54 protein-coding genes, 1 tRNA gene and 2 pseudogenes (2 of these 57 running past the window's edge) are annotated in these 56,067 nt (G+C 65.0%); 31 read left to right on the top strand and 26 right to left on the bottom strand.

What is annotated here, in order from left to right; genetic code table 11:
• The 3 genes in view from AC6RUA_RS14760 to sufD are tightly spaced (at most 59 nt apart) and all read left to right on the top strand, a layout consistent with a single transcriptional unit that may run on beyond the window.
• Positions 1-105, top strand: partial view of an ABC transporter ATP-binding protein gene (locus tag AC6RUA_RS14760; protein ID WP_499813756.1) — the 3' end only. The gene continues 810 nt to the left of window position 1, outside the view; only the last 105 of its 915 coding nucleotides appear in the window; its start codon lies off the left edge, out of view; the stop codon is at positions 103-105.
• A gap of 59 nt (positions 106-164) precedes the next feature.
• Positions 165-1,595, top strand: a complete 1,431-nt coding sequence (sufB, locus tag AC6RUA_RS14755) for a Fe-S cluster assembly protein SufB (RefSeq protein WP_499813755.1) — start codon at positions 165-167, stop codon at positions 1,593-1,595.
• A complete protein-coding gene (gene sufD, locus AC6RUA_RS14750) occupies positions 1,595-2,815 on the top strand; it encodes a Fe-S cluster assembly protein SufD (protein ID WP_499813754.1) in 1,221 nt (406 codons plus the stop codon). The genes sufB and sufD overlap by 1 nt, the downstream gene beginning before the upstream one ends.
• 147 nt (positions 2,816-2,962) lie before the next feature.
• Here the strand turns inward: sufD and AC6RUA_RS14745 are convergent, their stop codons facing one another.
• Positions 2,963-3,385, bottom strand: coding sequence for a hypothetical protein (locus AC6RUA_RS14745; protein ID WP_499813753.1), 423 nt, complete (start codon positions 3,383-3,385; stop codon positions 2,963-2,965).
• Between the two features lie 197 nt (positions 3,386-3,582).
• Here AC6RUA_RS14745 and AC6RUA_RS14740 point away from each other — a divergent pair, with 197 nt between their 5' ends.
• Complete coding sequence (locus AC6RUA_RS14740) at positions 3,583-3,810, top strand: hypothetical protein (RefSeq protein WP_499813752.1); 228 nt, start codon at positions 3,583-3,585, stop codon at positions 3,808-3,810.
• On the opposite strand, the pseudogene AC6RUA_RS14735 reads toward AC6RUA_RS14740, so the two are convergent.
• Positions 3,797-4,989: pseudogene (locus AC6RUA_RS14735) on the bottom strand (MFS transporter). The gene AC6RUA_RS14740 and the pseudogene AC6RUA_RS14735 sit on opposite strands and share 14 nt — an antisense overlap.
• Positions 4,990-5,123: 134 nt before the next feature.
• Here AC6RUA_RS14735 and AC6RUA_RS14730 point away from each other — a divergent pair.
• From AC6RUA_RS14730 to AC6RUA_RS14705, 6 genes are all read left to right on the top strand, one after another.
• A complete protein-coding gene (locus tag AC6RUA_RS14730) occupies positions 5,124-5,612 on the top strand; it encodes a ferritin-like domain-containing protein (RefSeq protein WP_499813751.1) in 489 nt (162 codons plus the stop codon).
• A 1-nt stretch (position 5,613) separates the two neighbouring features.
• Entirely contained in the window at positions 5,614-6,048 is a 435-nt protein-coding gene (locus AC6RUA_RS14725; RefSeq protein ID WP_499813750.1) for a metal-dependent transcriptional regulator, read from the top strand.
• 82 nt (positions 6,049-6,130) lie between these two features.
• Complete coding sequence (locus AC6RUA_RS14720; protein ID WP_499813749.1) at positions 6,131-6,313, top strand: FmdB family zinc ribbon protein; 183 nt, start codon at positions 6,131-6,133, stop codon at positions 6,311-6,313.
• 74 nt (positions 6,314-6,387) lie between these two features.
• A tRNA-Gln gene (locus AC6RUA_RS14715) sits at positions 6,388-6,460 on the top strand.
• A 100-nt stretch (positions 6,461-6,560) separates the two neighbouring features.
• Positions 6,561-7,475 (top strand): metallophosphoesterase family protein, encoded by a 915-nt coding sequence (locus AC6RUA_RS14710; protein WP_499813748.1) that lies wholly within the window; start codon positions 6,561-6,563, stop codon positions 7,473-7,475.
• Positions 7,476-7,596: 121 nt separating this feature from the next.
• Positions 7,597-7,896 carry a hypothetical protein gene (locus AC6RUA_RS14705; RefSeq protein WP_499813747.1) on the top strand — a complete coding sequence of 100 codons (300 nt, stop codon included), beginning with the start codon at positions 7,597-7,599 and terminating at the stop codon, positions 7,894-7,896.
• Between the two features lie 142 nt (positions 7,897-8,038).
• Here the strand turns inward: AC6RUA_RS14705 and AC6RUA_RS14700 are convergent, their stop codons facing one another.
• The 7 genes from AC6RUA_RS14700 to AC6RUA_RS14670 form a co-directional block, all read right to left on the bottom strand.
• A complete protein-coding gene (locus AC6RUA_RS14700; RefSeq protein ID WP_499813746.1) occupies positions 8,039-8,566 on the bottom strand; it encodes a hypothetical protein in 528 nt (175 codons plus the stop codon).
• A 49-nt stretch (positions 8,567-8,615) separates the two neighbouring features.
• Entirely contained in the window at positions 8,616-8,840 is a 225-nt protein-coding gene (locus AC6RUA_RS14695; protein ID WP_499813745.1) for a hypothetical protein, read from the bottom strand.
• 1 nt (position 8,841) lies between these two features.
• Positions 8,842-9,258 carry a hypothetical protein gene (locus tag AC6RUA_RS14690; RefSeq protein ID WP_499813744.1) on the bottom strand — a complete coding sequence of 139 codons (417 nt, stop codon included), beginning with the start codon at positions 9,256-9,258 and terminating at the stop codon, positions 8,842-8,844.
• A 224-nt stretch (positions 9,259-9,482) separates the two neighbouring features.
• Positions 9,483-9,869: a DUF8076 family protein gene (locus tag AC6RUA_RS14685; RefSeq protein WP_499813743.1), complete on the bottom strand. Its 387-nt coding sequence runs from the start codon at positions 9,867-9,869 to the stop codon at positions 9,483-9,485.
• A gap of 2 nt (positions 9,870-9,871) precedes the next feature.
• On the bottom strand, positions 9,872-12,529 hold the full coding sequence (locus AC6RUA_RS14680; protein WP_499813742.1) for a DUF1156 domain-containing protein: 2,658 nt from the start codon (positions 12,527-12,529) through the stop codon (positions 9,872-9,874).
• A gap of 2 nt (positions 12,530-12,531) precedes the next feature.
• Positions 12,532-13,470, bottom strand: coding sequence for a PglZ domain-containing protein (locus AC6RUA_RS14675; RefSeq protein ID WP_499813741.1), 939 nt, complete (start codon positions 13,468-13,470; stop codon positions 12,532-12,534).
• Positions 13,463-16,270 (bottom strand): hypothetical protein, encoded by a 2,808-nt coding sequence (locus AC6RUA_RS14670; RefSeq protein ID WP_499813740.1) that lies wholly within the window; start codon positions 16,268-16,270, stop codon positions 13,463-13,465. Before AC6RUA_RS14670 ends, AC6RUA_RS14675 begins: the two co-directional genes overlap by 8 nt.
• 318 nt (positions 16,271-16,588) lie before the next feature.
• Between AC6RUA_RS14670 and AC6RUA_RS14665 the strand changes: the two genes are divergently transcribed.
• A complete protein-coding gene (locus AC6RUA_RS14665; protein ID WP_499813739.1) occupies positions 16,589-17,083 on the top strand; it encodes a hypothetical protein in 495 nt (164 codons plus the stop codon).
• Between the two features lie 496 nt (positions 17,084-17,579).
• Positions 17,580-19,328 carry a DUF7845 domain-containing protein gene (locus AC6RUA_RS14660; RefSeq protein ID WP_499815455.1) on the top strand — a complete coding sequence of 583 codons (1,749 nt, stop codon included), beginning with the start codon at positions 17,580-17,582 and terminating at the stop codon, positions 19,326-19,328.
• Between the two features lie 812 nt (positions 19,329-20,140).
• Here AC6RUA_RS14660 and AC6RUA_RS14655 read toward each other — a convergent pair.
• On the bottom strand, positions 20,141-20,887 hold the full coding sequence (locus AC6RUA_RS14655; protein ID WP_499813738.1) for a recombinase family protein: 747 nt from the start codon (positions 20,885-20,887) through the stop codon (positions 20,141-20,143).
• Between the two features lie 248 nt (positions 20,888-21,135).
• Here AC6RUA_RS14655 and AC6RUA_RS14650 point away from each other — a divergent pair, with 248 nt between their 5' ends.
• Complete coding sequence (locus AC6RUA_RS14650) at positions 21,136-21,390, top strand: hypothetical protein (RefSeq protein WP_499813737.1); 255 nt, start codon at positions 21,136-21,138, stop codon at positions 21,388-21,390.
• A 138-nt stretch (positions 21,391-21,528) separates the two neighbouring features.
• Here AC6RUA_RS14650 and AC6RUA_RS14645 read toward each other — a convergent pair whose 3' ends face one another.
• The 4 genes from AC6RUA_RS14645 to AC6RUA_RS14630 all read right to left on the bottom strand — a co-directional run bounded on the left by AC6RUA_RS14645 (position 21,529) and on the right by AC6RUA_RS14630 (position 23,840).
• Positions 21,529-21,864: a hypothetical protein gene (locus AC6RUA_RS14645; protein WP_499813736.1), complete on the bottom strand. Its 336-nt coding sequence runs from the start codon at positions 21,862-21,864 to the stop codon at positions 21,529-21,531.
• Entirely contained in the window at positions 21,861-22,154 is a 294-nt protein-coding gene (locus AC6RUA_RS14640; RefSeq protein ID WP_499813735.1) for a hypothetical protein, read from the bottom strand. Before AC6RUA_RS14640 ends, AC6RUA_RS14645 begins: the two co-directional genes overlap by 4 nt.
• Positions 22,151-22,384 (bottom strand): hypothetical protein, encoded by a 234-nt coding sequence (locus tag AC6RUA_RS14635; protein ID WP_499813734.1) that lies wholly within the window; start codon positions 22,382-22,384, stop codon positions 22,151-22,153. The genes AC6RUA_RS14640 and AC6RUA_RS14635 overlap by 4 nt, the downstream gene beginning before the upstream one ends.
• Before the next feature lie 64 nt (positions 22,385-22,448).
• A complete protein-coding gene (locus AC6RUA_RS14630) occupies positions 22,449-23,840 on the bottom strand; it encodes a tyrosine-type recombinase/integrase (RefSeq protein ID WP_499813733.1) in 1,392 nt (463 codons plus the stop codon).
• Positions 23,841-24,038: 198 nt separating this feature from the next.
• Here AC6RUA_RS14630 and AC6RUA_RS14625 point away from each other — a divergent pair, with 198 nt between their 5' ends.
• The 5 genes from AC6RUA_RS14625 (at position 24,039) to AC6RUA_RS14605 (ending at position 28,268) form a co-directional block, all read left to right on the top strand.
• A complete protein-coding gene (locus AC6RUA_RS14625; protein ID WP_499813732.1) occupies positions 24,039-24,959 on the top strand; it encodes a nucleotidyltransferase domain-containing protein in 921 nt (306 codons plus the stop codon).
• Positions 24,959-25,609 (top strand): Cap15 family cyclic dinucleotide receptor domain-containing protein, encoded by a 651-nt coding sequence (locus tag AC6RUA_RS14620; RefSeq protein ID WP_499813731.1) that lies wholly within the window; start codon positions 24,959-24,961, stop codon positions 25,607-25,609. Before AC6RUA_RS14625 ends, AC6RUA_RS14620 begins: the two co-directional genes overlap by 1 nt.
• Positions 25,610-25,859: 250 nt before the next feature.
• Complete coding sequence (locus AC6RUA_RS14615) at positions 25,860-27,194, top strand: cytochrome P450 (protein ID WP_499813730.1); 1,335 nt, start codon at positions 25,860-25,862, stop codon at positions 27,192-27,194.
• A gap of 156 nt (positions 27,195-27,350) precedes the next feature.
• Positions 27,351-27,809, top strand: a complete 459-nt coding sequence (locus AC6RUA_RS14610) for a DUF2240 family protein (protein WP_499813729.1) — start codon at positions 27,351-27,353, stop codon at positions 27,807-27,809.
• Positions 27,810-27,812: 3 nt separating this feature from the next.
• Positions 27,813-28,268: a DUF7993 family protein gene (locus tag AC6RUA_RS14605; protein ID WP_499813728.1), complete on the top strand. Its 456-nt coding sequence runs from the start codon at positions 27,813-27,815 to the stop codon at positions 28,266-28,268.
• A gap of 21 nt (positions 28,269-28,289) precedes the next feature.
• Here the strand turns inward: AC6RUA_RS14605 and AC6RUA_RS14600 are convergent, their stop codons facing one another.
• A complete protein-coding gene (locus AC6RUA_RS14600) occupies positions 28,290-28,991 on the bottom strand; it encodes an HAD family hydrolase (RefSeq protein ID WP_499813727.1) in 702 nt (233 codons plus the stop codon).
• 179 nt (positions 28,992-29,170) lie between these two features.
• Between AC6RUA_RS14600 and AC6RUA_RS14595 the strand changes: the two genes are divergently transcribed.
• On the top strand, positions 29,171-30,406 hold the full coding sequence (locus AC6RUA_RS14595; protein WP_499813726.1) for a DNA double-strand break repair nuclease NurA: 1,236 nt from the start codon (positions 29,171-29,173) through the stop codon (positions 30,404-30,406).
• Between the two features lie 43 nt (positions 30,407-30,449).
• Here AC6RUA_RS14595 and AC6RUA_RS14590 read toward each other — a convergent pair whose 3' ends face one another.
• Complete coding sequence (locus tag AC6RUA_RS14590; RefSeq protein WP_499813725.1) at positions 30,450-30,785, bottom strand: DUF7113 family protein; 336 nt, start codon at positions 30,783-30,785, stop codon at positions 30,450-30,452.
• 123 nt (positions 30,786-30,908) lie between these two features.
• Between AC6RUA_RS14590 and AC6RUA_RS14585 the strand changes: the two are divergent.
• From AC6RUA_RS14585 to AC6RUA_RS14575, 3 genes and pseudogenes are all read left to right on the top strand, one after another.
• Positions 30,909-32,839: pseudogene (locus AC6RUA_RS14585) on the top strand (ATP-binding protein).
• Between the two features lie 125 nt (positions 32,840-32,964).
• A complete protein-coding gene (locus tag AC6RUA_RS14580) occupies positions 32,965-33,384 on the top strand; it encodes a universal stress protein (protein ID WP_499813724.1) in 420 nt (139 codons plus the stop codon).
• A 102-nt stretch (positions 33,385-33,486) separates the two neighbouring features.
• Positions 33,487-34,020, top strand: coding sequence for a hypothetical protein (locus AC6RUA_RS14575; RefSeq protein ID WP_499813723.1), 534 nt, complete (start codon positions 33,487-33,489; stop codon positions 34,018-34,020).
• A 50-nt stretch (positions 34,021-34,070) separates the two neighbouring features.
• Here the strand turns inward: AC6RUA_RS14575 and AC6RUA_RS14570 are convergent, their stop codons facing one another.
• Positions 34,071-35,144 carry a KaiC domain-containing protein gene (locus tag AC6RUA_RS14570; protein WP_499813722.1) on the bottom strand — a complete coding sequence of 358 codons (1,074 nt, stop codon included), beginning with the start codon at positions 35,142-35,144 and terminating at the stop codon, positions 34,071-34,073.
• A gap of 248 nt (positions 35,145-35,392) precedes the next feature.
• On the opposite strand from AC6RUA_RS14570, the gene AC6RUA_RS14565 reads away from it, so the two are divergent.
• The gene (locus AC6RUA_RS14565; protein ID WP_499813721.1) at positions 35,393-36,214 is read left to right on the top strand and encodes an NAD(+)/NADH kinase; all 822 of its coding nucleotides are present in this window, start codon (positions 35,393-35,395) and stop codon (positions 36,212-36,214) included.
• A 111-nt stretch (positions 36,215-36,325) separates the two neighbouring features.
• Here AC6RUA_RS14565 and AC6RUA_RS14560 read toward each other — a convergent pair whose 3' ends face one another.
• The 5 genes from AC6RUA_RS14560 to AC6RUA_RS14540 all read right to left on the bottom strand — a co-directional run bounded on the left by AC6RUA_RS14560 (position 36,326) and on the right by AC6RUA_RS14540 (position 43,868).
• The gene (locus tag AC6RUA_RS14560) at positions 36,326-37,918 is read right to left on the bottom strand and encodes a sensor histidine kinase (protein WP_499813720.1); all 1,593 of its coding nucleotides are present in this window, start codon (positions 37,916-37,918) and stop codon (positions 36,326-36,328) included.
• Between the two features lie 192 nt (positions 37,919-38,110).
• Positions 38,111-41,446, bottom strand: a complete 3,336-nt coding sequence (carB, locus tag AC6RUA_RS14555; RefSeq protein ID WP_499813719.1) for a carbamoyl-phosphate synthase large subunit — start codon at positions 41,444-41,446, stop codon at positions 38,111-38,113.
• 139 nt (positions 41,447-41,585) lie between these two features.
• Positions 41,586-42,884 (bottom strand): hypothetical protein, encoded by a 1,299-nt coding sequence (locus AC6RUA_RS14550; protein ID WP_499813718.1) that lies wholly within the window; start codon positions 42,882-42,884, stop codon positions 41,586-41,588.
• 89 nt (positions 42,885-42,973) lie between these two features.
• Complete coding sequence (locus tag AC6RUA_RS14545; RefSeq protein ID WP_499813717.1) at positions 42,974-43,507, bottom strand: DUF5815 family protein; 534 nt, start codon at positions 43,505-43,507, stop codon at positions 42,974-42,976.
• A gap of 70 nt (positions 43,508-43,577) precedes the next feature.
• Positions 43,578-43,868, bottom strand: a complete 291-nt coding sequence (locus AC6RUA_RS14540; protein ID WP_499813716.1) for a hypothetical protein — start codon at positions 43,866-43,868, stop codon at positions 43,578-43,580.
• Positions 43,869-43,951: 83 nt separating this feature from the next.
• Here AC6RUA_RS14540 and AC6RUA_RS14535 point away from each other — a divergent pair, with 83 nt between their 5' ends.
• The 3 genes from AC6RUA_RS14535 (at position 43,952) to AC6RUA_RS14525 (ending at position 47,676) form a co-directional block, all read left to right on the top strand.
• A complete protein-coding gene (locus tag AC6RUA_RS14535; RefSeq protein ID WP_499813715.1) occupies positions 43,952-45,274 on the top strand; it encodes an NAD(P)/FAD-dependent oxidoreductase in 1,323 nt (440 codons plus the stop codon).
• 69 nt (positions 45,275-45,343) lie between these two features.
• Positions 45,344-46,201, top strand: a complete 858-nt coding sequence (locus AC6RUA_RS14530) for an ABC transporter ATP-binding protein (protein ID WP_499813714.1) — start codon at positions 45,344-45,346, stop codon at positions 46,199-46,201.
• Positions 46,198-47,676, top strand: a complete 1,479-nt coding sequence (locus AC6RUA_RS14525; protein ID WP_499813713.1) for a fluoroquinolone export ABC transporter permease subunit — start codon at positions 46,198-46,200, stop codon at positions 47,674-47,676. Before AC6RUA_RS14530 ends, AC6RUA_RS14525 begins: the two co-directional genes overlap by 4 nt.
• A gap of 47 nt (positions 47,677-47,723) precedes the next feature.
• Here AC6RUA_RS14525 and AC6RUA_RS14520 read toward each other — a convergent pair whose 3' ends face one another.
• On the bottom strand, positions 47,724-48,623 hold the full coding sequence (locus tag AC6RUA_RS14520) for a helix-turn-helix transcriptional regulator (RefSeq protein ID WP_499813712.1): 900 nt from the start codon (positions 48,621-48,623) through the stop codon (positions 47,724-47,726).
• 176 nt (positions 48,624-48,799) lie between these two features.
• On the opposite strand from AC6RUA_RS14520, the gene AC6RUA_RS14515 reads away from it, so the two are divergent.
• Entirely contained in the window at positions 48,800-50,200 is a 1,401-nt protein-coding gene (locus tag AC6RUA_RS14515) for an FAD-binding oxidoreductase (RefSeq protein WP_499813711.1), read from the top strand.
• Positions 50,201-50,267: 67 nt separating this feature from the next.
• Here the strand turns inward: AC6RUA_RS14515 and AC6RUA_RS14510 are convergent, their stop codons facing one another.
• Positions 50,268-50,864: a DUF6149 family protein gene (locus AC6RUA_RS14510; protein ID WP_499813710.1), complete on the bottom strand. Its 597-nt coding sequence runs from the start codon at positions 50,862-50,864 to the stop codon at positions 50,268-50,270.
• 130 nt (positions 50,865-50,994) lie between these two features.
• Here AC6RUA_RS14510 and AC6RUA_RS14505 point away from each other — a divergent pair, with 130 nt between their 5' ends.
• The 4 genes from AC6RUA_RS14505 to mptA all read left to right on the top strand — a co-directional run bounded on the left by AC6RUA_RS14505 (position 50,995) and on the right by mptA (position 54,292).
• Positions 50,995-52,236: an NAD(P)/FAD-dependent oxidoreductase gene (locus tag AC6RUA_RS14505; protein WP_499813709.1), complete on the top strand. Its 1,242-nt coding sequence runs from the start codon at positions 50,995-50,997 to the stop codon at positions 52,234-52,236.
• A 273-nt stretch (positions 52,237-52,509) separates the two neighbouring features.
• Positions 52,510-52,788, top strand: coding sequence for a hypothetical protein (locus AC6RUA_RS14500; RefSeq protein WP_499813708.1), 279 nt, complete (start codon positions 52,510-52,512; stop codon positions 52,786-52,788).
• Positions 52,789-52,878: 90 nt separating this feature from the next.
• Positions 52,879-53,295, top strand: a complete 417-nt coding sequence (locus AC6RUA_RS14495) for a DUF7124 domain-containing protein (protein WP_499813707.1) — start codon at positions 52,879-52,881, stop codon at positions 53,293-53,295.
• Positions 53,296-53,362: 67 nt separating this feature from the next.
• Positions 53,363-54,292 (top strand): GTP cyclohydrolase MptA, encoded by a 930-nt coding sequence (gene mptA, locus AC6RUA_RS14490; RefSeq protein WP_499813706.1) that lies wholly within the window; start codon positions 53,363-53,365, stop codon positions 54,290-54,292.
• Between the two features lie 50 nt (positions 54,293-54,342).
• Here the strand turns inward: mptA and AC6RUA_RS14485 are convergent, their stop codons facing one another.
• Together AC6RUA_RS14485 and AC6RUA_RS14480 are read right to left on the bottom strand one after the other, a co-directional pair.
• Positions 54,343-55,149, bottom strand: coding sequence for a TrmB family transcriptional regulator (locus tag AC6RUA_RS14485; RefSeq protein ID WP_499813705.1), 807 nt, complete (start codon positions 55,147-55,149; stop codon positions 54,343-54,345).
• 41 nt (positions 55,150-55,190) lie between these two features.
• A protein-coding gene (locus AC6RUA_RS14480) for a DUF255 domain-containing protein (RefSeq protein ID WP_499813704.1) crosses the window boundary here: on the bottom strand, positions 55,191-56,067 show its 3' portion. It continues 701 nt past the right edge of the window; the window shows 877 of its 1,578 coding nt (coding positions 702-1,578); the start codon falls outside the window, past its right edge; it ends in the stop codon at positions 55,191-55,193.

Here is a 56,067-nt window from a genome sequence, read left to right as displayed (position 1 = left end):
ATGCTCGACGGCGAGATCGTCAAGAGCGGCGACGCCTCGCTCGCCGAGGAACTCGAGGACAAGGGGTACGACTGGGTCCGCGACGAAGTGTACGGGACCGCGTAACGACGCGTCCCTAGCAAAGTGCCATAAGGCTAGAGACGTAATCTAACACGATAACGAATATGAGTTCCGATCAAGACCACCTGAAAGAGACCGACACCGAGGACCGGTTCGACTTCAAGAAGGACGAGAAGTCGGCCTACCGCTCTGAGAAGGGGCTGACGGAGGACACCATCCGCGCCATCTCCGAGGACAAGGACGAGCCGGAGTGGATGCTGGAGCGGCGCCTCCGCGCCCTGAAGCAGTACCACGCGATGCCGATGCCGACCGACTGGCCCGGCCAGCCCGACCTGAGCGAGGTCGACGTGGACGAGATCGTCCCGTACATCCGGCCCGACGTCGACACCCGCGGCGGCGTCGACGACTGGACCGAACTCCCGGACGACATCAAGGACACGTTCGACAAACTCGGCATTCCGGAGGCCGAGAAGAACGCGCTCTCGGGCGTCGGCGCGCAGTACGAGTCCGAGGTCGTCTACCAGAACATGCAGGAGCGGTGGGAGGAGAAGGGCGTCGTCTTCTGCAACATGGACGAGGCCGTCCGCGAGCACGAGGACATCGTGCGCGAGCACTTCATGACGACGTGCGTCCCGCCGAGCGACAACAAGTTCGCCGCGCTCCACGGCGCGGTCTGGTCGGGCGGGTCGTTCGTGTACGTCCCCGAGGACGTCACGGTCGAGATGCCCGTGCAGGCGTACTTCCGGATGAACTCCGAGGGGATGGGCCAGTTCGAGCACACGCTCATCGTCGCCGAGGAGGGGAGCGAGGTCCACTACATCGAGGGCTGCAGTGCGCCCAAGTACTCCGCGTTCAACCTCCACTCGGGCGGCGTCGAGGTGTTCGTCGGCGAGGACGCGCACGTCCAGTACTCGACGGTCCAGAACTGGTCGAAGAACACGTACAACCTCAACACCAAGCGCGCGCTCGTCGAGAAGGGCGGCCGCATGGAGTGGATATCGGGGTCGATGGGGTCGAAAGCGACGATGCTGTACCCCTCGTCCATCCTGAAGGGCCGCGGCGCGAGCGACAACCACATCACCATCGCGTTCGCTGGCGCAGGCCAGAACATCGACACCGGCGCGAAGGTGTACCACAACGCACCGAACACCAAGTCGACCATCGAGTCGAAGTCCATCAGCAAGGACGGCGGGCGCACCAACTACCGCGGGCTGGTCCACATCGCCGACGGCGCGCACGACTCCTCGACCAGCGTGGAGTGTGACGCGCTGATGTTCGACAACGAGTCCACCTCGGACACGATGCCGTACATGGAGATCAACGAGTCGACGGTGGACGTCGCCCACGAGGCGACCGTCGGAAAGATCGGCGACGAGGACGTCTTCTACCTCCAGTCCCGAGGGCTGGACGACGACGACGCCAAGCAGATGATCGTCTCGGGGTTCATCGAGCCCATCACGGAGGAACTACCCATCGAGTACGCGGTCGAACTCAACCGGCTGGTCGAACTCGAGATGGAGGGCTCGCTCGGGTAATGAGCACGCAGGTGCCACTGAGTCTCTCGGAGGACTCCATCCACACCATCTCCGAGGAGCGCGAGGAGCCGGAGTGGCTGCTCGAACGCCGCCTCGCCGCGTTCCGCGCGCTCGAAGAACTCGAGTTGCCGGACGTCATCGAGACGCCGGGCCGCCGGTGGACGAACCTCGAGGACCTCGACTTCGAGGAACTCGTCGACCCGCTGAATCAGGCGGACGAGACGGAGCGCGTCTCGGCCGACGGCGTCGAGGTGCTCCCGTTCACCGAGGCGCTCGAGGAACACGGCGACCTCGTCGAGGAGCGGTTCGGCTCGGTCACGGACCCCGAGACGAACTACCTCACCGCGCTGTCGACGGCGCTGTTCACGACGGGCACGTTCATCTACGTCCCGGAGGGCGTCGACGCCGAGGACGTGAAGGTGCGGGCAGAGATGAACTCCCGGTCGCTGTTCAGCCACACGCTCGTCGTCACCGAGGAGAACGCCTCCGTGACGATACTCGAGCGAACCGAGACGGGCGAGAGCGAGGACGTCGGCGCGGACGCCGAGCGCTACTTCAGCAACCTCGTCGAGGTCGACGCGGGCGAGAACTCCTACGTCCAGTACGGCTCGCTCCAGAACCTCGACGAGGAGTCGTACACGTACACGCTGAAGCGCGGCGACGCCGACACCTACTCCACGGTCAACTGGATCGAGGGGAACCTCGGCTCCCGGCTCACCCGGTCGGACATCGAGACCGAGTTGAACGGCGACTCCTCGGAGACGAAGATCGTGGGCGCGTTCTTCGGTCACGGCGACCAGCACTTCGACGTGAACGCGCGCGTCTGGCACAACGCCGAGCACACGACCGCCGACCTCGTCACCCGGGGCGTGCTCGACGAGCGGGCGCGCTCGGTGTACGAGGGCGTCCAGGACGTCGGTCGCGACGCCTGGGACACGTCCAGCTACCAGCGCGAGAACACCCTGATGTTGAGCGACGAGAGCGAGGCCGACGCCTCCCCGAAGCTCATCATCCACAACCACGACACGGAGGCGTCCCACTCCGCGACGGTCGGGCAGGTCGACCGGGAGGACCTGTTCTACATGACCTCCCGTGCCATCCCGCCACTGACCGCCCGGAACATGCTCGTGGAGGGGTTCTTCGTGCCCGTCCTCGAGGAGGTCGAGGTCGACGAACTCCGCGAGGACATCAGCGACCTCATCCAGCAGCGCCTGCGGTAGAGCGGCGCGGCTCCCGCCTCCCCGCCCCCCGCTCGCGGGTCCCGTTCCCGTTTCGGCGACCCGGAGTTCGCTTCACTCCGGACGCGAATCCCCGAGCGCCCGCGCCGCCGCTTTTCGCCGTGCCCACGAAGCTTACCTCCGTCGGGGTCACCACTGCCGGCCGTGTCCTCCCTCCGACTCCTCGCGGTCGGTCCGCGCCCGCGCGCCAGCGCCGCCGTCTGTGCGGTCGCTGCTCTCCTCGCCGCGCTCCGCCGGCGATTCGGCTCGTCGCGGCCCGCCTGTCCCTCGGTCCCGCTCGCGGGTCCCGCCGTCGTGGCGGGGGCGCTGCTCGCGTTCACGGCGGGCCGGACGCGCGGGGGCGTCCTCGCGGGCGCCGTCTGCGTGTGGTTCCCGCTCGCTGGCACCGAGGTCGCGTCGACAGCGCCGCTGAATCCCCTCACGCCGGCGCTCGCGGCCCGCGCGCTCCGCGCGGCCGCGTGGACCGGGCTCGGACCGGCTCTCGCCGTGGCGCCCGCCGCGTTCGCGGTCGGCGGGTGGACGCGACTCGGCGACGGGCCGCTCCGGACGCACCTGTCTCTCGGCGCCGGCACTCGGTCGGTCGGTCGCGCCCTCGCGGGACCCGTCCTCGCCGCGACGGCGACGGCGCTGTGGGCCGTCGTGGTCGGGCGGCCGACTGCGTTCACGCCGGTCCCAGCCGCCGTCGGACTCGTCGCCGCCGCGGCGCTGGGTGCGACCGGTCGGGGCCTCGTCGTCCCGGCGCTGGTCGGGTGGGCCTGCGTGACCGCCGCGGCCGCGTCGTCGTCCTCGGCTTCGGTCCCGCCGGCCGCGTCGGGGTCCGGACGCTCGTCGTCGTCCTCGGTGGGGGTGCACTCGGGGGAGTCCCGCTGGGCGCGGTCGGGTACGCCGTCGGGCGGGTCGTCGCGGCGGACGCGAGAGCCGTGCGGGACGCCGGGCCGGCGACCGGCGCGTCGGACGAGGGGGTCAGTCCCCGCTGAACACGGCGGTCCGGCCGGCCCGCCGGCCGAGACGCAACAGGGCCGGAAGCGTCGCGAGCGCGAGCACCACCTCCGTCCCGCCGGCGACGCCGAACGCCGCGAGGAACCCGTAGCGCGCCGCGACCGCACCGCCGACGAGCGACCCGGCGAGGAAGCCGAGGCTCCCGGCGGCGTTGAACCCGGCGACGGCGACGCCCCGCTCGTCGTCGCCCGCGATGTCGACCACGAGCGCCATCGTCGCGGGCGCCATCAGCGCACCGAGCACGCCCACGAGCACCATCCCCGCGGCGACGAGGGCGACGGTCGGCGCGAGGCCGACGCCGACGACCACGAGCCCGTAGGTGAGCGACCCCGCGGCCACGGGCACGACGCGGCCGACGCGGTCCGAGAGCACGCCGAACGGGTACTGGAGCAGGGCGAACGGCGCGAAGAACGCCGCCAGGAGGAGTCCAGTCGCGGCCGGGCCGAGCCCGAACGCCTCCCGGAAGTACAGCGTCCCGACGAGCGCGAAGAAGCCCGCCGTGAGGCGGTCGACGAACCCGAACGCGTAGGGGACGGCGAGGGTTCGGCGGTCGCGCAGCCCCGCGACCAGCGCGCCGAGGCCCCTCTCGGACTCGCTCGCGGGGGCACGGTCGGGCGCCGCGAGCGTGACGACGCTCGCGAGCGCGAGTAGCCCCGTCGCGGCGTACAGCGGGGCGAAGGTGTCGAGTTCGTACAGCCGCCCGCCGAGTGGCGCGCCGACGGCGGTGCCGAGGCCGATGGCGATACCGGCCGCGCCCATGTTCCGCCCGTTGCCGCCGCCGAGGTCGGCGAGCGCGCTGACCGCGAGCGAGAACGCGCCGACGGTCAGCGCCCCCTGCGCTCCCCGGAGGAGGAGCGCGAGCGAGAACGAGACGTTCCCCCCAAGTCTCGCGAGCGCGAGGTAGCCGGCCGCGCCGCCGAGCGCCGCGAGCACGACGAGCGGGCGGCGGCGGCCGACCGCGTCGCTGGCGGCCCCCAGACGCCCGCGAACAGCGCGAACGCCGCGAACTCGACGGCGAGAAACAGCGTGGGGGCGACGACGCCCTCGCCGCCGAGCGCGACCGCGAGGAGGTCCACGCCCGGGTAGACGAGCGTCTGCGCGAGCATGACGGCGAAGACGACCCCCGCAAGCGCGACGCGGTCGCGGCTCTGCGTCATCGGAGGCGGTAGGGGACCCGCGGGCTTGAGGGTTGGCAGTCGACCGCCGAGGGGAACGGCTTAAGGCCGCGGTCCCCCGACACGGAGACGATGCGTACGGTATCGCCGACCGACCGCCTCGGGGTGACCCGACCGTGAGCGTCGGCCAGCGGGTCGCCTCCGACCACCAACTCGCGCGCCTCCTCCAGATCGGGGTCGTGCTGGAGGAGGTGGTCGAGGCGCGGTCGCACCACCACCATCGGGCGATGGACGCCGAACTCGACCCGGCTCTCGAGGCGCTCCTCGCGGACGCCGCCGAGGAGTCGGCCGAGCACCGCGAACGGCTGGAGGCGCTCATCGCGGAACTCGACGCCGAGTCGGTGCCGTTCGAGGAGATACAGGCGCTCGTGGAGGCGCAGTACGGGAGCACGAAACCGGACGACTTCGACGGCGTCCTCTACGACCAGCTCTGCAACGAGGAGACGGCGTACAAGTTCTACGACGACCTCATCGCCGCCATCGAGGAGAGCGACGCGGAGTACTCGGTGGACCGCGACCGCCTGCTCGACACCCTCAGGAGCATCCGCGCCGAGGAGGCCGAGGGGGTCGAAGAGGTGACCGACGTGATGGAGCGACGAGCGTGATATGAACACGGCAGACCAGTATCTCAAGGCGATCTACCTCGTCCAAGAGATGGAAGACGGCCCCGCTTCGACCGGGTCGGTCGCGGACGCACTCGACGTGAGTCCCGCGAGCGCGAACGAGATGATCGGGAAACTCCAGGGGCGGGGGCTGGCGGAACACGAGAAGTACAAGGGCGTCTCGCTCACCGACGACGGCATCGTGCGGGCGCGCGAGGCGCTCTCGAACTACTGTATCATCGAGCGCTTCCTCGCGAACGTCCTCGAAGTCGAGGAGTTCCGCGCGGAAGCGCACTCGCTCGAAGCCGTAATCGACGACACCGTGGCCGAGCGACTCGACACCATCATCGACCGGTCCGAGGAGTGCCCGGACTGCTTCGACGCGGAGACGGACGCCTGCCGGTACCTCGAAGTCGAGCAGGAGAGTCCAGCCGACTGATACGTCGGCGGACGGTCGTCGGACGTGTATCGATTCCGATACGTGAGAATTAAGTCGAACGATTCGAGAGAAGTGACCACGAATGGGCGGGGGTGTCGCGGAGCGGCTCAAGCGGTTCGTCGGTATCGCGCGGGAGACAGAGACGGCGCTGACGTTCGAGTGCACCCGGTGCGGGGCGGCGTTCGAGATGAACCGACAGCAGTGCCCCGAGTGCGACGGGTTCGACATCCGCCGGCGGGCGTGGGACGGTTCCGGAACGGCTTAGTTTTCCGAGGCGGTACGGGGAGGCGTCGCGTCCGCTGACGCGGGTAGCGTGTGCCCGCGCCGCCGCCGGCGCGCAGTCCCGTGGTGTAGTGGCCAATCATGAGGGCCTTTGGAGCCTTCGACGGCGGTTCGAATCCGCCCGGGACTATCAACCTACGGTATCGAATCCTGCTCTTTCGTCGGATGGTGGTCAGACAGTAATCTGATGACACACAATCTTTTTCAGCAGGCTATGCGCTCATCCGCGTATGAGTGAGACGTATCGGTTTCTCTGCTGTGGTGATAACCACGGCGATGCAGAGTCACTTCGACGAGTAGTCGAGGACACCGCGGGCGAGGAGTTCGACTACGTGATTCACACGGGAGACTTGACCAATTTATTCTTCGACGGCTATCCGACGGCTCAGGAACCACTCTCAGAGATAACGCCTCATCTCGAAACGCTAGCCGACCGCAGTGAGTTCGTGTATGTCTTCGGAAACCGCGACGGACGCGGCCTCGACCAGTTCAAACCTAACGACCTGCCAGCGGGCACCCACATCCCTGAGGAGGAATTCGTTGAGGTAGGCGACCTCACGTTTGCTCAACTTGCGCCACCGAGTGAGGTTGTTGAGAACCCTATCGTACGAGTGACGCACTACTGGAAAGCAACGCCACCGCGATTCGACGGTCTTCTCTCAGTATCGGGCGACACGCACAATGGTCGTTCCATCGGCAATATTGTAGATACTAGCTTCCTCTATCGGACGAGTAACCACGGAGCAGACGCTATTTACGGCGGATACTACGTAATTGAGGCAGATACAGACAGGACAGTGGACGTGGAGTTCCGACCTATCGGAGACGTCGAAGAGCGTACGTGTCTCCGTCACGGACTCCTTGGTGAGCGGTTCGTCACTCCCTCTTTTTGGAAGAAGACCTGCCAATTCTGTTATGATGAGGATGCCTACTTTACTGAGCTACAGCGTGCAGTAATTGAACTGTATGTGTTGGAGACAGAGAACGATGTCGAATGGGAGGTCGGGGAAGACCCTGTTATCACAGAGGAAATGATAGATACTGTTGAGGACGCATTCCCCCGCTCATTCCGTACAAACGAACGGTCGGCGCTCGTGACCGACGACGCTGATAACGGTGAACAAACCGGACTTGACGCCTTCTGAGAATATGGCTCGCAAAACGTACTCTGAGGAGCGAGAACGCAACGAATGCGGAGACATGTACACCGCATCAATGTAACCGGGTAGTAAAATTCATATGGGACATCTCTCGTCGAGGGAATTGATGAAACGCAGAAACCAAACTCAGAACCAACTCGACGAAGACACCACGTACCTCAGTGCCGTTGTTTGGTTCACAGCGAGGAACCACCTCATCACCAAGGGACGAGTCGAATTCTCTGAGGTCGTCGAGGCAGTAGAAAGCGAACGAATTGAGGAAGCCCACACCGACGTCATTCGAACCTCACTCGAAGTGATGGTTGAGAAAGAGCGGCTGGAGGCTGTTAGCGACACCACGTGGATTGCGGGACCGAAATCAAACTCTCTCATTGGGGGTGGCCCGGTGTCCCCGCCCTCCCTGTAAGGCAAGAGTAGTCAACTACACTCTGTCACAGGGCTCACGGACACTTAGAGTAACGAGGAATTGCAATTTGGGGACCATATGGTGAAACTGCGACCACGACGAATATGTAGTGTCACCAAGCGAACAGAGAGCGCTGTTAAGACTAGAAGTAGCCTCGTGACCGTAGATACTTGAACCGATTCTTGTGATTTCCGATGATGCCCCATATTTCCGTCTCGACACCGAAATCGTAGTAGTGAGTGAGCAACACCTCATCTGAGAAGTGGACCCCGTAGTAGTCGTCGAACCCATCGGTTGTGATGTCAACGAGTAGTCCGTCAAGAGCGAGCCAAGCGTGTTCGAACGGAAAGTCACACCCGTCGTACATCGCGTATCCCTCGACATAATCAAACTCGGGGTACTCGTGCCATGCACGGAGAGAATTTGCGAAGCATGCCTTCGCTACCGGTGAGATGTCGAGAATTATGTTTCGTACTTTGCTTCGCTGTTCCTTGGAGAGACGCTTGTCGACTGTTACTGGGCGATTCGCAATTCGAGTCTTTATTGTAGTCTCCCCGCCTAGTCTTCCTTCTTCAACAACACATCGTTGTCGTTTGTTGTCGGGATTCGCTTCTAAATACCGAGAAACTCGGTTCTTCGATTCGGAATTTATTAGATTCTCAGAAGACATGTTTTGTATTCGGCGACTGACGTTATCGAAAGTGTCTATTCCAGTCTCGCTACAGGTAGCTTTCGACTGCCTGCTGGACTTTCGCGTCAACTCGATATGACGCGTGTCGGTGGTCAAGACAGATGTTGACGTAGGTTCGACCCCATTTCTCGCAGATGTAAAGGGTCGCACCATCGTTCAGTTTGTGTTCTTCTCCATCCCGGGCGAATCGCACTGCCCAGCCGTCTTCGCGTCCGAGGTTGTCGACGAGGTCGACAGCGTCGTCGTAGTCCATCTTACTCACCACCTGGGACCATGTCGGCGACGATAGAGAGCCCTTTTTCGACCGTGTGTTCAGCGAAGGCGAATTCTTCATCAGAAGCCACCCTCTCGTTAATGTAGAGAGGCCGTTTACCGAGCGTGGCTATTCCGTAGTTGTCGACTTCAGTTTGAAACGCATACGATTCGCCTTCCCACATGACAGTCTCAACGTCTCGGAGAACGTGGTTTGCACGTGCCACCGCGGCTTCCGACTCGGTTGGTATCTCCTTGTCGGTGAAGAGCCAGTTGTGGAGCGACCCGTCAATGTAGATGTTGAACAGGAACCTACCGTTCTGGGCCAGTTCTTCATCGTAGACGAGTGCGAGACACCCTGCTTCGACCAAGTTGCGGGCCGCATTTTCGAGCGGCATGGTGGTTGGTTTCGATTTCATGTCACATCGCCGGCGACGAGAATGTCCTATAAATCTGTGTCGCTCTTTCAAGTTTTATTCAGAGTCTGAAATGTATGGATGCTGTTCTAAAACGCGGACTTAGAGTATCTCAATCGAAGGATATAGGTAATAGACTCGTGGGATAAGATGTTATATAACTGATGTTATAGGCGGAAATGCTTGCGCGCACCCTCGATTCCGACCGGAGGAACTGACCCCCGGTATTACTTTCGAGCGACTGCGTGAGTTCCGCTCATCTGACGCGGTTCTTCGACGAACATCTGGCCAACGTCAAGGTAGACGCCGTCGCCGCTCCGTTCGATTCGAATCCGGAACTCTACGTCGTCGACGAACTGCCCGTCGAGGATGAACTGAACGGCGTCCATCGACCCGAGCGACCGACTCTTTCGGAGCGTCTGTCGAAGTTCGGTTAATATGTCTTGGCGTTCGCTCTCATCCGCGTTGTAAAGCAGGTCGGTGAGTCCAGTCACCGAGACCGGTGTCTCCATATCTTCGTCGGCGTCGACCCGCCTAAAGAACTCCAGCGCGGCCAGTTCGCTCTCGGTCTCGGCGACCGACTTCGTCACGAGGTTGTATCCTGGTTGAAGCATGGTCAAAACTGGCTGAGGCTCATCTCCATCACGCTTTCGTAGCGCTCGTCACCGGTCACTTCGGACATGAACTCGGCGAGTTCCTGTCGGTCGCCGCTCTTCCAGTCCTTAAGGTACTCCGTCGTGTTCTGGTCTGTCTTGTACAGATGATAGAGGTACTGCACCTTGTCGATGTCCAGCAGAGCCTCTCCGTCACTACCGTTCTTGTTGAGCTTCCGCTCGATAAAGCGAACGCGTTCGTCGGCGGGAACGGGTTCCTTCTTCTCGCGTGGCCCCTTCACGAGCTTCTCGTCTTCAAGGTCGCTGACGTTCAGGTTCTTCCCAAGCAGAGTCTTGTTCAGGTCGTCGAAGGACTCGCTTCCTCGCTGGCAAAACGCGGCGTACGCTTGCGTAAGCGAGTCGATACTCGCTGGAAGGTTAACCGAGCCTTCGAGAACCTGCTCAATGACGGAGTCGACCGTGTCGAGTGCCTCGTCAATGCCGACCTCCTCGCCGTCGGAGTACACATTCGGGTAATGCTTCGAGTAGTAGTACATACACTTGCCACGGAGAATGACACCGAGGTCAGCTTTCGAGAGGTCCTCGTGTCGCTCACGTTCCTCTGCGGCGAGGTCTTGCAACTCGAAGAAGAGGTTCTTCCGAAGACCGCCGAGCGTGAGTTCCTCGTCGATGCGTTCCTTGTTGGCGTAGACGAGAATGTCGTACTCTGCGTTGTCAAGTTCGGAGATGTGAGGATTATTTGGCATCTCTGACTGTACCGGGTAAGCGCCAGTGATGGTGAACCCACTCTTTATTAGCGCTTCCAATATCACCGACCACGCTTCATTCTCGTTGTGGTGGTAAGTGAACACCATTTCTCCGTCTGGCTTGAGAACACGATTACACTCTGAGAAGACGTTTGCAAGGGAATTAACAAAGAACTCTTCGTCCTTGTTGGCTTTCTCCTCGGCTATTATCTCCCGAGCTTTCGGAGCGAAATCGGACTTGAATTCTTCGTATTGTCCTTCCAAGCTCGCGCTAAGCCATACATAGAAATAATCTGAAAGAGTTGAATACTCTACGTTGTCGTAGTAGGGTGGGTCAGTGATAACGTAATCTACGGACTCGTTCTCTTCATCAAGGCGTTCAGAGGTTTTACAGTTGAGACTTATTACTCGGTCTTCGGAGATTGACTCGCTGTCTACGTAGAACTGTTCAACGTCTCCGGTCTGATTATTCTTTATCTTTTCGAATGGACGCTCACAGTATTTTTTTGCCTCATGAACTTTGTCAAAGAAGTTTTGAAGAGCATTAGAATTCCCTTCGTGGTTTAGTGGATTCCCTTCGATAGGTTGGACTCTCGGTATGAACGCATGCCGCTCAAAAACATGGCCTGACTTGGACTGACCATAGTGCCATTTCACCAACTGACCATTGTACTCAATATTGTTTGATATTGCAGTAACCAGGAATTCAGAGATATTCTGCGCACCTGCGTCGGCAAACTCTTTCTCACGAACGTCTAGTGCCTTCTTGAGTAAGAGTCCGAACGTAAGCAAATGTCTAGATGTGAATAGTTCGTCAAATCGCTCATAGTTGTAATTCTTGAGGCGGCCCGTACCTGTGCGTGAACTGGTTTCTGGGAGCTTTTGCTCGGGGATTGGTAGCGCTTCGGCTAATCTCTCAAAGTGATTTCGAGCTTCATCGACGCGTTCTGCGTCGTCGTCATCAAATTCTTTGAACTTCTTCTGGCCACGTGCATCCACGTATTGGATTGCGAATCGGTCAAAGGATGGCTTCTCATCTTTGCGCTGGAGTGTTTCCTTAACGTCGTGCTTATGGCCGTTCGAACAGGTATACTTACTTCGGCTATAGGTTCCATTGTTCGGGGCAAATTCATGCCCACAGTTCGGACAGACTTCGTTCCCGTCTTCGGAGACGGTCACAGTCTCGCCATTCCGAACTGTAACATCCGTTCCCTTGTTCAGACCCTTATCTCGGTTCTTCAATTCGATGATGCGGTCACCACAATCCTGATTCGGACAGTAGAGCGCACCAGGTCGCGTCTTCTTCGTCTTCGCAAGTTGGTACCGCGGGAAGAGTTGTACCTCTTCCTCGCAGGTAAGACAGGGAATCCGCTGTGACTGGAAGTAATAGAGGACTTCGCACTCCTGACCCGTATCTGGGTCAACTGTCGTGTAGTATTCTCCGAGTTCTTCACGCGTCTCTTCGAGAATTCGGTCGAACTCACGTTCAAGGACATCAAGGTTCACGTCGTCCATCGACTTTTTCTCAGTCCACCACGCAACGGGGTTGAGTTCATACCCGATAACGTCTGCACCGAGTCGATTGAGTTCGACCAGCGTCGTCCCACCACCAGCGAAGGGGTCGAGAACGGTTATGTCCCGGTCGATGTGTTCGTCGTTCGGATTGATTCGCTCGTCGTATGAGTCGATGTAGAGACCGTCGTGACTCCCGCTGTTGCGCTCAGTTAGGATGTCGTCTTTGCTGATGGTGTCGTCAGTCAGTGCCGCGAGACCTAGACAGCGGAACGTCGAACCGGGACGACGTGCCCACCACTTGTGCATTGAGTAGATGGGTCGGTACACGTCGCGTCGATACGTCTCTTTCTCAGCCAACTTATCCATCAAGTTGAGAGGGAGTTTGTCCCAAGTTTCCATTTTTAGTTACCTCCAATCGTGTTTGTGTTGATACGCAGTACAGGGGTCATGCACTCAGGCAGGCTGAACCCACCGTGCATAATCTTCTTCGTCGCGCCTCGCTTCGTCCACTTGTGGTGACCGCGTACGACGTAGTGGTCACCTTCTCGTTGAATAATGTTCGCACGTTCGAGCAGTTGGAACGCTTGGCTGTTCGAGACCTCGGTAAAGCGACTACTGAACTTACTTTTTAACGACTCTTCTAGCTCGTCCGAGAGCGTGTACGGAGACGTTCCGAGGTGGTTGACGTAGCCGTGGTCGCTCGTGACGAGGAACTCCGTGTGGACACTCTCGTGGACGATGTCCTCCAGCAGGCCCTTCGCGTCCTCGTAGATGTCTTCGACCTCCTCGGTCGAGTAGTTCCCTTCGAGTGCCGCTTCGAGCCGTTTGTCGGGATGACGCGTCCAGACGTATTCCGGCGACGTGCCCGGAAGCTGTGGAACGTCGAGGTCACCGATGTAACGGTAGTCGTCGCGGTTGACCGCTGACGGACTGTGAGCGTTGAACCACTCCCGGCAGATGAACTGTGTCTCACTTGGGAGGCGCTCGATGGGAGCCCACGTGAGCGACACGTCCCATCCGTGTTCGTCCGTGAGTTCCTTTTCGAGACGGAACCCCTCGCGGAGACTGAGCGCATCCATGATGACCCCACAGCCCTCTTCAAGCGACGTGATGGGGTGGTCACCCATCTGCTCGGCAAGCTCGTCGTAGAGCGGTGGGTACAGTTTGGCGAGTTCGCGTTCGAGCAGGCGGGTTCGATACTCCGACCCTCCGAGTTTACGCTCACCGAGCGCATCCTCAGTGCCCCAGATTCGACGGAGACACTCGAAGACCCCGTCGAAGACGTTCTCTTCGGTCAGGAGCGCGTCGAACTCCGACTGTCCGTAGAGTCCTTCACTCACCCTTGTTCACCTTCAGCTTGACCGAGAGCGAAGCGTGTTCGGGGACGTTCAGGTCCATCACGAGCCCCAAGAACGACTGTTTGTTCATCGGTTCGTCAAGCTCGATTGTGAACGTCTCCGTGAGCGAGACCTGCTGGTCAAGGGTACTCGCGCTAATACCGTAGTCCGAGAGTTCGTCTGCGGTCAACGTCCCATCGACCGTGATTTCTGTCTCGTGGATTTCCCACTCTATCCCGAGTTCGCGTTCCAGCGTGTCGATGATGTCCGGCTTGTTGTCGGCGTCCAGCGTCCCCATAATGGGGTGAGGACGAATCTTCGGTCCACTCTCTTCCTCAATACCGAACGCATCGAGCATATCCTCGGTATCGAGCCCCTCGACCGAGACTTTCTCTTCACGCACGTCGCTCGCACTAAACTCGAAGCCGCATTCACTACACTTTGAGCCTTCCAATTCGGAGCCACACTGCGGGCACTCAAAGGCGGTTAAAGCCTCGTCCTTCTCTTTGGGTCCTGTATCGGACTGAGTTGTCGTACCCGTTGATGCGGTACCGCCATTGCTGGCTTTCGAGGACCCGGAGGATGTTCCGGTCGTGTCGATAGTGATGGTCGACTCGTCTTTGTCGTCTTCCTCCTCTTCCAGATACTGCTCGTGAAGCAGGGTCGTATCGCTCCCGAGGCTTCCGACGCGCTTCTCGAAGTAGTTGCCGACCTGGATGACTCCGTCACGACAGAGCGAGTCGATGGCGTCTTCGAGTTCGTCTTCGCTGGTGAGCGTCGTGAACTTCGGATTACGATAGAAGTCGTTCTTGAGGTGTTCGTACTGGATACCCTTGGCACCAGCTTCCTTGACGACGTTCTTGACTTCCGAGCGAAGCTGACTGCTGTCCGGTTTGACGACCTCGACTGTCGCCGCGTAGAAGTCGACGTTGCCTCCGGTCGGAAGGTCTTGCGGGAACAGGCCGCGCTCCGTCGACGTGTGGACAGTGCCATACTTGTCACGGACGCGGTCCCGGAGACTCTGGTAGTTCTGCTCGTCAATCTCGTCGAAGCCTTCGGGGAGAACGTCTTCTTCGCGGGTGAGCTGTTCTCCGGCGACGACTTTTCGTGCGAGTTCGATGATGCCGGTGTTCTTATCGACGCTTGACCGTTTCTCCGGCGTGACGAGGACGAGCGTGTTGTTGAACTCCCGACTCTGTCCCGTAGTGAGTTCCTCGAAGTCTTCGTCGTAGCTCCGCTTCGCGCCGAGCGAGACGACAATCTTCAGTGTCTTGTTGTCGGGGATGTCCTGCTCGGTGTTGACTGGGTCGAGGATGTAGACGTTGTTGTGGCCGTCGAAGAGGTCTTCTCGAACGAGGGACTCCACACGGTGAATCGCGTCGTGTTTGTGGATGTCTTGGGCCTTCTTCTCGATTCGCGCGGCAGGATTCTCGTCTACGTCAAACGCGTACTCGCCGTTGATACGATGAACGTGCCATGCGTGGCCGTAGACCTCCTCGGTAAATATCTGGATGATTCGATGAGCGTTGACCCCTTTCCGCATCGTACCCATCAGCATCTGGCGCTTGTTCGCCCCCTCTTCTCCCGCGCGCGCGAGACTGTGGAGCAGAACGATATTGAGTAGCTCCTCGTGGAATTCGTCGAACGTTCCGTCGGGCTTCTGAAGTCGGTGGTAGTCGTTGACGTATTTTCCGACCAGTTCGCCGTCGATGTACTGGAAGCGGTCGGTGTACGCGAACACGTCCACATTCCCGGAGAGTATGAAGTCCACCTCAGAGAAATTGTCTCGGAGAATCTCGGTCAGGAAGCGGAGGAGCCCGCGTGCGTCCGAACTGATTCGCTGTTCAGAGTATTTCTCCATCAAGAGATTCAGCAAGAGCGGGTGGAAGGGATAGTAGCGCTCGATACGCTCCTGCATATCGTGGTAATCCTCAAGCTGTATCTGGTCGTTCTGACGGTACACATCGGTGTACTCCTTCGCCAGAGCAGAGACACCGTCCGCGTCATTAACGGAACCGATGAGACGGTGGAGGATGAAGTCGATTTTCTCGTCGCGCCGGGACGAGAGGTCGTGAGTGAACGGATTCGTCCGTTGAGTAATCGCTTGTATCTCCTCGTCGTTGTAGAGGAGTGAGACGAAGACGCTCAGAGGGGTATCGTCACGCCCAGCGGCTTCAAGCAGGTTTTGGAGGAATGCGAGGTTGTCCTCCTCGTACTCGGCACGGCTGGCCATCCCAAACCACCGCTCAAGCTCATCAATGAGGACGAGCGTTGGTGTGTCCTCAAGCGTGTCCCTTATCTCGTGAACCTGGGGAAGGTCAGTACCCTCGGCCCACTCGTCAATACCGAGATAATCGCCAACCGCTTCCGATAGCCGGTTGTAGTTCTTGTCCAGATTGAACATCTGGAGCGCGGCTGTTCGCGTCTCGCTCGGGAGTTCTATGTCGATTCCTCGTTGGTCTAGCCATCGTTGACCAATGTCTGGCGAGTTAAAGAGGTGATAGACGACGAGTTCGATGTGGCTCTTCCCACTGCCGTATTCGCCACCGACGATTTGACCCCCTTCAGAGAAGTCGACATCCCCACTAAGCTTACGAGCAGTATTTTTGATAATCGCGGTCAGCGTCTGGGTTGGGTACGTGATGTCGAGGATTCGTTCCGCGTCTTGCTCTGGTGAATCACGCTCATCATAGAGATTGTAGAGTGAAACCTCGTCAAGTAGACCGGACGGGTCTATCGTCCCATCAGATGCTTGAATCTCTTCGCTCGGAGAGACGTAGTCGGCGATGACACCCTCAGTCATCGGAATCTCTCCGTGGAGGATACTCCGCGAGTTGAACCCATGTCGCAACCCTTTCTAATGAACTAATATATCTGTTGTGGAACAACCACTTCAGAACAGACTGGATGTCTATCTCGTCGGCCTATCTGAGATACGCGAGGGTTTCCTACACATATGGAGATACCCTATCTTCTTTCGCTCGTTAGAAGGGTGGTCCCAAGGAGAGGGTGACGGAGACGCGGGTAAACAGGTGTCCACAAGAGAAGGGCTCAACAAGCGGTGAACTAGTTGTCTTGGGGTGGCGACACGCCATTAGTGTCGTATTCGAGTCCTATGCGTATGGCGAAACATCTCGATGAGAGCGATGCGCGATTTCTTCAGTCAGTAGCAAAGCACGGTGGTACGGACGTGACCACCACGACAATCCGACGCGAAACGGGATTCAGCCCCGAGAAGACTCGGTATCGGTTTGGGAAACTTGAAGAGATGGGACATATCTTGGTCGGGTATGCTGACCGGAACACTGGTCCGGGCGATTCTCCGCGGACGGCCACTCTCACAGACAGGGGAAATCAGTCACTTGATACTCTAAATGTAGAGACTAGGTCGGAGCCGGTAACACAGGAGGAGTACGGAGAACGGTTGTTGGAGTTAGAGCGGCAAGTGCGCTTGCTTGTAGATGCAGTTGACCGTCTAGAGTCCTTTGAGGAGGACTGGAATGACGACCTCTGGTTCTTTGACGACGTATGTACTGCTGTTGTTCGGACTCTCCCAAGAGTACAGGCGGAAACGAAGAGGGTGAATGAGGAGTCCTTCTGCGATGAGAACGGGTGAGCTACACCCCAAGCAGGAACTTCGTGTTTGAAGAGACGAGAGAGATGTACCAGAGTCTGTTTACGGTATCTCGGAAGAGTAAATGAAGAAACACATGTAAACAATCACGTGTGGTAACCTACGTGAACAGAGGACTGCCGTCAGAACCCTCTCCGACGGCAGAATCGTGACCACCATTCCCGCAGGATTGGCCGGCACTCTTGAACGCGCTACTCTTGCTCTGTAGCACGGACAGTTCAGAAAGTGGAGACCTGAGGTGGTTGACGAGGGGGATAGCCCTAGGAGCAGGAAACTCCACAAAGTCACATATGCGTACAAGTGCCTAACTGTTCCGTCAATTCGAACGTTCTAGTCATGAATGTGCCATCCCACTCGGGACACACTTAAACACACCACCTTAGACTATGCTGGCAACGTATGGATAGCCCTGAAAGCCTTCCACGGAGAGCATCGCAGACCAACCACGAGCAGTCCCACGCGGCCCAAGGTGGTGAGGATGGATGGTGAGGGAGTCACCTCCACCGGCGACGCCATCGGATGCGAGGACGTAAAGGCCTACGTCACAGGTGCCACTCACGGCGTCAACGTCCATTTTCAACTCAACGACGACAATCTGTTCTACGACGAGTGTCTGCAGGCGTGGCGTGAGATGCACAGCGAGACCGGTCGGATGGGTCACTCGCATTACCCGTTTGTCCTGAACCGTCTAAACGCCTCGTGGACGACCGACGACGACTATCAGACTGTCGGGATGTTCAGCACGGAGATGCACTACGGTCGCACCAACGATGACGGGTCGTGGACGCAGTACAATAGCTACCACCACAACCTCTACGACGACCCATCTACGGGGTCGGAGGGCATCGCCAATAACCCGGCGAAGCGCAAAGTCATTGTCCACAAGCGGTCGTCTGAACTGACGTACGAGGACGGTAACGCGTACAGTTGGCCCGCGGGATGGCATTCGGGCCAGACCTACGAGGGTACAGCCATCACCGTCCAGGCGTCGTACACCGACAACCTGACTGACATCATCGTCGACGCACTCGAACTTCTCGCCGCCGCGTACGGCAAGGAGAAGCTGAAAGGTTTCGCTAGCAGGGTCATCGACGAGACCGTCCGCTTCGATGGCGTGGAGGTACACCACCGCTTCGACCGGATGATGACCGACGCCGCGGTCGAGACCCTCCGTGACTCCGCTCGTCTCGTGGCCACGGGCAACGCCAACGGGAAAGAGAAAGGAGAAATCGAGAAAGGCCACTACAAGCTCTGGGGATTCAGTTCGACAAACCTGGAGGAAATCGGGTTTGACGACACCATCGAGTACGAGTACGACCTACACGGCGAAACATACACTGACGAGGTTGAGTGTCACAAGCACTACCTCAAAGTCTACCAGCACCAACTTGCCGAACAACTCGGTCCCGACCACCCGCTCGGCAACCCGAAGATGGAGGCCAAACTCTACAAGGCTCATCCCGCGCCCGCGTGGGACGCCGTTATCGAACACCTCCACACCGTCTTGAACGCCCATATGGACTGGGCAGGCATCCAGCAAGACGACCTCGTCGCCGATGACTGGTACGACCCAGGAGGGAACGGCCCTCTTGGCGGCGAGACCATTGAGACCACCATCCCCACGACGTACAAGACACGACTCAAGGAGTACTTCAAATCTGATGGCCTCCGAAAGACCGTCATCGGGATGCTGTTCAACCGGCGCACTATGTCCGCCCACGACCTAATGCACCTCATCGTCCGTGAGAGCTACAACGGTCGTGTGTCGTACGACCGCCTCGCAGACCGAACGGGCTTGTCGAAGTCTACCATCGGTAAGCACGTGAAGTCGTTCGTGGATGAGAACTTGGTCAACAAGGAATCTCACGGACGCGCAGGGATGTTCGTCCACATCAGTGAGTTCGCTAAGAAGCACCTGTCGGGACTCCTCGACAAGATGCGCGACCACGGAACCTTCGTCGACGAACTCCGCGAGCGTCGCAAAGAGCGCGAAGCAAACGATTCGAAGAGCGACCACAATAACACCGCCCGCAAGCACGCCGACAAGGACGACGACCCGAAGAAATCCGACCCGTCGACGCCCGAGCAGACCACCGCGGACAGCGACCCTGTTGAGTCTACATGGGTTCCGTTGTCTGATACCGGCTTCAGTCTCGAAGACGTAGCGTGGTACCTGACCGACGGTGTATTCAGTGAGAGTGACGTGGCGCTGAAACGCTCCTCATAGGCCTACTCCACCCGCGGGAAGCTGGGTTGTGAGCAACAGCCATTGACGGCACTCTCTTTTCGCGGACTCCCAACCATTCTATCCAGCCAGAAAGGTGAGACCGCTCACCCGATTTTGAGTTGAATCCGATTTCGGTGTACCATTAACCCACACAACGTCACAAACTGCGATAAACAGAATTCGAATTTCTAGAGTGAAAACGGTACGCTCGGTGTGTGAAGCGTATACAGACGACGTTTTAACCGCTTTGTCTCGCCAGTTTGTCGGCCACTCTCCCTTAGGCATATGCCGCTAACGCGGAGACCGAACATCTTGGGCGCTCGCAGAACGCGAGCGCCCGCTCCGCTCCGACAACATGTGAGTAGAGTGTTGAAAGGTCACCAGCAGAATCGTTATAGCATCGACAAAACGCACTCGCAGACACCACCTTCACCAGATGTGGCCAGAGTTTCTCAGTCTCTATAGACCTCAGACAGTACGACATCAGTAAGTAGCCTGTTGAAGCGTCAGGGCACAGAACACTACGCCCCACTGCCCCTAGCTGGTCAAAGTGAAAGACAGCCTGTGGTCACTACTGGTTCACCGCAGAGATGATACATTGTGCCTCTGGCACCGCAAAACGCGCACTCGTAGCGTTTATGAACGTACTCAGTGTTCGGCCTACGAGACAGTCTACTGAGCGTGTCGTAGAAGGACCTTTCCCCGACGAACTACCGTACTCAGCCCTGTTTCTTCGGTCCTGAGGTTCAGAAGGGTGGGGTAAATCCGTGTGTGGAGCGACGCTCTGACAGAAAATCAGCTATTCACGCCGTTCACGACGACAACTCGGTCAACGCGTCGGCCACTCGGCTGTCGTTAGCCTCGGGGTTGTCGGCATACCACATACGCCGCCCGTCATCTTGGTCGATGTTCGAGAGCGTCTGCCGGGTGACGTTCGGAGTCCGCTTGGCTACCGCGTTGTAACTCTCGTCGTCGGCCAGTCGGCCAAGGGCGTCAACGATGTCGAAGTATCCCGTCTCACCCGTCTCGTAGTCAGGGTCGAGGTTTGGCTTCAGGTATCCATCGACACGGATGAACCCGGCTGGAACTTGACCGAGCCACTTGCCCGCTTTGCGGGCACGACGCTGTCCTGATTGGGTGCGACGGATGAGTGCCCGTCGTTCCTCGGCGGCGACCGAGGCGATGATGTCGGCGACGAGCCGGCCTGTACCGTCCGGACGAATTTCTCGAACGCTTCCATTCGTCACGTGGATGGTTGCCCCAGCATCCTCCGCGGCGTCGAAGAACCGCTGAGCGAGTAGTCCTTTGCGGGCGATGCGAGAAACCTCCCAGACAACTACGTCGCTGTACTCTCCGTTCTCGATGCTCTCGACGAGGGCCAGGAACTGGTTGCGGTCCTCGCTCGCCCCGCTGGCCTGCTCGGCGTAGAGGTCCACCTCGCCGAGGGCGAGGTCGTGGCGTTCGAGCCAGTCGATGATGTCGTCCCGCTGGTGTTCGTCGTCTTGGTCGGCGGTAGACCGGCGAACATACACGGCCACTTCGCCAAATGTCGTTGTCATGAACGGGACCAGGTTACACGTGTAGGACTATATAAACATAGTCGGTCGCTTACAGGTTGTGAACGGGTGACCACTCGTTTACACCTGAGTGAACACCAATAGAGTCAGACAACCATCACGAAGTATGCCAACACAGGCAACGCAGTCGGACGACGACCAACTCGACTTATTCGAATACGCCCGATAGAAGACCCTCTTTTTCCGTTCGACACCCAGGGATTATCGTCGAGTCCATCGACCGTCATAGTATGGCCGACCCCGACGTAGACCCTGACGAGGAGACTAAATTGCGGTGGCAGGACGCAATCATCGAACACGAACGACGCATCCAACTGGTGCCGATGCGAGTGGCCGACGACGGGCGAGTCAAGGACACGAGCGGAGGTATGAACACGCAGTTCGACACCGAGGATGAGTTCGACGAGGCCGTTGAAGCGTATATTGAGTGGCTGGAGGAGGCGTGTGAGAATCTGGACTACTATCGAGAGGAATATCTAGATTAGCTCTCGTCAAAGAAGGAATAAGACTATCACCCGGTGGCGGTCACCGCGGGGTATGCACGATGACGAACGCCCCGCTCCAAGCAACCTCACCGACGACCTCGTCGACGAGTGGCGGTCAGAGTAGACCTCCAACCACCCTTATTCTACGGCTCTCGCTCCGCCGACTGAGAGTCGCCCATCTGTCGCCTCCAGCCAATCATCTCGGTCCATCAGGCAGTCGCCCTCGACCCATGTGACGGTCTCTCGGTCAAGTGCGTCGACTAGTTGGCGGTGGACCATCGCCTCGCCCCCTTCGATGGCCATCGTCCACGCGGCGGAGACGGCCTCGGCGTGGCGGCACGAGTTGGGACCCGGGTGGTCGCAGTCGCAGACGATGGACGTTGTCTCGTCCGGTTCCCGTTCGGGTTTCACCACGAGGATGACCTCGAACACGTCCACGATGAACACCCACTGCCACCGCGTCTCCTGCGTCATTCCTCGTCCTCCTCGTCGACCTCGCAGAGCCGGTCTCGGTCGACCCCCTTGACCACGTCGGCGAGGTCCCGTTCGAGTCGGGAGATGAGTCGGCGGAGTTGGTCCGATGAGAGCCCCCGGTGGCGGGGGATGACGGCCACGTCTACTGGCACTCGTGCTGGTCCCCGCGGCGTCTCCATCCCGTTGACGATGGCCAGCATCTCCTTCGCCGACCTGAGTTCCTGTCGGAGGTCTGCCTCGGGTCCGTCCCCGACGGGGACGTGCGGCGTCCACTCTACGTCGTACCTCATTCGTCGCCGTCCTCCTTCACCGGGGGCAGGGCTCGTCGCGCGGCGGCTTCGCCCACCGAGTCTACGCCCGTCATCGCCGCGACGACTAGTTGGCGGGCTCGCTCTGCGCCGGCCCAGTCGACGAGGTACTCGGTGTCGATGTATTCTCCCCCAGCGAGGTCGAGGGTGAACGGGGTCTCGTCAACGGCGTAGCCGTCGCTCGTGGCGTCGTTTGGCTCTCTTGAGGACATTCACGCTAAAATAGTCGATAATGCTATATGACTGCTTTCATGTGTTGAGTTGACACTTCCGGCGTCAGTCACCCGCTCGCTCTGCATTGCGGTGGGCCAACCACTCGTCCACATCCTTAACCTGGGGGTCGGGTGCGGGCGTTTCTCTGGGCGAGAGCCACTCAGGTATGTCTTCACCCGACGAGGCGCACGTGTTGACGACGCGCTGGGCGACCTGCATCCGTAACTCCTCCCGTACGTCGTCGAAGTCCTCGTACAACTCATGAGGGTCACGGAGGAACCGGAGGTACACGGGGTCGTCTTGGTCGTCGTTGACGAGGGTCATGTACTCCTCGAACCAGTCGGGCTCTCTGTAGAGCTTGAGTTGGGCATGGCACTGGGGACACTGGGACCAGTTGAGCCAGTCGTCTATGGGGTAGTTACATCGAGGGCAGTCATCAAGAGCCGGGGAGCGGAGTGGCGAGTCTTCGACCTCGAATCCCATCATCTCAGCCATCTCTGCGTGGCGTTCGGTGTCGTCGGTGTGGTCGTAGCGGTCTAGTTGGTTGCTCTTAGGACCCCAATTCATGTGTTGCTTTATCTGACGGTCAGAGTATCCCTCACGTCGCATGTGGGTGGTTCTCGTGTGACGGAAGTTGTGCGGGTGGACTTTCGCTTCGTCAATGTCTGAGTTGGCTACAAGTCGCCGCATCCGTCGGCGGACGAACGATGGGATGAGACCGTTCGTGGCCGGGTTCTCAGCATCGTAGTGGTCCTTCGACACGGTGAAGAACGGCGCGTTGTCGTTCTCGGGGTCTGGGTGTTCCTTTACGAGGTAGTTTTCGAGGAACACTTGACTTGGTGCGATAACTATACTGTGGTTCTCCGCACCCTTGAGACCGACCGCCTCCTCGTTGAACTCAACGAGCGTCGTGCCGCCTGGACCCTCTCCGAACTTTACATCCCCCACACGGAGTGAGAGTATCGCGGAGAGCCGAGCGCCTGTCTCGTAGAACAGGTAGATGAGCGCACGGTCACGTTCCAGACGGGCGCACTCGGTTAGGAGTCCCTTGAGTTCTTCGGCCGAGAGAACTTCGTCCTCGTCGACATCGTCGGCTTCGTCCTTCGTGAACTCGATTTCGTCTGCCTCGTCGTTCTGTCCGTGGAAGCGGAAGAACACCCGAGCCGCTTTTTCGTAGTTCCTCTGGGTACCGTCACTCCACCCTCGCTTCTTCTTGAGCCTGATAATGAGTTTGTCCATGCTGACACCGTTGTGGTCCAACAACGGCTTCTCGGCGTTGTCTGAGAGGATGCGTAGGCAAGATACGTGGTTTATTACCGTCGACTTTTCTTTGTTCTTCACCCTCGTGATGTACTCTTCGATGGCCTCTACGTCCTCCTCCTCATCTAGCTCTTTGACTTTTCCTCGTTGGCTCAATAGCTGTCCGGCGAAGTTCTGTGGGTCGTCGACTGGCATTGTCTACTGACCAGGACGAGAAATCACCGTGATATATCTGACTACCTCTATATTTAAATAATAGTATCTGATTCGGCGGCTTGATACGGAGCATTAGAGCGAGGAGCAGAATCTATCTTTGTGGAGGCGTTTGTCTTAACTAATGATGGTTGAGGGGAACGATTCAAGTGGGTAAGATGATTAGTATGGAATAACTAGATGAGCATTCAGTCCACTGTGCTTGAAAGGTGGATAAACCAAGGTTCTACCACAAATTCAAGTCAGACATATAACTCAGTACAGAACGCTCTGAAGAACAGTCGGTATGGACTTGAACGAGATGATTTTGAACACAGCTACGAGATTCATCTTCAAGGGTCATATGCAAATCATACGAACGTATACGGAACGAGTGACGTGGATGTCGTTGTCCGCGTTACCAAACCATTCCAAGAGGATTTATCTGGTCTCAATCGCCAGCAACAGGCCCGTTTCTGGAATAAATATACTGACCTGAACTACGAGTGGGAAGATTTCTACAGACGAGTTAAAAGGGCCCTCCGAGGATATTTTACCCGAGCTAATTTGGAAGTTGGGGATAAAGCTATCAAGGTAAAGAGTGGAGATGATAGTCCGATTCCGAAAGATGCTGATGTGGTTGCTTGTGCGGACTACCGGAAATACTTTGACTTCTCATCTGATGGAACGGAGGATTATGCGACTGGGATGTTCTTCAGAACTCAATCAACTGGTCGCCCAATCATTAATTACTCCAAGATTCATCGAAAAAACGGCTCTAAGAAGAACGATTCGACAGGCGGTCAGTACAAACCAACAATCCGGATGTTTAAAAACGCGAAGAACACCGCGACTGATAGGGGGTTGTTGTCTGAGGGTATAGTTTCGTCATACTATCTAGAGGGGTTACTATACAACGTTCCCAACAGGCGCTTCACCAAGTCTGACTTACAGGAGCGATATATGGATATTCTGGATTGGCTCCAAGATGCGGATATAGACTCATTTCCAGAACAGTCAGAGATGTACCCACTCTGTACCACTGGTGACCCTGACCGGTGGTCTACTGCAGAGGCTGAATCTACAGTAGAAGGCCTCATTGATTTGTGGGACAACTACTGATGCACCCGTACTCAATCCAAAGTCCTCGATGGAGGAAAATTGGGTATCTGATGCTGGTTACAGTAGTGCTATCCAGCCCAGTTAATACAGCACTCCAACAACTTGTTCGTGGAATTCCGGTGGTGAACCTAGGCGACCTTTCGCCAGCATTGTCAACTCTATCAATATTTACTCTTCTATACTTTGTGTGGAACAGGTATCTGTGGAGGTTCCCTATTATTGACCGGTTCACAGAACCTCCTGATTTGAGGGGAGAGTGGTTTGGTCAACTGGAATCCTCTCACTTTCAGGAAACGCTAGAAGACTACGAGACCGATGGGGGTGAAGAGTCAATACGACCAAGGATGGTTGTCAAACAGACTTGGACGCAAATTTCAGTAACAATATATTTCCACAATTCCACGTCAATTAGTACTACAGCATCTTTCCTTCAAGATATGTCTGACCCAATACTTCGGATTACATATCGAAACACTCCAGATGGGGGGTCAAGTGCTGAAATGACCATGCACACTGGAACGAACGACCTTCGCTACTCCCAAACAGATAAGGGTGAGTTCCTTGGGGGAAAATACTACACCGACGAACATCGGAATAATCATGGCGAAATTCGGATGAAAAAGAAAGACGATGGTATAAAATTGCGGTGAGGAATCCTTGGTACACCATATCAACGCTCGGAGATAGTAGAACTAAATCGCTGACTGGGATTCGACACCTATAGAGTCGTATCCGCCCGGGACTACTCTTCCTCCGACCGACTCGGTGCACCCGAGCGCCGACGGCTCCACGGAGCGTCGCCGTCGGCTCCGGGTCGAACGACTCGCCCTCTCGGCCGGCGTTCGTGCGTACCGGTACCGCACGTCAACCTCTATCGCGGTTCCGGCCCAGGTAGTACGTATGACACACACGGTCGAAGAGTCCCAGAGCCGCCCGACCGATGGGCCCTCGAAGCTCCCACTGCTCGGCCACTCGCTCGCGTACCTCCGCGACCCGTTCGAGTTCATCACCCGGAGCGCCCGCGCGGGCCGGGTGGTCCGGTGGGAGTTCCCGGGGCGAGCCGTCTACCAACTCAACGACCCGGAGGACGTCGAACAGGTGCTCGTCCACCAGAACGAGCGGTTCGTCAAGGGGGGACTCGTCCGGCGGGTGGTCGGGTCTATCAACGACCACGGACTGCTGGTGACGGAGGGCGAGGAGTGGCGTCGCCAGCGGACGCTCGTCAACCCGGCGTTCCACGCGGACCGACTCGCCGAGTACGCCGAGTCGATTCCGCACAAGACCGACCTGATGGTCGACGGGTGGGAGGACGGGGAGACGCGAGACGTTCACGCGGATCTCATGCGACTCACGCTGGAGATCGTGGCCGACGCCCTGTTCGGCGTCGACATCCGACGGCGGTCGGACGCCATCGGGAACGCGCTCGAAACCATCATGGCTCGGTCGGAGAACCCGTTCGTGGACGTGGCCCCCCGATGGGCGCCGACACCCGGAAATCGACGCTTCCGCCGGGCGGTGGCGGACGTGGAGGATATCGTCGCGGACATCGTCGAGGCGCGCGAGACGGACCCCGGGTCGGACGTCGTGTCGGTGCTGCTGAATCCGACCGACGGCGGGGACCGGCTCCCGAGAGACCAAATCGTGGACCAGGTGATGACGCTGCTGCTCGCCGGTCACGAGACGACGGCGCTCGCGTTGACGTTCACGCTCTACCTCCTGGGGCAGCACCCGGAGGTGGAGCGGCGACTCCGCTCGGAGGTCGACGAGGTGCTCGGCGACCGGCCGCCGACGGCCGACGACCTCCCGGACCTCCCGTACACGGAGCGGGTCGTCACGGAGTCGCTGCGGCTCTACCCGCCGGTCCACACGATACCGCGCGAGTCGGTCGCACCCGTCGAACTCGCCGGGTACCGCTTCCCGACGGGCACGACGTTCACCGTCCACCAGTGGACCGTCCACCGGGACGCGCGCTTCTACGAGGACCCGCTCGCGTTCCGTCCCGAGCGGTGGACCGAGGAGATGGAACGAGGGCTCCCCCGATTCGCGTACTTCCCGTTCGGTGGCGGCCCGCGGCGCTGCGTCGGCGACCGGTTCGCCACGATGGAGGCGCGACTCGTGCTCGTGACCCTCGCGCGACGCGTCCACCTCGAACTCCTCTCGCCGGCGTCGCTCGACCTGGCGTCGACAATCACGACCCGGCCGAAGGGACCGATAGAGGTCGTCGTCCACGAGTGACACGACCGGGTGCCCCCGGGCGGACGTGCCGTCGGGTCGGACGGAACGCCGTGCGAGGCGCTCGTTCGACGGTCGGTCGTGGTTCGGCCCGGCGGTCGCGGGTGCACCGACGCGGGATAGCCGAACTTTTCATGCGGACGCCCGTGCGACTCGGGTATGAGTCTGGAGGCCGCCGTCGCCGTCCCGTTTCGCGGAACGGGGACCGACCGGATGGGTGAAGGCGAGTTCGTCGTCGCCCTCTCGCTCGACCGCGACTGGTTCTCGCCGGACCAGGCCAAGCGTCTCGTCGACGTGGCGGCCGGCCGGGGCCTGCTCGCCCGTGCAGACGACGGGTCCCTGGTGGCGACGTTCGACCCCGCCGAGGTGCACGTCCCCGACGACTTCGCCCCGGACGAGTCCGTGTTGCGCGAGCAGTCGGCGTTCGAACGGCTGGTGGACGCGCTCGTCGCCGCCGGGGTGGAGAAGCGAGAGGCGGTAGCGGCGGCGAACGAGCGCCAGCGGGACCGAGAGGTGACCCTGGAGACGGCGGCGGTACTCGTCGCGCGCGAGCGCGGCGTCGACGTGGACGGCATCGCCGCGGACGTGCGCGCCTCGCTCGTCGAAGCGGAGGAGTGAGCGATGGTCGACGAGCGCACCACGGACGGCGTCCGTCTCGCGCAGTTGCTCGCGTCGGAACTGACCGCCGGCGGCGCGCGCCTCGGACCGCTCGCGGTGACGGACGCCGACCCGGACGTGGAACCGACGACCGAGGGCGCGCTCGCGTACCGCGTGGTCGCGCGACGGGACGAGCGCGGTGACGAAGGGGACACCGACGACGAGGGCGAACCCGACGGCGAGGGGAGTCACGAGGACGGCGAAGCCGCAGAGACCTGCGCGGCGGTGTACGTCCACCCGGGCCGCGTCCGCGTCGAGTTCCTCGTCGCGCCCGACGCCGCGGCTCGAGCGGCCGAGGACGCCGACCTCCGGGTGCGGCCGAAGGCGGTCCGGCCGCCGCGGACGGTCGCGTTCGTCGAAGACGGCGCCGAAGTGAAGCGGGTGCTCCCGGTGTTCGCGGCGGTGCTGGCCGAGCGCTAGACCGGAGGCGGGCCGAGGGCGTTACAGCGAGGCGAGAATCCCCGGCAAGTCGCGGGCCAGCCGGTCGCGCTCGACGGTCGCGACGGCGTCGGGCGTCGGGTTCTCGTCCTCGCCGAGTACCTGCACCGGGACGAGGCCGGCGTCGGCCGCGCCGGCGATGTCCTCCGCGGGGTGGTCGCCGACGAACGCCGTCTCCTCCGGGTCGGTCCCGAGCCCGTCGAGGAGCGCGCGGAAGGCGCGCTCGTCGGGCTTGCCCGCGGGGAGCGCGCCGGAGACGTTGACGGTGTGGAACTCGTCCCACCAGCCGAGGGCGTCGAGCTTCGACTCCTGGGCGCGGACGGGACCGTTCGTCAGCAGGCCGACCCGGTACTCCTCGCGGAGGGCCGCGAGGAGGTCGGTAGCGCCGTCGACCGGGACGAGCGCGTCGACGACCGCCTCGCGGTAGGCGGTGGCGAGCGCCGCCGGGTCGGCCGGGTCCGCCTGTTCGGCGCCTCCACCGACGGCGACGGGGTCGAGTCCACCGAGCAGGTCCGCGAACACCGGTTCGCGCGTCTCGGCGGTGCGGTGACGGGCGTGCGCGTCGAGGTACGCCTCCCGGGTGACGCCCGCCTCGAGGAGCGCGGGCGAGGCCGCTTCCCGAACCGCGTCGGCGAGGATGTCGCGACGCGAGCGGTCGGGGACCGCGAGCGTGTAGTCCAAGTCGAACCCGACGGCACTGAGCACGCCGGACGGAACGAGTTGCAGACGCAAGAACCTAGCGACACGCGAACGGCGTCGTACACACGGTGAGACGCCAGATTCGTGAGCGAATGGGTGGAAGGCGTCGGAGGGTCCGACACGTTCCGCCGTCGGGCGGTCCGCGACCACCCCGTTTTTTGCCGGTCGGGCGTCGTGACTCCGGTGTGACGCTCGACCCCGTCCACGTCGACACCATCGCGTACCTCGCGTCGACCATCGCGGACGGCGTGGACGACGGGGACCACGACGACGTCGCGGCGCGGGTGTGGGCGGAGTGGCTCGACCCACTCCGCGAGGACGGGCGACCGACGGTCGAACCGCTGGGCGAACACGAACTCCGGCGGACGCCCGTCGCGGACGCCGCGCTCGCGGACCGGCCGTTCCCGACGTGTCACGGCGTCGACTCCGGGACGCTCAACCCCACGGCGTTCAAGAACGGGCTGGTGCTCGACGTGGCACAGGCCGCGATGGGGACCGACCCGACCGACCTCGCGGTCCACGGCGACCGGAGCATCGTGGTGACGGTCCACGCGACGGACGCGACCGTCCGCTTCCCGGAGGGGTGGCAGCGGTACGACGACGGCAGCAGCGAGCGGCGCGTGCTGAAGGTGCCCCGGACGCGCCGGTTCGCCGACGAGACGGTCCACGAACTCGCGCTGTCGCTCGCGGAGTCGCACCACGCCCTCCAGCACGCCCACCTCGTCGACGACCTGCTGGTGCTCGACGGACCGCTGTACCCGAAGCGGCTCCTCAACTGGGCGACGCGCGACCGGGAACTCCGCGAACTCGCGTACGGCGAGGCGGTCGCCGAGGCCGTCGAGAACTACGTCCGCCTCGTCGAGACCCAGATAGACCGCGGCGTGCCCGTCGTCGGCTTCGTCAAGAACCCCACCTCGGGGTACATCGGCCGGACGCTGGCGGCGAACGGCGTCGAGGCTCCGTGGCCCGACGACGCGGCGATGTTCACCCGCCTGCTGGAACGGCGCGAGGACGGCGAGCGACTGACGGACGCTATCACTCACACGACGTGGTTCCTCTCGCGGGGGGGGTCCGACCGTCCGCTGTCGGCGTCGGGCGACGCGCTCGGCGTCGAGCGGTCGCTCCCGGCCGAGCGGTACGAGGTGACGTTCATGTACGTGTACGACCCGCGGGCGGACCTCCTGTTCAAGGTGGAGGCCCCTGCGGCGTTCACGCGCGAGGCGGAGACGCGGCGGGCGCTCACCCGACAGGTCGTCTCGGAGGTGGCCGCGACGGGCGGCCCGCCGCGGGCCGTCGAGAAGGCGGACGAACTCGCCCGCATCGGCGCGGGCGAGAAGGGGGCGCTCCGCCGGAAGTTCGAGGAACGGTTCGGGGCGGAGTTCCTCCACACCTACGACGACGAGCGCTGGGGCGAGGAGTAACGGGCTCCGATGCGACGGCCGCCGGTCGCGTCGCCGCCCGACGTCACGTCTGTCCCTGCTTGCTGACCTCGACTTCGACCGTATCCTCGTCGACGCCGACGCGAGCGAACTGCGTGCGGACGTGCTCCTTGGCGGCCACGACGGCCTGTTCGCGGGTGTCGAACCCCCGCGGGAGCGGCGTCTCGAACGCGACCCGGATGGACTCCCCGTCCACGACGAGTTCGGACCCGCCGGACTCCACCTGGTAGAACTCGTCACAGACCAGCACGTACGCGGCGTCCTCGTCGGGCGCGCCCCTGAACGACGGCGCGCGCTCCCCCCGCTCGAAGATGGTTCCGGTGAGCGTGGTGCCGCCGCCGTGGCCGCGCACTTGTAACATGCGTCGAGATACGCGCCACGAGCGGAAAAGCACACAGCACTCGTCCCGCCTGCGCGGACGCCCGCCGCGGTCGTGGGGGCGGGCACGTCGGGATTTATGCCGGGCGCTACCGTGCGGGCCGACATGACCGATTCCGGCGATTCGGAACTGGGGGACTTCGAGAACTTCGAGGAGTTCGGCGGTGACTCGGGTTCGACGTCGCCGACGAGCGAGGACGCGGCGGCGGACGGTGACGACGCCCGGGCCAACGGCGGGGCGGACGCGGCCGCCGACGGCGCGACAGACACGACGGAGGCGGGAACCGGACGGCCGACGAGAGCGGAGACGACGCGGCGACGAGCGGGTTCGCGCAGTACGCGATGGACGCCGCCGACGGCCTCAGCGCCGAGGGACTCGGCACCGTCTCCGTCGCACAGGGGTTGCGCGTCGCGGAGGACGGCGACGAGACGTGCCTGCGGGCGTTCGTCACCGCCGACAACCGCGAGGCCGTCCGCATCGGGACGTACCTGCTCGTCCCGTACCCGGACGGGGAGACGCTGTTCTCGCGCATCACGGCGCTGGAGTACGAACAGGAGTTCCACACCGACGACGCGACGGAACTCACCGCCCGGCGACGGATGCGCGCCGGCCACGACGGGTTCACCGAGGCGGACTACAAGTTCGTCGCCGAACTGGAGCCGACCGCCGTCCTGTTCTCGCAGGGCGGGGAGCTGAAGCGGCGGATGGCCGACCGGGTGCCCAAACCCGGCGCGCTGGTCCGGCAGGCCACCGACGCCGAGCAGATCAAGACCGGCCTCGCCATCCCCGAGGAGGGCGTGTTCCTCGGGCACCTCTCGGTCGGCGGCGAGACGGTCCGCACCGCCGCCGAGCCGCCGACCGTCGACTACCGCCTCAAGGACGACTACGAGACCGGCGACCCGCTAGTGTTCCGGCACACGCTCGTCGCCGGCGGGACGGGGTCGGGCAAGACCCACGCCTCGAAGAACGTCCTCCGGCAGTACCTCGGACGGAGCTACGAGATGGACGACGGCCGCGACGCGCGAGCGAGCGTCGTGCTGTTCGACCCGCAGGACGAGTACGCACAGATGCACGACGACAACGACGCGCTCGACCGGGAGACCGCCCGCCGCCTCGACGCCGAGGGCGTCGAACACGGCGGCCACGACGACACCGTCGCGCTCGTTCCCAAGGAGGCGGGGGTGAGCTACCCCGGGAGCGGTCACCGCGCCGAGCAGGTGGAGTTCACGGTTCCGTTCAGCATCGTCGACGAGTACGACATGCCGTGGCTGGTCGCGGGCGCGTCGCTCAACGAGAACCAGTTCCCCGCGCTGACGACGCTGCTCCGGCGGTTCTTCCGCAACTACGAGGGCGGCACCTACCAGGAGTTCTGCTCGTTCCTCGACGACCCGGCGCTGAAGGAGGAACTACACGAGACCGGCCGGGTCCACGAGGCGACGTTCGACGCAGTGAAGCGGCGCGTCCGCGGCGTCCCCTCGGGCGTGTTCGACCAGGACGCGAGACCCATCACGGACCTCGACACGACGCTCGTCCGTCCGGGAGGGCTGACCGTCGTCCCGACGTACCACCTCTCGTCGTCGCGCGCGAAGGAGATGTTCGTCCTCGCGGTGTCGACGATGCTCGTGAACGACAAACTCTCGAACGCACCCAACAGCCGGCGGGTCGACGAGACGCCCCTCGTGCTCGGGATGGACGAGGCGCACAACTTCCTCGCCGAGGCGGACAACGTCCAGGCGCGGAAGGTCATCGGGAAGTTCACCGAGGCGGCCAAACAGGGCCGCAAGGAGCGACTCGGGCTGTTCCTCGTCACGCAGGACCCGCAGGACATCGCGGACCCGGTCTTCAAGCAGGTGAACACCCGGCTGGTGCTCAACCTGGGCGACGAGGAGGCCATCAAGAGCGTGAACATCCCGTCCGCGCTCTCGGAGAAGGTGCCGTACATGGAGAAGGGGCAGATGGTCGTCTACTCGCCCGACAACTCCGAACCGGTCGAAGTGACCGGCCTACCGGTGTGTGTGACTCGACACGGGGAGTGAACGGCGTGTCGGTCGTGACTCGCCGCGGCGACCGGCGCCGACCGCGGTGACGCACGCCTCCGGAACCGGTCACGGTTCATCGCTCGAGGGCTGAATTTTTCCTCCCCCCGCGCGTACTCTCCTCCATGGCAGACCGTATCCTCGTCGCGTTCGACGGGAGCGAGCAGGCCGAGCGGGCGCTGTCGTTCGCGGTCGGGGAGTGGCCGGACGCCGCGTTCACGCTGCTGTACGTCATCGACCCCTCGGAGGCGGGTCACTCCCCGACGGCGGGCGTCCCGAGCGGGGCCGAGGAGTGGTACGAGCGGACGAGGGCCGACGCCGAGGCGGCGCTCGCGGACGGCGCGGCACTCGTCGAGGGGAGCGTCGAGACGGACACCGTCGTCGGCCGGCCGGCCGAGTCGCTGGTCGAGTACGCGGACGACCACGACGTGGACATCGTCGTGGTCGGGAGTCACGGTAGACAGGGGCTCTCGCGCGTGGTCCTCGGGAGCGTGGCCGAGGCGGTCGTCCGCCGCTCGCCGGTCCCCGTCACGGTCGTGCGGTGACGGACGGCGACGCCCGGTCCGCCGCGCTCGGGATGCGGCGGGGTTTTCACTGCCGATAGCCGGGGGGGAGGGTTTAGGTGGGGCGCCACCCCGGCGGTTGACATGGGAGCACGGAGCGGAACACTCGGGGTTCTCGCGGTACTACTCGTCTCGACGCTCGCGGCCGGGCCGGCGCTCGCCGCGGGCGGTGCGGCCGACTGTGCGACGACGAACGGAACGGCCGTCTGTCTCGACGAAGCGAGCCTCACGACCGACCGGGTCGTCACCGGGAAGTCGACGACGCTCGACGTGACCGTGGTGAACACCGGCGACGTCTCGACGAACGTGTCGGTCGTGTTGAAGACGCTCGACCCGAACAACGCCACGAACTCGTACACCCTCGACCGATCCCACCTCGAACCGGGCGGGCGACTGGTGTTCTCGCAGTCGCTCGACGCGAGCACGCCCGGGACGCACGGACTGCAACTCGTGGTGTACGACGGCGACCTCTCGACCCGCTACGACGCCTCGTCGGTGCTGACGGTGACCGTCGTCGACCGCGGGCTGGGCGGGCCGCTCGACAGCGCCGAGTACGCGCTCGGCGCGCTCGTCGGCGCGCTCGCCGTGGTCGGCGGCATCGGGTACCGACACGGCTGAACGCACCACGGGCTCGCGCTCGACGGGGCGAGTCGGAGAACGGTGAACGGTCAGAAGAGGTTCGCCTGCCGGTACACCGAGATACCGTCGTCGGTGATTTCGTACGGTTTCGTCTCGCGCGAGTGGTTCGCGTCCCGTATCTTCTGAATCTCCACGGCCAGACGCGTCTCGCGGAAGTTCGACGGACGGACGTACTGGAGGACGAAGACGGCGTCCGTGAGGTACTCGACGATGCCGTGTCGAGAGGTGTACGGGTCCCCCGTGGACGCCTCGGAGGTGAGCATGGTCGTCACGCCGGCGCGCTTGAGCGAGCGGGCGAAGTCGAACACCTCAGAGCGGCGCTTCGAGGGGTGGTCGTACATCGTCTCCAGGAGCGAGACCGAGTCGAGGACGAGTCGGTCGGCGTCGAACTCGTCGACCAACCGCGAGATGTCGTCGCGCAGCGAGTCGAGCGAGTTCGCCATCTCGATGGGGTCCATCGCGACCACCGCGAGGCGCTCTTCGTCCTCGTACGCCCGGTAGGGCCACCCCTTCTCCTCCGCGGTCGCGAGGATGGCCTCGCGTGACTCCTCAAGCGTGAGGTAGACGGCCTTCCCGCCGTCTTCGAGTGCGCCGTTCAGGAACTGCAGCCCGAACGTGGTCTTGCCCGTCCCGGCGCTCCCGATGACGGCCATCAGCGAGCGCTCCGGCACACCGCCGAGTATCATCTCGTCGAGTCCCTCGATGCCGACGTCGATTCGCTCGATGTCGGACTCGAACTCGTCCTCCGCCTCGGCGAATCCCTCCGCGTCACCGCCGAGCGAGTCGAATCCGGCGGCGTCACCGGACCCACCGAACCCCCGGTCACCGGTGTCGCGGCCCGGCGAGGGGACGTCCGCCATCGCCTCCTCGAAGTCGCCGAACGCGTCGGGACTCCCCTCGTCGAACCCCTCGTCGCCCCCCTCGGTCGGGGAACCGACGGCCCCGAACGCGTCGTCGGCCGGGTCGTCGGAGGTGTCGTCGGACGAGTCGGACTGTTCGGTCGACTCGGAAGCCTCATCGGCAGCGTCCTCGTCGGCGTCGCTCTCGTCGGCCGCGTCCTCGCTGAGCGCCCTGTCGAACCAGTCTTCCTCGTCGTCGGTCACCGCCGGCACCTCCGGCGACGAACGGGAGTCGAGCGCGGGAACGCGGCGCGGTCGGCCCGGCCGACCGACGGTCGGCGGACGACCGACGTCGGGGGCGGCGACCGGCAGCCAGTCATGTTCGCTACGAGTGGAGCCGACAGCATGAATGTTCCCCAGCCGGCGGGACCGGTGTCGAGGAGAATCGGAGCGAAGTCGGCGAGTGAGGACGGGTCGGCGGGCTTTTCCACCGGGGGAGTGAACCGCTGGACATGGACGTTGGTATCGTCGCCCAGCGGGGGAACGACCGGGCCGCCTCCCTCGCCCGCGACGTCCGGAGCCGGCTGGAGGCGGCGGGTGTGACGGTCGCGCTCGACCGGGCGACCGCCGGGACGATGGACGCCGACGGGGTCGGCGTGGACGAGATGGAGTCGCGCGACCTCGTGGTCTCCATCGGCGGCGACGGGACGTTCCTCTTCGCCGCCCGGGGCGCGGGCGGGACGCCCGTTCTCGGCGTGAACCTCGGCGAGGTGGGGTTCCTGAACGCCGTCTCGCCCGCGGAAGCCGTCGAAGCCGTCCTCGATGAGGTGGAGGCGTTCCGCGGGGGTGAGGCGACCGTTCGGGAGGCGCCGCGGCTGGCGGCGACGTGCGGCGACTGGGAGAGCCAGCACGCCGCGAACGAGATCGTGGTGCAGGGCGACCGGCGCGGGCACGGCGGCGGGGTCGGCGTCGAGGTCCGCGTCGACGGCTCGCTCTACTCGGGCGGCCACGCCGACGGCGTGCTCGTGGCGACGCCCACCGGGAGCACCGCGTACAACCTCTCGGAACGGGGGCCGCTCGTCCACCCGAGCGTCGACGGTATCATCGTCACGGAGATGAGCGCGACCGAGGGGATGCCCTCGCTGGTCGTCGCGCCCGACGCGACGGTGAGCGTCACGCTCACCGACGCCGAGCGGGCGGTCGTCGTCAGCGACGGCCGCGGCCCGCACCCGGTCGAAGTGCCGACGGAGGTCGTCGTCGAGCGGACCGAACCGCCGATGCGCCTCGCCGGTCCGTCGGTCGATTTCTTCGAGGCGCTGAACAAACTGGAGTGAGCGGCGACGCGCGGCCGCCGGGACCCGACAGCCCGCCCACTCCCGGGCGAACGCGGCCCGCCGAGGCGTGCCACGCGAGACGCGGCGACGGCGAGCACGAACGCGCCGGTCTCACGTCGACGGTCGGACGCGCTCGGAGCGACGCCTCGTCCAGTCGCCGAGTCGGGTCAACACCGGCGTGAGGTGCCTGTGACCCACGGCGGTGAGTACGCCGAGCGAGGCTCCCCAGGCGAGGTGGCTCACGAGGAGCGTGAGCGAGAAGTACGGGACGGAAGCGGGAATTCCGAGTAGCCGAAGCCAGACCGGCGCGACGACGCCGGCGGCGACGGCCCAGAGCACGACGGCCCACCCGACCCCGACGGCCGCGTAGGTGGAGACGGTGTTGCGGTACCGCTCCGGCGCCAGCGACACCAGGCTGGCGAAGACGAACCCGAAGACCAGACTGTGGAACTCGTGGGTTATCCACCCGACGGCCGGGTTCGTCGCCCCGTAGAAGACCCCGATGCCGGCGACGGACCCGCCGAGCAGTTCCGACGCGACACCGTAGAACACGCCGGCGATCAGCGCCCCCACGAGCGTGACGACCAGGTGCGGGACGGCGGGGCGAACGCCGGTCAGTTCCGTCCCACTCGGGGTCGGTCCCGGTCCCCCGGTCTCGACTCGGGAGAGGACCACCTCGACTGTCGTTCCCGACTCCCCGACGGTGGACTCTATCGTCCCCCCGTAGCTCTCGACGAGGAGGCGGACGACGTTCAGCCCGAACCCCGTTCCGGGGTCGTCGAACTCCTCGATGTCCCCGGTCTCGAGCAGCGACTGCTGGGACTCGGGGAGACCGGGTCCCTCGTCGGTGACGCCGACGCGAACGCTCCGTCTCGTCGACGTCACCTCGACGTCGGGGGCGTCGTCGCCCGCGTGTACGACCGCGTTCTCGAAGAGGTTCGCGAAGACGTGCGAGAGCTGTTCGTTCGCGCGAACCGAGAGTCCCTCCGGAACGGCTCCGAGCGCGACCCGGGCGTCCGGGTGCCGGTCGGTGACGGTCTCGACGGCTTCCGCGAGACACTCGTCGAGATCGACGAACACGGGGGACGTCCGGCCCCGCTCAACCCGCCGGGTGAGGTGTTTCACCTGCTCTATCGTCCGTTCGATGTCGTCGGACCGTTCCTCGATGACCGCCCGCGAGTCGGGCGCCCGGTCGGCGCCGAGCGCCGCGTATCCGCGAATCACGGCCACCCCGTTGAGTATCTCGTGGCGGAGCAGTCGGTTGAGTATCGCGAGTCGGTTCGCCTGCCGCTCGAGTTCGTCCCGCTGTCGCCGGGTGCGCGAGGCGTACAGTCCGGTCAGGGTCCCGCCGACGCTCCCCGCGATGAGGAAGTTCGAGAGGTAGGTCCGCGACCGAATCGCCGACGCTCCCGGGGCGCCGTCGGGAGCCGACCCCAACAGCGTGAGCAGGACGAGCACCAGCATCGCCCCTGTTCCCACCACGCACCACCGCGCCGTCGTCCTGACCACGCCCGCTTCGACGTCGGCGACGACCAGGGCGACCCCGAAGGCCGCCAGCCCGAGACCGAGCGTCAGGGGCACGACCCCGGCGAGATAGAAGCGGACGGGGTCCTCGTAGAGGGCGAGCGTCACGGTGAACCGGGTGAGGAAGAACCCGATTCCGGCGACGACGAGACCGCTGAGATTCAGACGTCCGTTCGTCACACCGACCGGATGCAGGATGACGTAGATAAACGTTGACCGCTAGCTCTCACGGCCGGATAACTGGAGACGCTCGGACCGGGACGGGGAGGCTCGGAGGGCGTGCGGGACCAGACCGCCCGGGGTCGCCCCCGGGCGACCGAACGCCGGGGCGCCGACTCAGCCGACTCAGCCGACTCAGCCGACTCAGCCGACTCAGCGGCCCCACTCGGCCGCGTGGCGCGGGCGGTCCGACACCGCCATCACGTCGATGTCGTCGTCCCGGTGGGCGAGCGCTTCGAGCGACGCGCGGGCGGCCGCCCCAGTGGAGACGTACGGCACGTCCTCGTCGACGGCCGTCCGGAGCGCGTCCCGGTCGTCCGAGACGAGCAGGTCGATGCGTCCCTCGCGGAGCGCCGCGGCGACGTCGTCGAACTCGTCGGACTCGTAGTGGGCGGTGAACCCCTCGCGAATGTCGGCGAACTCGTCGTTCCCCGGAGCCGGGAGCGCATCGCCGCGGGTCTCGAACGTCACGGTCCCCGAGTCGGGGAGGCCGTGTCCGGCGGCGTCGAGCGCCTTCTCGTACGCCTTCCCGAACGAGCGGGCCGTCCCCATGACCTCGCCCGTCGACTTCATCTCGGGGCCGAGCCGCGGGTCGGAGTCGGGGAGACGGTCGAACGGGAGGACCACCTCCTTCACGCTCAGGTGCTCCGGAATCGCCTCCTCGGCGTCGAGGTCGGCGAGCGGCCGGCCGGTCATGACCTTCGCGGCGAGTTTGGCGATGGGGACGCCCGTCGCCTTCGAGACGAACGGAACCGTGCGCGAGGAGCGCGGGTTCGCCTCCAGCACGAACACCTCGGGACCGCCGTCGCCCTCCCGCACCGCGAGCTGGACGTTCATCAGCCCGACCGTGTCGAGCGCACGGGCGATGTCCTCGGTCACCTCGCGGACGCGCGCCATCGTCTCGTCCGAGAGCGAGCGCGGCGGGATGACGCACGCGGAGTCGCCCGAGTGGACGCCCGCCGCCTCGACGTGTTCCATCACGCCGCCGATGAGCACGTCCTCGCCGTCCGAGACGGCGTCCACGTCGAGTTCGACCGCGTCCGCGAGGAACTCGTCGACGAGGATGGGCTTGTCGGGCGACACGCGGACGGCCTCCTCGATGTACTCCCGCAGGTCGTCGTCGTCGTGGACGACCCGCATCGCGCGCCCGCCGAGGACGTAGCTCGGGCGGACGAGCACCGGGTAGCCCAACTCGCGAGCGAGGTCGAGCGCCTCCGACTCGCTCGTCGCGCTCCCGCCCTCGGGCTGGGCGATGCCGAGTTCGTCCATCAACTGGTTGAACCGGTCGCGGTCCTCCGCGAGGTCCATCGCCTCGACCGACGTGCCCAAGATGGAGCACTCGACGCCGCGCCGCTCCAGTTCGTCCGCGAGCGGTTCGCCGATGTCGACCGACGTCTGTCCCCCGAACTGTATCATCACGCCGTCGGCGTCCGTCGCCTCGATGACGTCCGCCACCTCCTCGGCGGTGATGGGTTCGAAGAACAGGCCGTCGGAGGTGTCGTAGTCGGTCGACACCGTCTCGGGGTTGTTGTTGACGACGTGCGCCTCGACGCCCTGCTCGCGGAGCGCGCGCACCGCGTGGACCGAACAGTAGTCGAACTCGACGCCCTGCCCGATGCGGATGGGGCCGCCGCCGACCACGACGACGCTCTCGGTGTCGCGGTCGACCCGCAACTCGCCCGCCGCCGCGTCCCCCTCGTAGGGACCGGAGAACCACTCGGGCTGGCGCGAGGAGTAGTAGTACGGCGTCGAGGCGGCGAACTCGCCCGCGCAGGTGTCGACCTGCTTGTAGGTGCGGCCGGGGACGGCCGCCTCCACCTCGCCGACGCCTGCGCGGGCGGCCGAGACGGGGAGCGCCTCCCCCTCGGCGTCGGCGGCCCCGGCGGCCGCCTCGGTGGTCTCGGCCGTCCGCCACGCGCCGCGGGTCTCGGGGAGCCACGTGAGGCTGCTGTCCTCGAAGACGTTCCCCGCGAGCGCGGATATCTCCGCGTTCGTGAACCCGGAGATAGCGGCCGGGGTGAACTCGCCGTCGACCACCTCCTTGCTCGCCTCGACGATGCGGGCGAACCGCTCGACGTACCACTCGTAGATGCCGGTGGCCTCGACCACCTCGTCCACCTCGAAGCCGCGCTCGAACGCCTCGAACATGGCGTACGGGCGGTCGGGGCTGGGCCGTTCGAGGTAGCGCTCGCGGAGTTCCTCGTCCTCCAGGTCGCCGAAGTCGATGGCGGGGTCGTACTCCGAGGAGCGGAGCGCCTTCAGGATGCTCTCCTCGAACGTGCGGCCGATGGCCATCGCCTCGCCGGTGGACTTCATCGCCGTGGAGAGCGTGAAGTCGGTGTCGTCGAACTTGTCGATGGGCCAGCGGGGCACCTTCGTCACGACGTAGTCGATGGCGGGTTCGAACGCCGCGGTCGTCTCGCCCGTGATCTCGTTCGTTATCTCGTGGAGGCGCTTTCCGAGCGCGACCTTCGCGGTGACGCGCGCGATGGGGTAGCCCGTCGCCTTCGACGCGAGCGCAGAGGAGCGCGAGACGCGCGGATTCACCTCGACGACGCGGTACTCGCCGCCGGGCGTGCCGTCGTCGCGCCACGCGAACTGGATGTTACAGCCGCCCTGGATGCCCAGGTCGCGGATGACCTCCAGCGCCGCGTCGCGCATCTCCTGGTGGCCGTCGTCGGGGATGACCTGCGAGGGCGTCACGACCGTCGACTCGCCCGTGTGGATGCCCATCGGGTCGAGGTTCTCCATGTTGCAGATGATGATACACGAGTCGTCGGCGTCGCGCATCACCTCGTACTCCAGTTCGACCCACCCGGAGATGGACTCGGTGACGAGCACCTCGCCGTTGCGCGAAAGGCGCAGGCCCGTGCGGACCCGCTCGACGAGTTCGTCCATCTCGCCGACGACGCCCGACCCGCTCCCGCCGAGCGTGTACGTCGTGCGGGCGATGACCGGCAGGCCGCCCACCGAGTCGACCGCGTCCTCTACCCGGTCGCGGAACGCCCCCTCGTCGAAGTCGGTGGTCGACTCGCCCTCGTCGAGCGAGATGGTGGTCGAGTGCGGCATCGGCTGACCGAGGTCCTCCATCCGCTCGCGGAACAGGTCGCGGTCCTCGGTCGCGTAGATGGTGTCGAGCGGCGTCCCCATGATCTCCACGTCGAACTCGTCGAGCACGCCCTCCTCCGCGAGTTCCGCGGTGACGTTCAACCCGGTCTGTCCGCCCAGCCCCGCGATGACTCCGTCCGGCCGCTCCGTCTCGATGACCTCCGCGATGGCCTCCGTGGTGATGGGTTCGATGTACACCCTGTCGGCCATCTCCGGGTCGGTCATGATGGTCGCGGGGTTGGAGTTCACGAGGACGACTCGGGCTCCCTCCTCGCGGAGCGCGCGGCAGGCCTGCGCGCCGGAGTAGTCGAACTCCGCGGCCTGCCCGATTTGGATGGGTCCGCTACCGATGAGGAGGATGGTCCTGTCGTCTCCACTCATTGGCGTGACCGAGTGCGCTCATCGTAATAAGAACGGCGACTTGGGACGATTTTCGTAGCGAGGTTGCGAGATTCGTAGTGCGACCGCGTGTCACACCCACGGTCGGCGGGGAGCCGAGCGGCCGGCCGCCGACTCGGCGTCAGTCGTCGGGTCCCGCCGCCTCCCAGTCGGTGCGGTCGCGACACGTGCCCTCCGTCTCGACGGCGCCGCGGTCGACACCGCGAGGCCGAACCACGGCGCCGGGAACGTTCACGGTGCAGGCACCGAACGAACACGACCCGTCCCGCACCACGACGCCGTCGGTTCCCCCGGCCGTGGCCTCGAAACAGCAGCCGTCGCCGACCGCGAGGTCCCGGCCCGTGACCGACACGAGGGCGTCGACGGGCGCGGTGTCGACGATGCGCGTGCCCTCGACGGTGAGGTCGTGCGGCGGGTCGGGCGTCGCGTGCACGTCGTTCGGCCCGACCGGACCGGGACGCTGCGCCACCAGCGGCGCGACATCCGGCGCGTGGACCTCGATGTCCGAGCCGCGAACGTCCACCGCGCCCATGTTCGGGCGGACGAGAATCCCCCGCGCGCCCGTCGGGAGGCCGTCGCTCCCGCGGACGACGACCCGAGAGTTCTCGACGGCGACGCGGCCGGGCGCGTCGAGCGCACCGGCTTTCGCCTCGGCCCAGACGCCCCGCAGGAAGAACGAGTCGGCTTCGAACGCCGGTTCCCGCGGTCCGGCGTAGCGCTCGGGGTCGATTCCGACGACGGTGCGCCGTATCACACAGCCGTCGGAACCCAGGCGGAGCGACGCGACGTTGTTGTTCCAGAACGCGCTGTCCTCGACCGCGATGCGGCCCGGCGCTTCCGACCCGTACACGCCGTTGTTGCCGAACTCCTCGACCCGGCAGTTCCGAATCTCGAGTTCGCCGACGTGCTCCGGGCCGACCCACGCCCAGACCCGGCCGTCGCCGCCCTTGTACCGCGCCCACGACGACCCCTCGGCGGCGGTGACGCCGGTGACGACGCCCGTTCCCGCCGGGTCGCGGACGGCGAGGTTAAAGCAGTTGGTCACGTCGTCGTCGGGGTGGGTACCCCGGCCGACGAACGTCACGTCGCGGACGAGGAACTCGTCGGCGTGCACGCGGAGGCCGGCCACCCCCCTCTCGGCGCGGACGTCGATGTCGACGCCGTCGAAGACGAACTGCTCGCCCGTGAACGAGACGACGAACCGGTTGTACCCCTCGGGGACGACGAGCGTGGGGTTCGCCCCCTCGGCGGCGCGGAAGCGGACGGCGCCGGCCCGTCCCTTCGAGAAGGACCCCGCGACGCGTATCTCCCCGTCCGGGAGGACGACGTCGGTGTTCCGGTCGACGGTGTCGAAGTCGAGCGTGGTCGGACCGTCGGCCGCCGCCGCCACGCGGCGCTCCGTGTCGTAGGGGGTGGGCACAACCTAAGTGGGGGAGGCGAAGACCGAATGCCTGTCGGCGCCCGCTACGTCCTCGGCGACGCTCGCCGGCCACCGGTCGCCGGTGCCGGTCAGACGTAGACGTCGTCGGCGTCGAGGTCCCGTTCGCGGCGGTACTGTTCGACGAACTCGCCCACGTCGAACTCGAGCATCTGCTCTTCGAACTCCGTCATCGCGTCGGGGTCGTCGCTGTGAGAGACCGCGTGTTCCATCAGTTCGATTACCAGTTCGACGATGACCTCGTGGAGGCGACGCGAGTCGAACTCGGTCACCCACAGCATCGAGTAACCGAGGTCCTGGTCCTCGCTCGCGTCCTCGGCGACGACCCGGTTCGGGAACTCCTCCAGGACGACGCCCATCAGGTGGGGCGTGCCGAACTCCGGCATCTCCTCGCTCGTCGTCTCGACCGTCTCGCGCAGTAGCGAGACGAGGAACTCCGGGAGGAAGCGGTCCGGCGGGTTCACGTCGGTGACGACGGCGTGTGTCGCGCCGCAGTCGCAGTCGAACTCCCGCATCCCCATGTCGAACCGGCGGACGCCGACCGTCTCGCCGCACGGCAGTTCGACCGTCTCGCCCCCGCCGCCGGGGACGCGCGGTTGCGTCATACCCGTCCGTTGGTGGTCGCCACCCGTAAAAGACGCGTTCGACGCCGGCGGGGAGCGGGGGGCCGACGGCCTACTCCAAGTCCTCGTACTCCGGTCCCTCCTCCTCGGGTCGGACCGCGTCCGTCTCGCCGTGTTCCTCGCTGTCGGGGATGTCGTCGGTCTCCCCCTCGTCGAACCCGTGGGCGTCGTTCCCGTCCGCCCGCTCTACCTCGACTTCCACCTCGATTTCGACGCCGTCCTCCTCGAACTCCGCCTCCATCTCGCTCACGTCGTCCGCCTCGAGTTCGAGTTCGTCCCGGTCGACTTCGACCTCTACTTCCACGTCGACCGTCAGGTCGCCCTCGTCGTCCGTGTGAGCCATGTCGGTCCGTTACGGCTCGACGCGTTTCAACCGTACGGCGGCGAATAGCAACTCCCTTGAGCGTCCCCGCTTCACGCGGAGACATGATTGCTATCGTCGGCGGCGGCATCGCGGGGCTCTCCGCCGCCCGCCGACTCCGCGAGCGAGGGCACGAGGTCCGCGTGTTCGAGGCCGGCGGCCCGGACGCGCTCGGCGGCCTCGCGCGCACGTACCCGACCGCCGGCGACGACATCGAGCAGTTCTATCACCACCTCTCGAAGTCCGAGGAGACCATCGTCGAACTCGCCGCGGACCTCGGCGTCGACGACCGACTGGAGTGGCTCGTCGGGAAGAACGCCTACTACGTCGACGGCGTGGTCCACCCGATGGACACCCCGTGGGAGATACTCGCGTTCCCCCACTGGAGCGTCTACGACAAGTTCCGGCTGGCGATGCTCACGCTCGACGTCGACGTGCGCGGGGGCGTCCCGTCGTTCGATACGTACGAACGGCTGGAGGACTTCGAGCACGTCTCCGCCGTCGAGTTCGCGAAGGAGCACACCACGCAGAACGTGTACGAGACGTTCTTCGACCCGCTGCTGGAGGCCAAGTTCGGGTCGCGGAAGGGGGACGTGAGCGCGGCGTGGCTGCTCGGGCGCATCAAGTTCCGCGGCGAACGCGACCTGTTGCGCGGGGAGGTGCTCGGCTACTTCGACGGCGGCTTCCGCGTCCTCGTGGACGCGCTAATCGAGGACGTGGGACGCGAGAACGTCGAGACGGGCGCGCGCGTCACCGACCTCCACACCGAGGGGGGGTACGTGACCGGAATCACCGTCGACTCGGACGGCGGCGAACGAACCGAGGACGTCGACGACGTGGTCGTCGCCGCGATGCCGAACGTCCTCGAAGACCTGAGCGGGTACGTCTGCGACGTCGACTTCCAGGGAGCCGTCTGTGCGGTCGTCACGCTGGAGGAGTCGCTGACGGACACGTACTGGCTCAACGTCGCCGACGAGGCGCCGTTCGGCGCGCTCATCGAGCACACCAACTTCGTCCCGCCCGAGCGGTACGGCGGCGACCACCTGCTGTACGTCGCGAGCTACGTCCAGTCGCCCGACGAGTGGCTCTGGGGGGCGAGCGACGCCGAGGTCGAGGACCGGTGGCTGGGCCGCATCGGGGAACTGTTTCCGGAGTTCTCGCCGGCGTCGGTGCGCGAGTTCCGACTCGCGCGCGCACCGCGCGCAGCGCCCATCTACGAGCAGGGGTACCTCGACATGGTCGTCCCCTACGACCTGAGCGAGGAGGTGGCCGAGGGGCTCTACTACGCCGGGATGGCGAGCCGCGCGCAGTACCCCGAGCGGAGCCTCAACGGCGGCGTCGTCGCGGGTTACGAGTGCGCCGACCGCATCGCCGCGAAGCGGGAGTGAGCGGGTCGCCCCGGTCGCCGGACCCCGCCGGCGGGATTTATCCCCCGTTGCCCGCCACCTGAACGGGAGATGATTCGCGTTCGGGACCTCCGATACACGTATCCGGGGAGCGAGAGCCCCGCGCTGCGCGGTCTGACGTTCGACGTCGACGTCGGCGAGGTGTTCGGGTTCCTCGGGCCGAGCGGGGCCGGCAAGAGCACGACCCAGAAGGTGCTCGTGGGGTTGCTCGACGACTACGAGGGCGAGGCCGCGGTGCTCGGGCGGGCGGTCGACCAGTGGGGGAGCGACCTCTACCGGCGCATCGGGGTGTCGAGCGAGCGACCCACCCACTACCGGAAGCTCACCGGGCGCGAGAACCTGGACCTGTTCGCGTCGCTGCACGGCGGCGCGCGCCGCGACCCCGACGACCTGCTCGACCGCGTGGGTTTGCTCGACGCGGCCGACCGGAAGGTTGGCACCTACTCGAAGGGGATGGCGATGCGGCTGAACCTCGTCCGGGCGCTCGTCCACGAACCGGAACTGGTGTTCCTCGACGAACCGACGGCGGGCATCGACCCGAGTACCGCCCGCGCGGTGATGGAACTGGTCGAGGACGTCCGTGCGGGCGGGACGACGGTCGTCCTGACGACACACGACATGCGCGTCGCCGAGCGGCTGTGCGACCGGGTGGCGTTCATCGTCGGCGGCCGACTCCCCGTCGTCGACGCGCCGCGGGCGCTGAAACTCGCGCACGGCGACCCGACCGTCAGCGTCGAACTCCGCGGGGACGACGGGCTCGTATCGAGACGGTTCCCGCTGGCCGGTCTGGGCGACGACGACGCGTTCCGCGACCTGCTCCGGACGGGACGGGTCGAGACCATCCACTCGGAGGAGGCGACGCTGGAGGACGTGTTCGTCGCGGTGACCGGGGAGGGACTGACCGAGTGAGCGCGCTCCGGGCGATGCTCCGCTGGGACGTACGGCTGCAGGTCCGGTACGGGTTCTACGCGGTGTACGCCGTCCTGACGGTCGCGTTCGCGCTCGGTCTCCGGGCGCTTGACCCGGCGGTGCGGACGGACGCCGCCGTACTGCTCGTCGTGACCGACCCGACGGTGCTCGGGTTCTACTTCGTCGCCGCGCTGGTGCTGTTCGAGAAGGAGGAGGGGGTGCTCGACGCGCTCGTCGTGTCGCCGCTCGGCGAGCGGGGGTACCTCGTCTCGAAGGTGGCGACGCTCTCGCTGCTGGCGACCGTCGCCGCGACGCTGGTCGCCGTGCTCGGGCACGGCGCCGCGTCACGCCTCGGCGTGCTGGTCGTCGGCGTCGCCCTGTCCGCCTCGCTGTTCGTGCTGGCGGGGTTCGCCGCCGTCGCGCGCTTCGACTCGGTCAACGCCTACTTCATCGGCGCCGCCGGCTGGGGGTCGGTCCTGTTCCTCCCGCTGTTCGGGTACGTGGGTCTCGTCGAATCGCCGCTGTTCTACCTCCTGCCGGCCCAGCCGGCGCTGCTCCTCGTCGAGGGGGGGTTCCGGCCGATTGCGCCGTGGGAACTGGGCTACGCCGTCGGCTACCTGCTGGTCGGCAACGTCGTCGCCTACCGTCTGGCGCGCCGGGCGTTCCGGACGCACGTCGTCCGCGGCGGCGACCCGGGTCGGCAACTCGGCCACGACGAGCGACGAGCCAGCGTCGGTCGACCGCGAACGCTCCGGTCGCCGTGGCTCGGGCTGGCGGCGTCGGACGTCCGGAACTGGGTGCGCGACCCGATGCTGGGCGTCGCCGCCGTCGGTCCGCTCGTACTCGCGGCGGTCCTCAGGGTCGCCGCGCCGGCGGCTGCCTCGCTGGCGGGACCGGCGGTCGACCTGCCGGCGTACTACCCGGTCGTCACGGCGTCGATGGCGGTGTTCGCACCCGCGATATACGGGTTCGTCGTCGGGATGTTCGTCCTGGAGGACCGCGAGCAGGGCGTGCTCGCCGCGTTCCGGACGAGTCCGCTGTCGACCCGCGGCTACCTGGCCTACCGGGGGACGACGGCGTACGTCCTGAGCCTCGCGGCGACGGGACCGGCGCTGGCGCTGCTCGGCCTCGTCTCGGTTCCCCTGCCGGTGCTCGCCGGGACGGCGGCGGTCGGTGCGCTCGGCGGTCCCGTCCTCGCGCTGGCGTTCGGGACGCTCGCGTCGAACACGGTCGAGGGGCTCGCTCTCGGCAAACTGCTCAACCTCGTCGTGCTCGGTCCCGCGCTCGCCGTCGCCGCGGTTCCGACGCCGGCGCAGTTCCTGGCGGGGGTCGTTCCGACGTACTGGCCGGTCAAGGCGCTCGTCGCCGGCGCGGCGGGCGACCCCGTCTGGCTCCCGGCGCTCCTCGCCGGCGTCGTCGCCCACGGGGTCGCGCTCGTCGCGCTCGGCCGGACGTTCGCCCGTCGGACCGACTGACGGAGTGCGTCGACTGCGCTCCTCGGTCGGGAACGCGTCGCGCGGCGTCACTCCTCGGACGACGTGGCGGGCGAGTCGAGCGGCTCCGAGTCCGTCCTGACCGACGCGTACACCCGGTCGGCCCACTCGCGGGCGATGGGCGACTCGGTGTCGACGAACACCTCCAGCAGCCCCGTCTCCTCGTCGTAGCCGCCGATACCGACGTGCTCGTCGAAGAGCGCCAGCCCGTACGGGAGGTCCTCCCGGGTGCGAAGGGTCAGGTGGCCGGCAGCCACCGCGTCCCGCGCGCGCTGGGGGTACGCCTCGAACAGGGCCTCCGCGATGGTCGGGAGGAATATCAGCTCCGTCTCGGTCCGGTCGAACACTCGACGGTGGAACCCGCCGAGCGCCAGCGGCGCCATGTGGGTGGTGTTGAACCCCCGGAACGTCGTCGACCCGTCCGCGAGCGCCAGGAACCGCTCGACGGGAGCGTACGGGTCGGTCGGGTCCGCCACGGTCACCGTCGCGTCCACGAACGGTTCGACGACGAACTCCTGGTGGTCCTCGCAGACGGCGTCCAAGAGGGGGGCGAGCCGGTGGGCGGTCCGGACGTTCGCCTCGAACCGGAGCAGTTCCTCCGCGACGGCCTCCCCGCGGCCGGTCAGTCGGAACCGGCCGTCGGCCTTCTCGGCGAACCCTCGCTCGTCGAGCCAGCGGGTGAACCGGTGGCTCGTCGCCTTCGAGACGTCGAGGCGCTCCTCGAGTTCGCGCCTGTCGAGCGGGCCGTCCAGCAGCGCCTCCAGGGCGGGGCCGTGTCGGACGATGTCGCCGAGCAGGTCACCGTCGACCCGGTCGCCCGCCCTCGCCAGCCGGCGGCCGAGGTACCGGCGGTTCCGCGCGTTCTCGATGACGGCCGCCCCGACCGGGGACCCGGCCGGGCGCTCGCCGTCGGTGTCGTGGTCGGTCATCGACGCTCACGGGAGTGAGATGGGCGGTCCGGAGTAGTAACCGTACCCCGAGCGGACCGCAACTGGTATCCCACCGCCCACGGGCAGTGAGCCGTCTCGCGCCGCGAAACGCGTCTCGCGCCGCGAAACCGGCGGCGACGGGTGAGGCTATTCCGCCGGCCGCCCTCGACCCCGACATGTCGACACCGTCAGTCAGCGGCCGACGAGTGCGGGAGTTCGCGGCGGGCGTGCGCGGCGACGTGTTCGAACCCGGCGACGACGGGTACGACGACGCCCGGGCGGTCTGGAACGGGATGATAGACAGACGTCCGGCGGTCGTCGTCCGCTGTGCCGGCGTCGCCGACGTCGTCCGCGCGGTGAACTTCGTCCGCGACGCCGACCTTCCCGTGTCGGTCAGGGGCGGCGGCCACAACGTCTCCGGGAGCGCCGTCTGCGACGACGGCGTCGTCGTCGACCTCTCGGAGACGACGAGCGTCCGGGTCGACCCGGACGCGCGAACCGCGTGGGTGGAGGCCGGCTCGACGTGGGCGGACGTGGACCACGAGACCCAGGCGTTCGGGCTGGCGACGCCCGGCGGCGTCGTCTCGGACACCGGCGTCGCCGGGCTGACGCTCGGCGGCGGCATCGGCCACCTCCGGCGCGCACACGGCCTGAGCTGTGACAACCTCCGGTCGGTCGAACTCGTCACCGCCGACGGGGCGTTCCTGACCGCCAGCGCCGAGGAGAACTCCGACCTGTTCTGGGGCCTCAAGGGCGGCGGCGGCAACTTCGGCGTCGTCACCGCCTTCGAGTTCGACCTCCACCCGGTCGGACCGGGGGTGGCGACGTCGCTCGTCTTCTACCGCGGCGACGACCTGTCGGCGTGCCTGCGCGCGTACCGCGAGTTCGCCGCGTCCGCTCCCGACGAGGTGAGCACGCTGGCGTTCGCCGGGACGATACCCGACGAGGACCTGTTCGGTCCGGCCGTCGTCGCGGAGGAGAAGATAGCGTTCGTGGGCTGCTACGCGGGTCCGACCGACGAGGGAGCGCGGGCGCTCGCGCCGCTCCGCGAGTTCGCGGACCCGCTCGCGGACGTCAGCGGGACGGTGCCGTACGCGGAGTTCCAGCGATTCCTCGACGAGGACTACCCCGACGGGATGCGCTACTACTGGAAGTCGCTGTACCTCGACGGTCTCCCCGACGCGGCCGTCGACCGAATCGGCCGCTGGGCGGACGCCGCCCCCTCGCCGCTGTCGACGGTCGACGTCTGGCAGATGGGCGGCGCGATCGCAGACGTCGGCGCGGACGAGAGCGCGTTCGCCGGCCGACGCGCCCCGTTCCTCCTCGGCGTCGAGGCGAACTGGGAGGACCCCGACGCCGACGAGACCAACGTCGCGTGGGTGCGCGACTGCCTCGACGACATGCGCCGGTTCTCCGACGGGTCGGTGTACCTCAACTTCCCCGGGTTCCACGAGGGCGGCGAGGAGACGATGCGGACGACGTTCGGTCCCGCCTACGAGCGGCTGGTCGCACTGAAGGACGAGTACGACCCGACGAACCTGTTCCGGCTGAACCAGAACGTCGTCCCCTCGGCGTGACAGGCGGGTCGCGCGTCGTCGCGGCGGCCCGGGACGGGGTCGACCCGATTCCGGACCGGGCGCGCGGTCAGTCGGCGTTCGCCTCGTCGTCGGTCACGCCGGGCGCGTCGCGCACGCTCACGTCGGCGGGTTCCTCGCCGCCGCCGACTGACACCTCGCCGGCGTCGTCCTCGACGTACACGTCGTCGGAGAATCCCGCGACGGCGTTCTCGAACGCGCCGTCGGCCATCCGTTCGGGGGTGGCGGGCGCGTCCGCGACGCCGTCCGCCGGACGGAACTCGCCGAGTGGGTCGTCGATGGTGACGCCGTGCTCCCGGAAGAACTCGCCGTAGCGCTCGTAGTGGTCCTCCAGTTCGTCCGGCGGCACCTCCAGCATCTCCGCCCAGCCGTGGGTGAAGAAGTCGAAGTTGGCCTGCGCGTGGGTTATCTCGCGGGCCTCGGCCTCGGAGAAGTCGGCGTCGAGGGCGGCGACGTACGCGTCCATCGTCGCCGCGAAGAAGTCGTCGAGGTGTGCGCGGCGCTCCTCGCGGCGGGGCTCGTCGGCCTTCTCGAGGAAGATGCGCGTGTGGAGTTTCGCCAGCCCGAACGTGGCGACGCTGCCGACGCCGGGCGTCGTGAGCGCCTTCTTCGCGGCCCAGTGTCGCGGGTTCTGCCGGAGCTTCATCGTACGCGGGTTAGAGACGGGCGGGGATAAGCGATGGGTTGCCCGAATCGCCCGACGGCGTCGGCGGGGAGGTGATCGAAGTGATACTCGGATAGCAACCCACATTAACCCCCAATCCGAACGCCCTGGCATGAGCGAGTCGTTCGTCATCATCGGCGACGGAATCGCGGGTAGTTCCGCCGCCGAAACCCTCCGCGAGGAGGCCCCCGACGCCGACATCAGCGTCATCACCGACGAGGGCGAATCCCTCTACAACCGCATCCTCATCAAGGAGTTCGCGAAGGGGAAACTCCCCGAGGCGCCCATCTCCATCCACGACGAGTCGTGGTACGAGGAGCGGGACATCGACCTCGAACTCAACACGCTCGTGGTCGACATCCGCACGGACGCCCACGAGGTCGAGACGCACGAGGGCGACGTGTACGACTACGACAAACTCCTCCTCGCCATCGGGGGGACGCCCCAGCAACTGCCCGTCGAGAACTCCGACGCCGAGGGGGTCCACCACTTCTGGACCTTCCAGGACGCACGCGCCATCCGCGAGTCCGCAGACGACGCGGAGAAGGCCGTCATCGTCGGCGCCGGGCTTCTGGGCATCGACTTCGCGGCCATCTGCGGCGCACAGGAGGTCGAGGGGAAGTACCTGATGCGGGGGAACCGCTGGTGGCGCTACGCGCTCTCGGAGGAGGGCGGGGAACTCATGCACGAGGCCATGCGCGAGCGGGGGGTCGAACCGGTGTTCGACTCGGGCGTGGACCACTTCGAGACCGACGACGACGGCCACGTGACCGCGGCGGTCGACCCGAACGGGGACCGCTACGAGTGCGACTTCGCGGGCGTCGCCATCGGGCTGAACCTCAACACCGAAATCGTCGAAGACACCGACGTCGAGACGGACGACGGAATCGTCGTCGACGAGTACATGCGAACGACCGCGGACGACGTGTTCGCGGCGGGCGACATCACCCGGTTCCACGACGTCATCCTCGGGGGGATGGCGCAGAACGGCGCGTGGGGGTCCGCCAAGGAACAGGGCACCGTCGCCGCGCGGAACATGCTGGAGTACGGCTCCGAGGAGTTCCGCTGGGTCTCCTCGTACTCCATCACGCACTTCGACTTCCCGTTCCTCTCGTTCGGTCACCCGACGCTCGGCGACGACGAGGTGATGAAGAAGTTCGGCGACGACGAGTGGCGCCGTCTCGCGCTGAAGGACGGCAAGATCGTCGGCGGCGTCCTCATCGGCAACCTCGCTCCCCAGTCCGGATACAAGAAGCTCATGCGCGAACAGGTCGACGTGAGCGGGCAGAAGGACGTCCTGATGAGCGAGGAGTTCTCCGTCGAGGACCTAGAACAGGAAGCGGCCGCGGAGTAGCGTCGTCGAACGGCCCGAACCCCGTCTTCTCGCGTCTCCTCGCGTCGGCGCTCGCACCGGTATCGTCCTCGTTCGGTCCTCCCTCCCCACCGGGTACGGTACCGTCGACCGAGTTCGAACGGCGACGCGGCCCGGTCGACCACGCCGGAGCGGCCCCGGGGCGGCCAGGGGACGAGGTCCCGGCCTTCGCGTCTGACTCCACGAGTACGAATTCCTTCCAGACGATAATACAATATAGAAAGAATTAAGCCCGACCGTGTTGTATGGTAACTCGTGACACACCACGGCCCCCGACTCACGGTGCGCCCCATCGAGACGGTGCCGGACGATACGGAGGTCCGACACGTCGACCAACTGCCCGCGGAGACGTTCGACTCGTTCGTCTCGATGGCCGACGGTGGACGTGAGCGGGCGGCGGGAGTGGAACCGGGGGACGTGGTCGTGTTCACATCGTATCTGGAAGTGGTTCGCGCGGAGCGACGGGGCGGAGCGGTCGCCGAGGAGCCGGTGGAGGCCGCGGACCGTACGGTCGACACCGGTCCGGCCGACTGACACGCGACGGGAGACCCGGAGCGCTGAGACGGCCGGGAGAGCGCACCGACAACCGACACCGTTTTCGGCGGCTCCGACCCACCGAGTAGTATGGATGGCGGCGGTTCAACCGACATGACGCTCGCGTTCGAGTTGGAGGCTCTGAAGGCGCTGGCCGACCCGAACGCGGTGTTCAACGACGTCCGGAGGTGGACGGAGTACGTGGGCGTCGTCTCCGAGAAGCCGACGTACGTCGTCACGAACTTCACTCGGAAACACCGCGTCCGACAGGACTTCTTCTCCGGGCCACGCGGCGTGACGGAGTCGCTGGAGAACGTGAAACGACAGTTCGACACGGAGCGGCACGTGTTCGTCGGGACGAGCGACGAGGACCGCGCGGTCGCCGAGGCGGCCGGCTGGGAGTTCCTCCCGGTCGAGGCGGCGGCCGAGGCGGCCGGCTGGGACCTCGGCGACGAACGTGAGGCGACCGACCCGTTCGACGGCGAGACCCGCGACGACTGGCCCTGAACCGGACGGCCAGTCCCTCGGGTTTCGAAAGCACTAATCCGGTCCTCGACGTGTAACCTTTCAGCAGATGAGTCACCAGCTGCCGGACGTGCAGGCGAGCCGCCCGGACGTGACGGTCGGGTTGAGCCAGGTCGGGGTGACCGGGGTCGAGAAACTCGTGAAGGTCGACCGCGGCGAGGGTCGGCCCTGGGTGTTCATGGCCGAGTTCTCCGTCTTCGTCGACCTCCCGAGCGGGCGGAAGGGAATCGACATGAGCCGGAACATGGAGGTCATCGACGAGGTGCTCGAGGCCGCCGTCCGCGAGGAGGCGTACCGCGTCGAGGACGTCTGTGGTGACGCCGCCGACCGCCTGCTGGAGAAGCACGACTACACTTCGATGGCGGAGGTGCGCATGACCGCGGAGTTCGTCCGCCGCGAGGAGACGCCGGCGTCGGGTCACGAGACCCAGAACGCGGCGACGGTCATCGCCGGCGCCGTCGCCACCGACGAGGGCACCCGCGAGGAGATCGGGGCCGAGGTGACGGGAATGACCGTCTGCCCCTGCTCGCAGAGGATGTCGGAGTCCCGGGCACGCGACACGCTCGCCGACCTCGGCGTGGAGGACGAGACCGTCGAGGCGTTCCTCGACGAGGTGCCCCAGCCGGGCCACTCCCAGCGCGGGCACGCGACGCTCACGTTCACCGACGACGGGGCGCCGGAGGTCGACCTGCTCGACGTCATCGACGTGGCTCGCGACGCGATGAGCGCGCGCATCTACAACTACGCGAAGCGGCCCGACGAGGACCACATGACGCACGAGGCCCACTCGAACGCCAAGTTCGTCGAGGACTGCGTGCGGACGATGGCCGAGGACGTCGTCGAGTCGTTCGACCACCTCGACGACGACGTGGTCGTCCGGATGAAACAGTCAAACGACGAGTCCATCCACCAGCACAACGCCCACGCCGAGCGCGACGTGCGGCTCGGTCGCCTCCGGCGCGAACTGAACGGGGAGTAGCGCGGTACCCCTCGGACCGCGAGAGCGCCGGCGACGACGGAGCGGCTCCGTCACTCGAACGAGAGCGGCTCCGACTCCCCCCACCGCCTGCGGAACGCCTCGCGGGCGTCGGCGGCGAACTCGGGGTCCTTGAGGTCGATCATCGCGAACGACTCGCCCGGGTCGACCGGGCTCGGCACCTCCATGCACACCTCCGCGTCGTCGACGAGCGTGAAGGTCCCGCGGACCTTCGCGGCCGTCCGCACCTCGAAGTCGGGGTGGTTCGCCATCCGGTCGGCGTACCGCTCGCCGACGCTCTCGGGCAGCGACGCCGGGAGGTCCTCGGAGAGCAGCACCGCCACCTCCACGCCGCGGTCGAGCGCCGCGTCGAGTTCCGCCGCCACCCGCTCGCCGACCGCGCCGATGTCGAGCCCAGAGGCGGGCGGCGCGGCGATCATGACGACCCGCTCGGTGGCCGCCGCCAGCCGTTCGAGGAGGAGGTCCGCCGTCTCCTCCGGCCCGACTGCGACCGTCCAGAACTGCTCGTTCACCGGTTCGCCCGCCTCCAGTTCGGCCGACAGCTCCTCGACCACGCGCTCGTACTGGTCGGCCTTCTCGCTCAGTTCCCGCTTCTTGTCGGCCAGCAGCCGGTCGAGCGCCGCGTCCGGTTCGACGGCGAGGTACTTCTTGGGTCGGCTCGCCGCCTGACTGCGCGCGAGGCGGTGCCGCTCCAGACTGTTGAGGACGTCGTACACGCGACCCATCGGGACGCCGCTCGACTCGGACAACTCCTTCGCGGTTGCCGGACCCGCGTCGAGCAGCGCCCGGTACGCACGGGACTCGTACTCCGACAGCCCGAGGTCGCGTAAGTCTGCCATACCGACCACACCGGGGGCAGCGGCAAAAACTAACCGGCAGTTTATTGTTGCTCGCCGGTCGCCGAGACGCGCGCCATCAGCGCGTCGGGCGACGACGCGGGGTCGAGTCCGCGCCCGCGGAGCGTCGCCGTCCCGTCGGGGGTGCGGTCGCTGTTCGGGACGACCACCTTCTCGTGGTCGGCGACTCGCAGGGCCGCCCGGTGGAGGTCGGAGCCGGGGGGCGCGCCCACGTCGACGACGAGCGGGTCGCGCGTCAGGCGGGCGGCGACGCCGCCGTACCCCGCCACCTGCACGCCCATCCGCTCGGTCGCGTCCGCGAACGCGCCGACGGCCTCCCGTGCCCGGTCCCGGTACCGCTCCTCGCCGGTCAGCGCCGCGAGGTCGCACAGCGCGTCGGCGAACTCCACGGTGCCGTCGATGGGGTACAGGGGGTCGTCGAGCAGACCCGGGCCGGCGGCGGGACCGTCGCGGAACGCCGCCCGGTCGCCGAGGACGGCGAGCGCGCGGTCCGCGACGGCGGTCGCCCGGTCGAGTCCGTCGCCGAGCACCGTCTCGGCGCGCGCGAACGCCCCGGCCGTCCGGGCGGCGTCCGAGAGCACGTCCGCCTCCCCCCTCTCGTCGCGCTCGCGGTAGCGGACGACCCGTCCCTCCTCGTCCACGAGTTCGTCCCCGAGGTACGACAGCACGCGCTCGGCGGCGTCGCGCGCCGACTCGTCGTCGGTGTACGCGTACAGCGTCACCAGCGCGTCCGCCGCGAGCGCGTTGTCGCCGGCGTACGCCGTGAGGTCGCGTCTGTCGCCGTCGGGGTCGACGCTCCCCCCGAACGCGACGCCGGACCAGAGGCGCTCGCGGAGGAAGGCGACGGCGGCGGCGGCCGTCTCGCGGTACGACTCGTCGCCGGTGTAGAGGTAGGCGTTG

Source organism: Halorarum sp. SLYT50 (assembly GCF_059821265.1).
The sequence above is the reverse complement of the archived record's forward strand: the minus strand, read 5'-3'. Positions and strand labels throughout refer to the sequence as shown.

What these genes read in the sequence shown, in the direction of transcription:
- AC6RUA_RS14660 (WP_499815455.1), top strand. Translation starts at nt 17,580, where the DNA reads ATGGATGGTGAGGGAGTCACCTCCACCGGCGACGCCATCGGATGCGAG.
- AC6RUA_RS14530 (WP_499813714.1), top strand. Translation starts at nt 45,344, where the DNA reads ATGATTCGCGTTCGGGACCTCCGATACACGTATCCGGGGAGCGAGAGC.
- AC6RUA_RS14695 (WP_499813745.1), bottom strand. Translation starts at nt 8,840, where the DNA reads ATGGACTACGACGACGCTGTCGACCTCGTCGACAACCTCGGACGCGAA.
- AC6RUA_RS14720 (WP_499813749.1), top strand. Translation starts at nt 6,131, where the DNA reads ATGGGCGGGGGTGTCGCGGAGCGGCTCAAGCGGTTCGTCGGTATCGCG.
- AC6RUA_RS14705 (WP_499813747.1), top strand. Translation starts at nt 7,597, where the DNA reads ATGAAACGCAGAAACCAAACTCAGAACCAACTCGACGAAGACACCACG.
- AC6RUA_RS14655 (WP_499813738.1), bottom strand. Translation starts at nt 20,887, where the DNA reads ATGACAACGACATTTGGCGAAGTGGCCGTGTATGTTCGCCGGTCTACC.
- AC6RUA_RS14505 (WP_499813709.1), top strand. Translation starts at nt 50,995, where the DNA reads ATGAGCGAGTCGTTCGTCATCATCGGCGACGGAATCGCGGGTAGTTCC.
- AC6RUA_RS14650 (WP_499813737.1), top strand. Translation starts at nt 21,136, where the DNA reads ATGGCCGACCCCGACGTAGACCCTGACGAGGAGACTAAATTGCGGTGG.
- AC6RUA_RS14575 (WP_499813723.1), top strand. Translation starts at nt 33,487, where the DNA reads ATGGGAGCACGGAGCGGAACACTCGGGGTTCTCGCGGTACTACTCGTC.
- AC6RUA_RS14580 (WP_499813724.1), top strand. Translation starts at nt 32,965, where the DNA reads ATGGCAGACCGTATCCTCGTCGCGTTCGACGGGAGCGAGCAGGCCGAG.
- AC6RUA_RS14690 (WP_499813744.1), bottom strand. Translation starts at nt 9,258, where the DNA reads ATGAAATCGAAACCAACCACCATGCCGCTCGAAAATGCGGCCCGCAAC.
- AC6RUA_RS14605 (WP_499813728.1), top strand. Translation starts at nt 27,813, where the DNA reads ATGGTCGACGAGCGCACCACGGACGGCGTCCGTCTCGCGCAGTTGCTC.
- AC6RUA_RS14685 (WP_499813743.1), bottom strand. Translation starts at nt 9,869, where the DNA reads ATGCTTCAACCAGGATACAACCTCGTGACGAAGTCGGTCGCCGAGACC.
- AC6RUA_RS14540 (WP_499813716.1), bottom strand. Translation starts at nt 43,868, where the DNA reads ATGGCTCACACGGACGACGAGGGCGACCTGACGGTCGACGTGGAAGTA.
- AC6RUA_RS14495 (WP_499813707.1), top strand. Translation starts at nt 52,879, where the DNA reads ATGGATGGCGGCGGTTCAACCGACATGACGCTCGCGTTCGAGTTGGAG.
- AC6RUA_RS14535 (WP_499813715.1), top strand. Translation starts at nt 43,952, where the DNA reads ATGATTGCTATCGTCGGCGGCGGCATCGCGGGGCTCTCCGCCGCCCGC.
- AC6RUA_RS14635 (WP_499813734.1), bottom strand. Translation starts at nt 22,384, where the DNA reads ATGTCCTCAAGAGAGCCAAACGACGCCACGAGCGACGGCTACGCCGTT.
- AC6RUA_RS14520 (WP_499813712.1), bottom strand. Translation starts at nt 48,623, where the DNA reads ATGACCGACCACGACACCGACGGCGAGCGCCCGGCCGGGTCCCCGGTC.
- AC6RUA_RS14485 (WP_499813705.1), bottom strand. Translation starts at nt 55,149, where the DNA reads ATGGCAGACTTACGCGACCTCGGGCTGTCGGAGTACGAGTCCCGTGCG.
- AC6RUA_RS14545 (WP_499813717.1), bottom strand. Translation starts at nt 43,507, where the DNA reads ATGACGCAACCGCGCGTCCCCGGCGGCGGGGGCGAGACGGTCGAACTG.
- mptA (WP_499813706.1), top strand. Translation starts at nt 53,363, where the DNA reads ATGAGTCACCAGCTGCCGGACGTGCAGGCGAGCCGCCCGGACGTGACG.
- AC6RUA_RS14615 (WP_499813730.1), top strand. Translation starts at nt 25,860, where the DNA reads ATGACACACACGGTCGAAGAGTCCCAGAGCCGCCCGACCGATGGGCCC.
- AC6RUA_RS14515 (WP_499813711.1), top strand. Translation starts at nt 48,800, where the DNA reads ATGTCGACACCGTCAGTCAGCGGCCGACGAGTGCGGGAGTTCGCGGCG.
- AC6RUA_RS14710 (WP_499813748.1), top strand. Translation starts at nt 6,561, where the DNA reads ATGAGTGAGACGTATCGGTTTCTCTGCTGTGGTGATAACCACGGCGAT.
- AC6RUA_RS14625 (WP_499813732.1), top strand. Translation starts at nt 24,039, where the DNA reads ATGAGCATTCAGTCCACTGTGCTTGAAAGGTGGATAAACCAAGGTTCT.
- AC6RUA_RS14700 (WP_499813746.1), bottom strand. Translation starts at nt 8,566, where the DNA reads ATGTCTTCTGAGAATCTAATAAATTCCGAATCGAAGAACCGAGTTTCT.
- sufB (WP_499813755.1), top strand. Translation starts at nt 165, where the DNA reads ATGAGTTCCGATCAAGACCACCTGAAAGAGACCGACACCGAGGACCGG.
- sufD (WP_499813754.1), top strand. Translation starts at nt 1,595, where the DNA reads ATGAGCACGCAGGTGCCACTGAGTCTCTCGGAGGACTCCATCCACACC.
- AC6RUA_RS14670 (WP_499813740.1), bottom strand. Translation starts at nt 16,270, where the DNA reads ATGACTGAGGGTGTCATCGCCGACTACGTCTCTCCGAGCGAAGAGATT.
- AC6RUA_RS14680 (WP_499813742.1), bottom strand. Translation starts at nt 12,529, where the DNA reads ATGGAAACTTGGGACAAACTCCCTCTCAACTTGATGGATAAGTTGGCT.
- AC6RUA_RS14640 (WP_499813735.1), bottom strand. Translation starts at nt 22,154, where the DNA reads ATGAGGTACGACGTAGAGTGGACGCCGCACGTCCCCGTCGGGGACGGA.
- AC6RUA_RS14645 (WP_499813736.1), bottom strand. Translation starts at nt 21,864, where the DNA reads ATGACGCAGGAGACGCGGTGGCAGTGGGTGTTCATCGTGGACGTGTTC.
- AC6RUA_RS14665 (WP_499813739.1), top strand. Translation starts at nt 16,589, where the DNA reads ATGGCGAAACATCTCGATGAGAGCGATGCGCGATTTCTTCAGTCAGTA.
- AC6RUA_RS14610 (WP_499813729.1), top strand. Translation starts at nt 27,351, where the DNA reads ATGAGTCTGGAGGCCGCCGTCGCCGTCCCGTTTCGCGGAACGGGGACC.
- carB (WP_499813719.1), bottom strand. Translation starts at nt 41,446, where the DNA reads ATGAGTGGAGACGACAGGACCATCCTCCTCATCGGTAGCGGACCCATC.
- AC6RUA_RS14725 (WP_499813750.1), top strand. Translation starts at nt 5,614, where the DNA reads ATGAACACGGCAGACCAGTATCTCAAGGCGATCTACCTCGTCCAAGAG.
- AC6RUA_RS14630 (WP_499813733.1), bottom strand. Translation starts at nt 23,840, where the DNA reads ATGCCAGTCGACGACCCACAGAACTTCGCCGGACAGCTATTGAGCCAA.
- AC6RUA_RS14510 (WP_499813710.1), bottom strand. Translation starts at nt 50,864, where the DNA reads ATGAAGCTCCGGCAGAACCCGCGACACTGGGCCGCGAAGAAGGCGCTC.
- AC6RUA_RS14590 (WP_499813725.1), bottom strand. Translation starts at nt 30,785, where the DNA reads ATGTTACAAGTGCGCGGCCACGGCGGCGGCACCACGCTCACCGGAACC.
- AC6RUA_RS14620 (WP_499813731.1), top strand. Translation starts at nt 24,959, where the DNA reads ATGCACCCGTACTCAATCCAAAGTCCTCGATGGAGGAAAATTGGGTAT.
- AC6RUA_RS14565 (WP_499813721.1), top strand. Translation starts at nt 35,393, where the DNA reads ATGGACGTTGGTATCGTCGCCCAGCGGGGGAACGACCGGGCCGCCTCC.